This is a genomic window from Propionigenium maris DSM 9537 (assembly GCF_027925155.1).
Lineage (GTDB): Bacteria > Fusobacteriota > Fusobacteriia > Fusobacteriales > Fusobacteriaceae > Propionigenium > Propionigenium maris.
Map to the genome: position 1 here is coordinate 210,414 of NZ_BSDY01000003.1, position 57,671 is coordinate 268,084.

54 protein-coding genes, 4 tRNA genes, 1 pseudogene and 2 riboswitches (2 of these 61 cut by a window edge) are annotated in these 57,671 nt (G+C 41.2%); of the genes and pseudogenes, 27 read left to right on the forward strand and 32 right to left on the reverse strand.

Annotated features, from left to right (window positions below; genetic code table 11):
* From QMG11_RS04355 to larE, 7 genes and pseudogenes are all read right to left on the reverse strand, one after another.
* A protein-coding gene (locus QMG11_RS04355; RefSeq protein ID WP_281833751.1) for an FAD-binding oxidoreductase crosses the window boundary here: on the reverse strand, nucleotides 1-410 show its start. The gene continues 988 nt to the left of window position 1, outside the view; 410 of the gene's 1,398 nt are visible here — the first part of the coding sequence; the start codon lies at nucleotides 408-410; the stop codon falls past the left edge of the window.
* On the reverse strand, nucleotides 403-1,599 hold the full coding sequence (locus QMG11_RS04360; protein WP_281833753.1) for an electron transfer flavoprotein subunit alpha/FixB family protein: 1,197 nt from the start codon (nucleotides 1,597-1,599) through the stop codon (nucleotides 403-405). The genes QMG11_RS04355 and QMG11_RS04360 overlap by 8 nt, the downstream gene beginning before the upstream one ends.
* A 9-nt stretch (nucleotides 1,600-1,608) precedes the next feature.
* Nucleotides 1,609-2,394, reverse strand: coding sequence for an electron transfer flavoprotein subunit beta/FixA family protein (locus tag QMG11_RS04365; RefSeq protein ID WP_281833755.1), 786 nt, complete (start codon nucleotides 2,392-2,394; stop codon nucleotides 1,609-1,611).
* A gap of 227 nt (nucleotides 2,395-2,621) precedes the next feature.
* A complete protein-coding gene (locus QMG11_RS04370; RefSeq protein ID WP_281833757.1) occupies nucleotides 2,622-3,299 on the reverse strand; it encodes a FadR/GntR family transcriptional regulator in 678 nt (225 codons plus the stop codon).
* Nucleotides 3,300-3,543: 244 nt separating this feature from the next.
* Nucleotides 3,544-4,733, reverse strand: a pseudogene (gene larC / locus QMG11_RS19995) (nickel pincer cofactor biosynthesis protein LarC).
* A 2-nt stretch (nucleotides 4,734-4,735) separates the two neighbouring features.
* Nucleotides 4,736-5,518: a nickel pincer cofactor biosynthesis protein LarB gene (gene larB / locus QMG11_RS04385; protein WP_281833763.1), complete on the reverse strand. Its 783-nt coding sequence runs from the start codon at nucleotides 5,516-5,518 to the stop codon at nucleotides 4,736-4,738.
* A gap of 9 nt (nucleotides 5,519-5,527) precedes the next feature.
* Nucleotides 5,528-6,319 carry an ATP-dependent sacrificial sulfur transferase LarE gene (larE, locus tag QMG11_RS04390; protein ID WP_281833764.1) on the reverse strand — a complete coding sequence of 264 codons (792 nt, stop codon included), beginning with the start codon at nucleotides 6,317-6,319 and terminating at the stop codon, nucleotides 5,528-5,530.
* 820 nt (nucleotides 6,320-7,139) lie between these two features.
* Between larE and larA the strand changes: the two genes are divergently transcribed.
* The 4 genes from larA (at nucleotide 7,140) to QMG11_RS04410 (ending at nucleotide 9,936) form a co-directional block, all read left to right on the forward strand.
* On the forward strand, nucleotides 7,140-8,423 hold the full coding sequence (larA, locus tag QMG11_RS04395; protein WP_281833766.1) for a nickel-dependent lactate racemase: 1,284 nt from the start codon (nucleotides 7,140-7,142) through the stop codon (nucleotides 8,421-8,423).
* A gap of 137 nt (nucleotides 8,424-8,560) precedes the next feature.
* Nucleotides 8,561-8,851 (forward strand): hypothetical protein, encoded by a 291-nt coding sequence (locus QMG11_RS04400; protein ID WP_281833768.1) that lies wholly within the window; start codon nucleotides 8,561-8,563, stop codon nucleotides 8,849-8,851.
* A gap of 107 nt (nucleotides 8,852-8,958) precedes the next feature.
* The gene (locus tag QMG11_RS04405) at nucleotides 8,959-9,657 is read left to right on the forward strand and encodes an energy-coupling factor ABC transporter permease (RefSeq protein ID WP_281833770.1); all 699 of its coding nucleotides are present in this window, start codon (nucleotides 8,959-8,961) and stop codon (nucleotides 9,655-9,657) included.
* Nucleotides 9,658-9,660: 3 nt separating this feature from the next.
* Nucleotides 9,661-9,936 carry a PDGLE domain-containing protein gene (locus tag QMG11_RS04410; RefSeq protein WP_281833772.1) on the forward strand — a complete coding sequence of 92 codons (276 nt, stop codon included), beginning with the start codon at nucleotides 9,661-9,663 and terminating at the stop codon, nucleotides 9,934-9,936.
* 193 nt (nucleotides 9,937-10,129) lie between these two features.
* Here the strand turns inward: QMG11_RS04410 and QMG11_RS04415 are convergent, their stop codons facing one another.
* Nucleotides 10,130-10,318: a hypothetical protein gene (locus QMG11_RS04415; protein ID WP_281833774.1), complete on the reverse strand. Its 189-nt coding sequence runs from the start codon at nucleotides 10,316-10,318 to the stop codon at nucleotides 10,130-10,132.
* Between the two features lie 546 nt (nucleotides 10,319-10,864).
* Here QMG11_RS04415 and QMG11_RS04420 point away from each other — a divergent pair.
* From QMG11_RS04420 to QMG11_RS04440, 5 genes are all read left to right on the forward strand, one after another.
* Nucleotides 10,865-11,908: an AEC family transporter gene (locus QMG11_RS04420; protein ID WP_281833775.1), complete on the forward strand. Its 1,044-nt coding sequence runs from the start codon at nucleotides 10,865-10,867 to the stop codon at nucleotides 11,906-11,908.
* A gap of 18 nt (nucleotides 11,909-11,926) precedes the next feature.
* Entirely contained in the window at nucleotides 11,927-12,922 is a 996-nt protein-coding gene (locus QMG11_RS04425) for an NAD(P)-dependent oxidoreductase (protein WP_281833777.1), read from the forward strand.
* A gap of 98 nt (nucleotides 12,923-13,020) precedes the next feature.
* Complete coding sequence (locus QMG11_RS04430) at nucleotides 13,021-14,577, forward strand: ATP-binding protein (protein ID WP_281833779.1); 1,557 nt, start codon at nucleotides 13,021-13,023, stop codon at nucleotides 14,575-14,577.
* On the forward strand, nucleotides 14,570-15,241 hold the full coding sequence (locus QMG11_RS04435; protein WP_281833781.1) for a response regulator: 672 nt from the start codon (nucleotides 14,570-14,572) through the stop codon (nucleotides 15,239-15,241). The genes QMG11_RS04430 and QMG11_RS04435 overlap by 8 nt, the downstream gene beginning before the upstream one ends.
* Before the next feature lie 244 nt (nucleotides 15,242-15,485).
* Entirely contained in the window at nucleotides 15,486-16,874 is a 1,389-nt protein-coding gene (locus QMG11_RS04440) for an APC family permease (protein ID WP_281833782.1), read from the forward strand.
* A 74-nt stretch (nucleotides 16,875-16,948) separates the two neighbouring features.
* Here the strand turns inward: QMG11_RS04440 and QMG11_RS04445 are convergent, their stop codons facing one another.
* The 11 genes from QMG11_RS04445 to atoD form a co-directional block, all read right to left on the reverse strand.
* Entirely contained in the window at nucleotides 16,949-17,587 is a 639-nt protein-coding gene (locus QMG11_RS04445) for a Crp/Fnr family transcriptional regulator (protein WP_281833784.1), read from the reverse strand.
* A gap of 224 nt (nucleotides 17,588-17,811) precedes the next feature.
* On the reverse strand, nucleotides 17,812-18,600 hold the full coding sequence (gene kamE, locus QMG11_RS04450) for a lysine 5,6-aminomutase subunit beta (protein ID WP_281833786.1): 789 nt from the start codon (nucleotides 18,598-18,600) through the stop codon (nucleotides 17,812-17,814).
* Nucleotides 18,600-20,156, reverse strand: coding sequence for a lysine 5,6-aminomutase subunit alpha (gene kamD / locus QMG11_RS04455; protein WP_281833787.1), 1,557 nt, complete (start codon nucleotides 20,154-20,156; stop codon nucleotides 18,600-18,602). The genes kamE and kamD overlap by 1 nt, the downstream gene beginning before the upstream one ends.
* 1 nt (nucleotide 20,157) lies before the next feature.
* On the reverse strand, nucleotides 20,158-21,612 hold the full coding sequence (gene kamC / locus QMG11_RS04460) for a lysine 5,6-aminomutase reactivase ATPase KamC (protein ID WP_281833789.1): 1,455 nt from the start codon (nucleotides 21,610-21,612) through the stop codon (nucleotides 20,158-20,160).
* Nucleotides 21,609-22,625 (reverse strand): lysine 5,6-aminomutase reactivase subunit KamB, encoded by a 1,017-nt coding sequence (gene kamB, locus QMG11_RS04465; RefSeq protein WP_281833791.1) that lies wholly within the window; start codon nucleotides 22,623-22,625, stop codon nucleotides 21,609-21,611. The genes kamC and kamB overlap by 4 nt, the downstream gene beginning before the upstream one ends.
* On the reverse strand, nucleotides 22,612-23,904 hold the full coding sequence (gene kamA, locus QMG11_RS04470) for a lysine 2,3-aminomutase (protein WP_281833793.1): 1,293 nt from the start codon (nucleotides 23,902-23,904) through the stop codon (nucleotides 22,612-22,614). Before kamA ends, kamB begins: the two co-directional genes overlap by 14 nt.
* A gap of 121 nt (nucleotides 23,905-24,025) precedes the next feature.
* Entirely contained in the window at nucleotides 24,026-25,060 is a 1,035-nt protein-coding gene (kdd, locus tag QMG11_RS04475) for an L-erythro-3,5-diaminohexanoate dehydrogenase (protein WP_281833794.1), read from the reverse strand.
* Between the two features lie 64 nt (nucleotides 25,061-25,124).
* Entirely contained in the window at nucleotides 25,125-25,940 is an 816-nt protein-coding gene (gene kce / locus QMG11_RS04480) for a 3-keto-5-aminohexanoate cleavage enzyme (RefSeq protein WP_281833796.1), read from the reverse strand.
* A gap of 21 nt (nucleotides 25,941-25,961) precedes the next feature.
* Nucleotides 25,962-26,351, reverse strand: coding sequence for a 3-aminobutyryl-CoA ammonia lyase (gene kal / locus QMG11_RS04485; RefSeq protein ID WP_281833797.1), 390 nt, complete (start codon nucleotides 26,349-26,351; stop codon nucleotides 25,962-25,964).
* A gap of 85 nt (nucleotides 26,352-26,436) precedes the next feature.
* Nucleotides 26,437-26,618, reverse strand: a riboswitch (Lysine riboswitch).
* An 87-nt stretch (nucleotides 26,619-26,705) separates the two neighbouring features.
* Nucleotides 26,706-27,359, reverse strand: a complete 654-nt coding sequence (locus tag QMG11_RS04490) for a 3-oxoacid CoA-transferase subunit B (protein ID WP_281833798.1) — start codon at nucleotides 27,357-27,359, stop codon at nucleotides 26,706-26,708.
* 16 nt (nucleotides 27,360-27,375) lie between these two features.
* A complete protein-coding gene (gene atoD / locus QMG11_RS04495; protein WP_281833800.1) occupies nucleotides 27,376-28,023 on the reverse strand; it encodes an acetate CoA-transferase subunit alpha in 648 nt (215 codons plus the stop codon).
* Between the two features lie 644 nt (nucleotides 28,024-28,667).
* On the opposite strand from atoD, the gene gltS reads away from it, so the two are divergent.
* On the forward strand, nucleotides 28,668-29,867 hold the full coding sequence (gene gltS, locus QMG11_RS04500) for a sodium/glutamate symporter (protein ID WP_281833864.1): 1,200 nt from the start codon (nucleotides 28,668-28,670) through the stop codon (nucleotides 29,865-29,867).
* 86 nt (nucleotides 29,868-29,953) lie between these two features.
* Entirely contained in the window at nucleotides 29,954-30,484 is a 531-nt protein-coding gene (locus QMG11_RS04505) for a macro domain-containing protein (RefSeq protein WP_281833802.1), read from the forward strand.
* Between the two features lie 91 nt (nucleotides 30,485-30,575).
* On the opposite strand, the gene QMG11_RS04510 is transcribed toward QMG11_RS04505, so the two are convergent.
* Together QMG11_RS04510 and QMG11_RS04515 are read right to left on the reverse strand one after the other, a co-directional pair.
* Nucleotides 30,576-31,052: a GyrI-like domain-containing protein gene (locus tag QMG11_RS04510; RefSeq protein WP_281833804.1), complete on the reverse strand. Its 477-nt coding sequence runs from the start codon at nucleotides 31,050-31,052 to the stop codon at nucleotides 30,576-30,578.
* Nucleotides 31,049-31,222 (reverse strand): hypothetical protein, encoded by a 174-nt coding sequence (locus tag QMG11_RS04515; protein WP_281833806.1) that lies wholly within the window; start codon nucleotides 31,220-31,222, stop codon nucleotides 31,049-31,051. Before QMG11_RS04515 ends, QMG11_RS04510 begins: the two co-directional genes overlap by 4 nt.
* 34 nt (nucleotides 31,223-31,256) lie before the next feature.
* Between QMG11_RS04515 and QMG11_RS04520 the strand changes: the two genes are divergently transcribed.
* Entirely contained in the window at nucleotides 31,257-31,559 is a 303-nt protein-coding gene (locus QMG11_RS04520) for a hypothetical protein (protein ID WP_281833808.1), read from the forward strand.
* A gap of 478 nt (nucleotides 31,560-32,037) precedes the next feature.
* On the opposite strand, the gene brnQ is transcribed toward QMG11_RS04520, so the two are convergent.
* From brnQ to QMG11_RS04535, 3 genes are all read right to left on the reverse strand, one after another.
* Entirely contained in the window at nucleotides 32,038-33,342 is a 1,305-nt protein-coding gene (gene brnQ, locus QMG11_RS04525) for a branched-chain amino acid transport system II carrier protein (protein WP_281833809.1), read from the reverse strand.
* A 411-nt stretch (nucleotides 33,343-33,753) separates the two neighbouring features.
* On the reverse strand, nucleotides 33,754-34,938 hold the full coding sequence (locus QMG11_RS04530) for a dicarboxylate/amino acid:cation symporter (RefSeq protein WP_281833810.1): 1,185 nt from the start codon (nucleotides 34,936-34,938) through the stop codon (nucleotides 33,754-33,756).
* Nucleotides 34,939-35,367: 429 nt separating this feature from the next.
* A complete protein-coding gene (locus tag QMG11_RS04535) occupies nucleotides 35,368-36,981 on the reverse strand; it encodes a gamma-glutamyltransferase family protein (protein ID WP_281833812.1) in 1,614 nt (537 codons plus the stop codon).
* Nucleotides 36,982-37,479: 498 nt separating this feature from the next.
* On the opposite strand from QMG11_RS04535, the gene QMG11_RS04540 reads away from it, so the two are divergent.
* The 10 genes from QMG11_RS04540 (at nucleotide 37,480) to QMG11_RS04585 (ending at nucleotide 46,568) form a co-directional block, all read left to right on the forward strand.
* Nucleotides 37,480-38,400, forward strand: a complete 921-nt coding sequence (locus QMG11_RS04540; protein WP_281833813.1) for a hypothetical protein — start codon at nucleotides 37,480-37,482, stop codon at nucleotides 38,398-38,400.
* A gap of 9 nt (nucleotides 38,401-38,409) precedes the next feature.
* A complete protein-coding gene (locus QMG11_RS04545) occupies nucleotides 38,410-41,304 on the forward strand; it encodes a fimbria/pilus outer membrane usher protein (RefSeq protein WP_281833815.1) in 2,895 nt (964 codons plus the stop codon).
* Nucleotides 41,305-41,306: 2 nt separating this feature from the next.
* Nucleotides 41,307-42,008, forward strand: a complete 702-nt coding sequence (locus tag QMG11_RS04550; protein ID WP_281833816.1) for a hypothetical protein — start codon at nucleotides 41,307-41,309, stop codon at nucleotides 42,006-42,008.
* A gap of 11 nt (nucleotides 42,009-42,019) precedes the next feature.
* On the forward strand, nucleotides 42,020-42,508 hold the full coding sequence (locus tag QMG11_RS04555) for a Csu type fimbrial protein (protein WP_281833818.1): 489 nt from the start codon (nucleotides 42,020-42,022) through the stop codon (nucleotides 42,506-42,508).
* Nucleotides 42,509-42,527: 19 nt separating this feature from the next.
* Entirely contained in the window at nucleotides 42,528-42,971 is a 444-nt protein-coding gene (locus tag QMG11_RS04560) for a hypothetical protein (protein WP_281833823.1), read from the forward strand.
* Between the two features lie 178 nt (nucleotides 42,972-43,149).
* Nucleotides 43,150-43,473 carry a hypothetical protein gene (locus QMG11_RS04565; protein ID WP_281833825.1) on the forward strand — a complete coding sequence of 108 codons (324 nt, stop codon included), beginning with the start codon at nucleotides 43,150-43,152 and terminating at the stop codon, nucleotides 43,471-43,473.
* 284 nt (nucleotides 43,474-43,757) lie between these two features.
* Nucleotides 43,758-44,390 carry a cyclic nucleotide-binding domain-containing protein gene (locus QMG11_RS04570; RefSeq protein WP_281833827.1) on the forward strand — a complete coding sequence of 211 codons (633 nt, stop codon included), beginning with the start codon at nucleotides 43,758-43,760 and terminating at the stop codon, nucleotides 44,388-44,390.
* A gap of 267 nt (nucleotides 44,391-44,657) precedes the next feature.
* Nucleotides 44,658-45,470 (forward strand): ZIP family metal transporter, encoded by an 813-nt coding sequence (locus QMG11_RS04575; RefSeq protein ID WP_281833829.1) that lies wholly within the window; start codon nucleotides 44,658-44,660, stop codon nucleotides 45,468-45,470.
* 368 nt (nucleotides 45,471-45,838) lie between these two features.
* The gene (locus QMG11_RS04580) at nucleotides 45,839-46,159 is read left to right on the forward strand and encodes a hypothetical protein (RefSeq protein ID WP_281833831.1); all 321 of its coding nucleotides are present in this window, start codon (nucleotides 45,839-45,841) and stop codon (nucleotides 46,157-46,159) included.
* A gap of 238 nt (nucleotides 46,160-46,397) precedes the next feature.
* On the forward strand, nucleotides 46,398-46,568 hold the full coding sequence (locus QMG11_RS04585) for a 4Fe-4S binding protein (protein WP_281833833.1): 171 nt from the start codon (nucleotides 46,398-46,400) through the stop codon (nucleotides 46,566-46,568).
* A gap of 74 nt (nucleotides 46,569-46,642) precedes the next feature.
* Here QMG11_RS04585 and QMG11_RS04590 read toward each other — a convergent pair whose 3' ends face one another.
* The gene (locus tag QMG11_RS04590; protein WP_281833836.1) at nucleotides 46,643-47,266 is read right to left on the reverse strand and encodes an NUDIX hydrolase; all 624 of its coding nucleotides are present in this window, start codon (nucleotides 47,264-47,266) and stop codon (nucleotides 46,643-46,645) included.
* 267 nt (nucleotides 47,267-47,533) lie between these two features.
* A riboswitch (cobalamin riboswitch) is annotated at nucleotides 47,534-47,709 on the forward strand.
* Between the two features lie 95 nt (nucleotides 47,710-47,804).
* On the opposite strand from QMG11_RS04590, the gene QMG11_RS04595 reads away from it, so the two are divergent.
* Complete coding sequence (locus QMG11_RS04595) at nucleotides 47,805-49,778, forward strand: TonB-dependent receptor (RefSeq protein WP_281833838.1); 1,974 nt, start codon at nucleotides 47,805-47,807, stop codon at nucleotides 49,776-49,778.
* 479 nt (nucleotides 49,779-50,257) lie between these two features.
* Here the strand turns inward: QMG11_RS04595 and QMG11_RS04600 are convergent, their stop codons facing one another.
* The 7 genes from QMG11_RS04600 to QMG11_RS04630 all read right to left on the reverse strand — a co-directional run bounded on the left by QMG11_RS04600 (nucleotide 50,258) and on the right by QMG11_RS04630 (nucleotide 54,280).
* Nucleotides 50,258-50,779: a hypothetical protein gene (locus QMG11_RS04600; protein WP_281833840.1), complete on the reverse strand. Its 522-nt coding sequence runs from the start codon at nucleotides 50,777-50,779 to the stop codon at nucleotides 50,258-50,260.
* Complete coding sequence (locus tag QMG11_RS04605) at nucleotides 50,769-52,208, reverse strand: AAA family ATPase (RefSeq protein WP_281833841.1); 1,440 nt, start codon at nucleotides 52,206-52,208, stop codon at nucleotides 50,769-50,771. Before QMG11_RS04605 ends, QMG11_RS04600 begins: the two co-directional genes overlap by 11 nt.
* A gap of 589 nt (nucleotides 52,209-52,797) precedes the next feature.
* Entirely contained in the window at nucleotides 52,798-53,532 is a 735-nt protein-coding gene (locus tag QMG11_RS04610) for a hypothetical protein (protein WP_281833842.1), read from the reverse strand.
* Between the two features lie 220 nt (nucleotides 53,533-53,752).
* Nucleotides 53,753-53,836: transfer RNA gene (locus QMG11_RS04615), tRNA-Leu, on the reverse strand.
* A gap of 198 nt (nucleotides 53,837-54,034) precedes the next feature.
* Nucleotides 54,035-54,111 (reverse strand) — tRNA-Arg (locus QMG11_RS04620).
* Nucleotides 54,112-54,125: 14 nt separating this feature from the next.
* A tRNA-Lys gene (locus tag QMG11_RS04625) sits at nucleotides 54,126-54,201 on the reverse strand.
* Between the two features lie 3 nt (nucleotides 54,202-54,204).
* Nucleotides 54,205-54,280 (reverse strand) — tRNA-Gly (locus QMG11_RS04630).
* 203 nt (nucleotides 54,281-54,483) lie between these two features.
* Here QMG11_RS04630 and QMG11_RS04635 point away from each other — a divergent pair.
* The 4 genes in view from QMG11_RS04635 to QMG11_RS04650 are tightly spaced (at most 9 nt apart) and all read left to right on the forward strand, a layout consistent with a single transcriptional unit that may run on beyond the window.
* On the forward strand, nucleotides 54,484-55,473 hold the full coding sequence (locus QMG11_RS04635; RefSeq protein WP_281833867.1) for an AAA family ATPase: 990 nt from the start codon (nucleotides 54,484-54,486) through the stop codon (nucleotides 55,471-55,473).
* Nucleotides 55,474-55,482: 9 nt separating this feature from the next.
* A complete protein-coding gene (locus tag QMG11_RS04640) occupies nucleotides 55,483-56,289 on the forward strand; it encodes a DUF58 domain-containing protein (RefSeq protein ID WP_281833844.1) in 807 nt (268 codons plus the stop codon).
* Nucleotides 56,290-56,291: 2 nt separating this feature from the next.
* Complete coding sequence (locus QMG11_RS04645; RefSeq protein WP_281833845.1) at nucleotides 56,292-57,023, forward strand: hypothetical protein; 732 nt, start codon at nucleotides 56,292-56,294, stop codon at nucleotides 57,021-57,023.
* On the forward strand, nucleotides 57,016-57,671 hold the 5' portion of the coding sequence (locus QMG11_RS04650) for a VWA domain-containing protein (RefSeq protein WP_281833846.1). The gene runs 304 nt beyond the window's last position; the window shows 656 of its 960 coding nt (coding positions 1-656); it begins with the start codon at nucleotides 57,016-57,018; the stop codon falls past the right edge of the window. Before QMG11_RS04645 ends, QMG11_RS04650 begins: the two co-directional genes overlap by 8 nt.

Sequence of the window (57,671 nt, forward strand, 5' to 3'; positions counted from 1 at the left end):
GGATCTGGAGGATAGAAGAAGTTCTTCTCCTCTACATACTTACCTATCTCCATTAGCATAACACCAGGTTCCACAGTAAGAGTAAGGTTCTCCTCATCTAGCTCTATTATTTTATTCATGGATGTAGTATCCAACATAATTCCATTATGAAGTGGAACCGATGCCCCAACAAGACCTGTTCCAGATCCTCTGGCTACAACTGCGATGGTATGCTCATAAGCGTATTTAACTATCTGTGAGATCTCTTCAGTAGTTGTAACTTTAACTAAGATATCAGGATAGTTTGAAATTCCTCCAAGTTCATCGTGAGAGTAATCTTCACTAATTTCTTCCTTCCAATAAACATTTAAAGGTTCTGCTACTATGGATTTTATATAATCAAGATCACCTTGAGTACATGCTTTATACATTTAATTCTCCCCCTTTAATTTTTTCAATAAGCTCAGGTATTACCTTGTAAAGGTCTCCCACTACACCTATGTGTGCGCAGTTGAATATAGGAGCATTTTCATCTTTATTTATAGCTATGATAGTTTCAGAATTTTCCATACCAGCAGTAAACTGAACTGCTCCGTGGATACCAATAGCAAAGATTAGTTTAGGCTTTACAGTTCTTCCACTAAGTCCAACCTGCTTCTTAGCATTAAACCATCCATTCTCAATGAGAGGTCTCGTTACTGCAACCTGACCACCAACCAGGTCAGCTAATTCATTTACAGCTTTAAGGTCCTCTTCCTTTTGAACTCCCCTACCTATAGCCACTATAACTTCAGCATCTGAGATAGATTCCTCCTTCTCCTTCTTAATTACATTTAAGACGTTAATCTTAGAATTCAGCAGCTCTGAATCTATGTTTTGAGTGATTATCTCCCCAAACTTTTCTCCTCTTTCTGGAGCATCAAACACCTTATATCTTGCAGTGCAAAATTGTGGCCTGTGGTTTTCAGTTACAATCTGAGCCATGATGTTTCCACCAAATGCCGGACGTATCTGGACTAGGTCGGTATTTTCCTTCATCTTAAGAATAGTACAGTCTGCTGTAAGTCCAGTTTTAAATCTGGCGGCAACTCTTGGAGCAAGGGATCTTCCCAGAGTAGTAGCGCCTACTAAGATAGATGATGGTTTTACCTTATTGATATAGTCTTCAAAGACAGCAGTATGGTTTTCTACCTTGAAATCCTTTAGCTTTTCATCTTCATAGAGGTGTATCTGATCCACACCATAGTGTTGAAGCTCTTCAGCTAATTCTTTGATATCATCTCCCATAATTAAAGCCTGAACTGGATGGTTTGTAACCTCAGCCAGTTCCCTGGCTTTTCCTATTAATTCAAATGAAACAGGGTGTATCTCTCCTCCAAAGTGATCTACATAAACTGTAATTCCATTCCAGAGACCTTTATCAACCTGAGGCTTGTTCTCCTCTTCCTTTAACTCAATTACTCCCTGGCCATTTTTTACGCATAGCCGACACATCTTACATCCTGAGTTAATATAAAGATCTCCGCTATGATCCTCTATAGCATTAAAGGGACATAGATCTATTAATTCCATTAATATCTTATGAGTTACTTTATCTTGATTAACAACTAATTCAGCCATTCTAGCCTCCTATATAAATTTCAACTGATTTAACTTTTCATAAAGTTTTTCTGCACAATCCTCACCGCTGATCATCTCTCTGTCGCTGTTTTCCTCTGGATTAAAGATTCTTTCTACCTGGGTAGGGGATCCCTTTAATCCATATTTTGTTTCATCCTGATCCTCAAAATCCTTGAGTGAGATAATCTTTATTTCTCTTTTCTGAGTTTCTAACTTTCTCTTGTATGACGGCAGCCTAGGAGTGTATATTCCCTTTTCAACTGTTATGAGACAAGGAAATGGGATCTCCTGAATCTCTATTGTGTCTCCCATATCAGCCTCTACTGTGATATTCTTTTCCCCAACTTCTAAGATCTTGCTGACATTTGCTATATGAGGGATCCCAAGATACTCTGCCATCTCTGGCCCTACCTGAGCTGTATCCCCGTCGGTAGTCTGCTTTCCGCAGACTATTAGATCGATTTCTCCCAGAGCATTTATTCCCTGAGCCAGAGTATAAGCTGTTGCCAAGACATCTGCTCCGGCAAACTTTCTATCGGATAAGAGTATTCCCTCATCTGCTCCCATCATGAAAGACTCCTTTATTACCTCTTTTGCCTGTGGCGGTCCCATGGAAACCACTCCAATATTAGCTTCACCCTTAAGTTTTTTAATTTGTAAGCAAGTCTCAAGAGCATATAGATCATAGGGGTTCACCTTAGTATCTACACCATCCCTTAAAAGTACACCAGTTTCAGGGTCTACTTGCACGGCTGAACTACCTGGAACCTGTTTAACACACACTGCTATCTTCATACCAACCTCCTTAACCGGATACTTCCGGATATATTATTTCAACTTTTTAATTGGCTAGTCCAATTATAGTCTCATAAATAATGTCAGATTGGACCAGCCAATTCTGACTTTAAAATAGAAGAGAAGTCATAAAACATAACTTCTCATAAGTTTCTTAATCTTTTATATACCGTTTTAAAACAAAATGCAACAATAAATAACTTTTTCACGTGTAAAAGTTATTATAATTATTTTATGCTGGCCTCCACATCCATAAGGTGGTCTGAGATAGCCTGTTTAGCTCTGGATTTGTCCTTAGCTTTTATTGCATCTAGGATTTCCTGGTGTTTAACTTCAATTGTAGATTTTCCATATTTATTTACAACCTTCTTTCTGGAGGTCTTTATAGAGTCCTCCAACAGGTTGGAAATGGAATTAAAGATAGCTACAACAAATGGATTTTTAGATGACTTTGCAATGAGATAGTGAAATTTTTTATCTAATTTAGCCAATTCCTCCTCATCCTGGCTCTCCTGAAGTCTTCTGTGAACTCCCTCCAACTCCATGATCTCCTCATGGGTAATCTTTTCAATGCAAACCTCGATAGCCTGTACCTCTATCATCCTTCTGAACTCCAATATCTCCATTTCAAAGGTGTCGCTCATGAGGTATATGGAGGAAAGGGGATTGTTAAAGATCTTTTCAAGGTTTTGGTGGATATAGTTTCCCCCTCCCTGGGTGCACTTTATAAGCCCTATAATCTCCATAATCTTTATTGCCTCACTTACAGTTGCCCGGCTTACTTCTAAGTTTTGAGCTAGTATCCTCTCTGGAGGTAACTTATCTCCTATCCCAAGCTCCTTTCTTTTTAGCATCTCCTTTATGTGGTCTATTACAATATTATACTTTCTGTCTTTACTTTTCATCCATTCAATCTCCCAGCTGTTAAAAATTTTGAACTGCTTAAATTAAAGTGAAATTCCCTTAAATTATAATCCAATAAAAAGATAATAACAAGAATTAAATCCCCTGCTTTATCTTAACATCTTTTTGAGGTTGATGAGAAAGCTCCTTAGGATTTCTCCAAATAAATACTCCCTGACTGTACAGTCAGGGAGTTGGCAGATTCAAAGGTTTAAATCTTTGAAGTTACTATGGAGTTTCAAACTTTTATTCCTCATTTAATTCCTTAAAGTAGTGGATCCTATTATAAACTTCCTTAAGACTGATATTGTTCCTCTCAGCCAGTCTTTGGCACTGATCATACTCTGCCTTAAAGTTTACACACTTCCCCCTATAGTAGCCCTCCTTAACACTTACTTCTCCAATATCTGTTTTAAGAGTGGTAAAGTGTCTCTCTAAAATCTCCCTTTCCACCCTGTACTTTCTCACTCCCAGAGTTGTAGTTTCATGGAAGATAAAACTTTCAACTCTCTCCAGAAGGTTTGAAGGGAGTAGGATAGACAGTTTGATAGCCGGCCTACCCTTTTTCATAATGATGTTGGTTAAAAATGCATCCAAGACCCCCATATCAAAAAGCTTTGGGAGGATATAGGAGTATATCTCCTGGGACATATCATCTATATTGGTCTCTAACATCCAAAGAGATGTTTTTTTTTACCCAGAACAACCCTTAATACATTTGGATAGTCCTTAAATGTCTTGGTTCCCAGACCATAACCTATCCTTTCAGGAACCATATCAGGCATCTCTCCAAACTCCTCTGAAAGTGCCTTTGCAATCCCTGCTCCAGTAGGGGTTGTTAGTTCTTTTTGTACCCCCTTAGAGTAGATAGGGATTCCCTTTAGTATATCCAGGGTAGCTGGAGCTGGTACTGGAAACACTCCGTGAGCACACCTTACAAAACCACTACCTACATTTATTGGGGAACAGAGAATACTGGTAACATTTAGCTCCTCGATACATATAGCTGCTCCCACAGCGTCGATTATTGAGTCAATAGCTCCCACCTCATGAAAGTGAACCTCGTCAATTGATTTCCCATGGATCCTTCCCTCGGAGAGTGCAATATATTCAAATATCCTGATACTATTCTCCTTGACCTTATCTGAAAGGGCGCTGTCTGCAATTATCTTTTTTATATCCCTATAGGTTCTGTGGTGGTGTTCGCTCCCGTCAGCGTTTAGACTATTTCCATCTCTCAGGATGACATCAAACTTACTTCCGGTAATTCCATTCTTTATATCCTTTTTTACAGATATATCATAGCCGTCGATACCTAACTTTCCAATCTCCTCTACCAACCTTTTCTCAGATACTCCTAAGTCTAAAAGAGCTCCTATAGTCATATCCCCGCTAATACCTGAAAAACAGTCAAAATATAAGATCTTCTCATCCATGTCTATAATACCTCTCTTTTTTCTATAAATTTATTCATCCTTCTGATCATACTTGAAGCTAAAAATGCTGCTCCAAAACCATTGTCTATATTAACAACCCCAATACCGCTGGCACAACTGTTCAACATAGCCAGAAGAGGGGTCATTCCATTGAGGTTGGCTCCATATCCAACACTGGTGGGTACAGCAATTACAGGAACTTCAACCAAACCACCAACCACACTAGGCAGAGCTCCCTCCATTCCGGCTATTGCGATTATTATATCTGCAGAGTCAAGTTCATCCTTTACAGCAAAAAGTCTATGGATACCAGCTACTCCAACGTCATATATCTTTTTACAGTTGCAGCCTAGAGCTTTTAATGTTTCAGAGGCCTCCTCAGCTACTGGAATATCAGATGTTCCTCCGCTCACTATTAGAATCTTTCCATACTTCATAGGGTTAAATTCAGGTTTTAGTATTGCAGTCCTTCCCAGAGGATTGTAGTCTATCTCAACTTCCAGTTGCAGTAACTTGTCATATGAGGTTTGATCCAATCTGGTGAGCAGGATATTATTATTTCCCTTGTGTAGCAGTCTTCTGCTAATTTCTAATATTTGCTCTGAGGTTTTACCCTCACAATATATGACTTCAGGGACACCCTGCCTTAAAGCTCTGTGATGATCGATAACAGCATGCTCATACCTTTCAAAGGGAAGATCCTTTAATTCCCTAATGGCATCATCCCGGTTAATATCATTGTTCTTATATCTTTCCAATAGATCTACTAATATCTTTTCAGTCATCTTATCTCCCTATAAATTCATACTTCCCTGCTTATATCCAGCTAGATCAAGGGCAGTATACTTAAATCCAATCTCCCTAAACCTCTCAGCAATCATTGAAAATACTTCTCTGTCCAATACCTTTTCCAGCTCTTTATCTTCCACCTCGATTCTGGCAACCTCTCCGTGGTGCCTGACTCTGTATTGATTGATTCCTATCTCTTTCAGGCAGGCCTCTCCCCTCTCCACCATATCCAGCTTTTCTCTGGTAATTTTTATACCATAGGGTATCCTTGACGCTAAGCAGGCAAAGGCTGGCTTGTCCCAGGTGGGGAGATCAAGTTCCCTTGAAACTTCCCTGATATCCTCCTTTGTAAATCCGGCATCCTTCAGAGGGCTTATGATGTTTAACTCCTTTAATGCCCTCATACCAGGCCGGTAATCTGAAAGGTCATCTATGTTTGACCCGTCAAATATAGCCTCTACTCCAAGTTCCCTGGCTTTCCCCTGAATCAGGGTAAAGAGATGTTTTTTACAGTGGTAGCATCTATCTTTTTGATTCTCAGTAAAACCAGAGATCTCGCTTCCCCTTATATCTATTTCCACATGGGGAATGCCAATACCTTTTGCCAGTTCTCTGCCCTCCTGGATCTCTGCCTTTGAATGCATATCCCCAACTATGGTAATAGCCACAGCATTCTTCTTCAATAGATCATAGGATATCTTTGACAGGAGAGTACTATCCACTCCACCAGAAAATGCAACAGCTACCCTATTATACTTGTTTATCTGTTCCCTTATCTTCAGCAATTTTTCCTTCAAACTATCACCTCCTGAGCTCCCTATAAAATTACTTTTAATAAACTCTAGTATGAATTATAGCCTTATCTTTATATTTTTCGAAATAAAATTTACTATTTTCAAAATTTTGTGTTCTGATTATGTTATTTTATGCTTTATCTACAAACATGGGCTTTTATTAAAAATAAAAAAATTTAAAATAAAATTATAGTTTAATCTCCAGGGTCATCAGAGGAGGAAAATATTTTTTAAAGATTTGTTTAATACCTATGTTTTCCCAGAAAAAACAAGGAGTATTAAACTTCAATCAATAAAAGTAATCATCAAAATTTTTAGGGTGAAAACACTAAAGCCCTCTCTCATTCCTGATGTTTTAACGAAAAAAATGTATCGTTTTCGAAAAGTTGTGGTATAATTATGATTAAATTAAAAATAACTGTTAAATTTAATGGTTTTTAAAGGGGAAAAAATAAGACTTAAAAGTAGTAGAAATTCTAAAGAAAGTGCAAAAAAATAATCTGAGATCCACTGGAAATACTGGGGTGGATTTAATCTCAGGTGATTTTTTTGAGGATAAGAAAGCATCTCTAAAAAAAGTTATGAACAGGCAGAAGTGGAAGAGTTCTACTTTTTAAATAAAAAAGTGAAGGTGGAGCTAAAATAAATTTAAATTTACTAAAATAATGAATTTTTTAAAAGTATTCATCTGGAGCTTGGTCTCGAAGGACCTTATTAAACCTATTAATTTATTCGGAAATATGAAGAATTAAGAGAAGAGTAACATTGCGGCCTTTTTTAACGACTTTAGATTTAGGCAAAATGCCAATGGGAAGGTGATTATATGACAGCGAAAACCATAATCAAGATGCCATATCATAAGACACATATGGATATTGAAGTAGAGACAGAAAAATTAAACGGTATTCTAGCTCCTAGAACAGATGAGTATGATCCTAAGATGACCCAAGAAAAAATTGTGCTAAATTCACTGGCTAGTCCAATAGGGACGAAAAAGTTATGTGACCTGGCAAGGGGGAAAAAAAAGGTAGTCTTTATAACAAGTGATCACACAAGACCCCTTCCAAGCAGGGTAACAGTACCCATTATCTTAGAGGAAATTAGAAGATATAATCCAGAGGCAGACATAACCATCCTTATCTCAACAGGTTTTCATAGACCAACTACCAGGGAAGAGTTGATCTATAAGATGGGGGAAGAGGTTGTAAATAATGAAAAAATAGTAAACCACATATCAACTAATGATGATGATCAGGTTTACGTAGGAAAATTACCTTCTGGAGGTGATCTATACTTAAATAAATTGGCTATGGAAGCTGACCTTCTTATTGCAGAGGGCTTTATTGAATCCCACTTCTTTGCAGGATTTTCCGGGGGAAGAAAGAGCATTCTTCCTGGGATAGCATCTGCAAAAACTATCATGTATAACCACAACTCAAAATTCATAAACAGCAAGAATGCCAGAACAGGTAAGTTAGAGAATAATCCCATACACCAAGATATGATCTATGCAGCTAGAGCATCAAAGTGTGCTTTTATCCTAAACACTGTCATAAATAGTGAGAAGGAGATTATTGGCTGCTTTACAGGAGATATAATCGATGCCCATCTTGAAGGATGTAAGTTTGTAGAGGAGCTTGTTTCTGTAGAAAAGAAGCCGGCAGATATTACAGTGACTTCAAATGGGGGATATCCTCTAGATCAAAATATATACCAAACTGTTAAGGGACTTACTGCAGCAGAGGCATCAGCAAAGGAGGGAGGAGTGCTTATTACTATATCCTCCTGTTCAGATGGACATGGAGGAGAGGGGTTTTACAGATATGTATCTGAAGCAAGGGATGCCAATGAGATATTAGAAAAGGTGATGCAGATACCCATGGAGGATACTCTGCCGGACCAGTGGGAGTTTCATATCCTTGCAAGGATACTATCTAAGTTTCATGTAATAATAGTGACAGATCTCTGTGATCCCAAGATGATAGAGGATATGCACATGCAGCATGCAAGTACATTTGAGGAAGCACTGGAAAAGGCAAGGAAGATTACAGGGGACGACTATACTATGACAGTGATACCTGACGGGGTTTCTGTAGTAGTTAAGTAACCTAAAATATAATCTCTAGGAGTGGCCTCTGAAGTCCTGAGATTAACTTAACTTTAGATAGCTAGCTAGAAGATTTTCAGGTATATTTTAATCAATATTAATGACAGTTATACAACAGATAGGGAGGGAATAGTTTAATGGCTATTGAGAAGATATTAAGAGATATTAAGAAGCTGGAGAATGATTTAGTCGGTTTAAACACTCGCGTAGAGGAACTTTACGGCAGTCCCCTCCCTGAATTATTGGATGTGGCAGATGACATTAAAGGGATGATGGAGAGGATTAATGGAAAACTTCACAAAGGCTTTTCAGATATAAAAAACGACAGAAAAACATTTGATGAATTGATAAGGAAGATATTGTCTACGCCAGAACTTGTGTCTTTAGAGGAGATAAAACTATACCATAGTTTAAAGAGAAGGTTTTAAAGGTTGTTTAAGAGGATAAAACTTAAGATTGAAGGCTATAAAAGAAATATTCTGCCTTAACTGTAGCTTCTACAGGTAAATATATAAATTAACTTAAGGAGGAAAATATGCATTTACCAGATGGTTTTGTTGATCCCAAAATAGCTGCAGGGCTTGGAGTTTTTGCAGCAACAGTACTAGCTTATGCAGTAGAAAAAGTTCATCAGGCAGTAACTAAATTGGAACAGGTTCCGGTTTTAGCTGCACTAGGAAATGGGGTTGTTAATATTTCAGGAAAAGTTAGAAGAGTGTTAAGTCAGTATGGCAGAAATTATATGTCAAAACTGGGCTTAGTTACTTCCATGATATTTGCAGCTCAAATGTTTAATTTCCCAATAAGCTCTGGAACATCTGGACACTTGATTGGAGGATTTTATGCAGCGGTCATATTAGGTCCATGGGGCGGCTCCATAGCTATTACGTTAGTTCTGTTAATTCAAGCTGTTTTTTATGCTGATGGTGGCCTGGCAGTATTGGGAGCAAATATTGTTAATATGGCAATAGTTGCATCTATTGGAGGGTACTTTCTTTATAGATACTTAAACAAGTGGGTTCCAGAAAATTTCACGATTATGTTTGTTGCATGGCTGTCAGTTGTTGCAGCTTCTTTTGCCTGTGCGCTGGAGATGGGATTATCTGAAACATTTAATATAGGAGAAGTATTACTACAGATGTCTAAAGTACATATGATTATCGGAATAGGAGAAGCAGTTATAACAGTGCTTCTGATTACTATAACTAAAAAGCTTTTGCACGAGGAGGAGTAAGCCATGAAAAAAGGAGCTTATGCATTTCTATTATTGGTGCTAATTATTGTATTACTTGCTTCTTTATTTGCCTCTGGTAAGCCAGACGGATTGGAATTTATTGCTGAGCAGCTGGGATTTATCCACAAAGGAGTAGAGAGTAAGTCCCTGTTAACAGATTATACTTTTTCTCCTATTAAAACAGAGGCTACTTCAACAATGTTTGCAGGTATCTTGGGAATATTATTGTGCTTAGGAACTATTAAACTATATACAACCCTTTATAGAGAGAGGAAATAAGCCAATCTTAACCCCTTTATAATACTCCAGATTAATGTAGAATCGAACTACATTGATCTGGAGTTTTTTATATGGAAAGAGCTCTAATAATATTTTTTAATGACAGCTTGCTAATTACTGGGAAGTAATAAAAACTAGGTATTGAAGTCTGTTTAAAGTTTAAAAGCCTCTATATAGATCTACATACCGATAATCAATTGGAGTTGAGCTCGTTGTATTGCTGGATCACACTTCTATAGAAGAGGTAGATAAAATTAGGAATAAAGTATACTGTGACCACAGACAAAACAAAATCAAAGGAATTCTTGTAGGGAGCTACCAAGTAAAGGTTACCTATATAGTAAAACAGAGCAATTCTCGCCATCCACATTATATACCTCATAGTAATCCCTCCCTTATAGATAAATTCCTTTAATAAAATTATACTCTATAAAAAATATTTTGCCTTTAGATAAGCTGTCTACACTACAGGCACTTTTATCAATAATTTCGAATTTGTGAAATATTATTTTTTCAAAAATACTAGGACTTTCCAATTTAAATAAAAAATTCTCATCTTTCTATCTTATAAGTGTTTTTATCACAGCTTTTAAGAATTTCACTATGAAATTTCCTGTCAATTTTCAATCTAAAAATTCCAATTATGTGTCCCAAAAAAATATTTTAAATTTATAATCGGAACTCAGTTTTGATATAGTTTACTTTTTGTTTGCTCTAATTTAAATAGAAAAGTAATTATTTAAGTTATTTAAGTGAGGAACCGGTATATAACTTAGATAGTGATTAATTTATTTAAATAACTAATTTAAATATTTCACTAAATATCAAAAGAAAAAAATATTTTATATAATCTTTCTATAGATAAAAGCCTGGAATCTTACGGAAGATTCTAGTGAAAACAATAATTTAAAATGGAGGAATAGGGCGAATGAGCTTAGGAGAGATTTTACAGGGTATATTAAGCAATGACAAGATTACAGGGGCAATTGCTTCATCGATTTTAATCATCTTATTTGGTTACTACTTAAGAAAGAGAGAGGTACTGACAAAGGAAACATCAAAGATGCTTTCAACTGTTATTTTATCGGTATCACTACCGGCACTGGCATTTAAAGCATTTATGCAGGATATCAATCAGGAAAGTCTGGCACAGGGAATAAACCTTCTAATCTGGGGTTTTGCAATCTATATAATACTGATTCTGATAACGAAGATAATCTATGTAAAATATGAGGGGGACAAGCAGTCTGTACTTAGGGTGCTGACGGTATTTGGTTCAACTACATTCTTTGGTATACCTATCATTGCAGCAGTATATGGTACAGAGGGAGTTATGTATGCTTCTATCTTTAACATTGCTTACAGAGTATTCCTGTATTCATATGGTTACGTAAAGATGGCAGGACTTAAGATGGATAAGGAAAATGTTAAAAAGATGATCCTAAACCCTATAGTACTGGCTACATTTTTCGGTATGTTTATCTGGGTATTCCAGGGATCACTACCACAGGTTATAGTTGGAGACAAAGCCTATGCATTCCTGAGACTGGATAAAACAGCTTACTGGCTATATAAGCCTATGACCTACCTGGGAGCTCTCTGCTCACCGCTGGCATGGATCTCTATAGGTGCTAAGCTTGCTGATATATCGTTAAAGGAAGCTTTTACTTCAGTAGATTCATGGTTCTACAGCCTGGTAAAGGTTATATTTGTTCCACTAGTTAATATAGTAGCTCTATACCTGCTTACAGTAAGCGGAATACTTCCTATTTCCTTTGTAGCCCTTGCTACTGTAGTGATCATGATGGCTACTCCTACAGCAACTGTTGCAGCTGCATATGCTATCAAGTTTGACAGGGAAGCACTGCTTACTTCAAATGGATCACTACTATCAACGGTGCTATGTGTTGTATGTATGCCTTTCTGGATAATAGTATTGGAAGTAATAAAATCATTGAATATATTTGCATAGGATTAGGAGGAGTTTGAGATGTCAGTAAACTTAGTATGTTATGGTGTAAGAGATGTAGAAACAGAGTACTTCAACAGGTTAAATAAATATGATTTTAAAACTACATATGTAAAGGACCTTTTAACCACTGAAAACCTTCATATGATAGAGGGAAATGAGGCAGTGATGCTTAGAGGAAACTGCCCTGCTAACGAGGAAAATATAAGGGTAATGGCAGACTACGGTGTAAAATACCTCCTTACGAGAACTGTGGGATACAACCACATCGATCTGGAGGCAGCAAAGAAGCACGGTATGAAGGTAGCCAGAGTACCTGGATACTCTCCCAATGCAATTGCTGAACTGGCTCTTACCCTGGCTATGATGCTCCTTAGAAACACAGCATATACTGTGCATAAAACAAGGAGGCAGGACTTTACAGCTGATGCACAGATGTTCAGTCCTGAAATCAGAAGGTGTACAGTGGGAATAGTTGGAACGGGAAAGATTGGATTAACTGCTGCCAGGCTATTTAAGGGGCTAGGAGCAAGAGTGATCGCTTACGATCTCTATCCAAGTGAGGAGGGAGCTCAGGTTGTAGAGTATATGTCACTGGATGAGGTTATAGCCCAGTCCGATGTATTATCTATACACTGCCCATACTTCAAGGATTCAAACCACTATATGATAGATGATGATTTCATAGCTAAGATGAAGCCAGGTGCTATCCTTATAAATACAGCAAGGGGAGAGCTCCATGATGTAGAGGCTATAATAAGAGGACTGGAGTCAGGAAAGATTGGAGGATTCGGTACCGACGTACTGGAGGGAGAGCAGAAGGTATTCTTTAAGGACCTGAGAGACCAGGAGCTGGAAGATAAAAATATCGAAAAACTTGTAAAGATGTTTCCCAAGGTAATAATTACTCCTCACATCGGTTCATATACAGATGAAGCTCTTGTAAATATGGTAGAAATATCGTATGATAATCTAAATGATATCCTTATAAATGGTAGAAGTGAAAACGAACTTTAATAGATAAGGCTGCTGAAAATTCAGCAGCTTTTATTTTATAAAGAGATTAGAGAATAAAAGAGATTAATCTATGTGGTTATTAAAGGAGATGATCCAAGGTGAGGGGAAAGTTTGAGAAGAAAGTAATAATATGGGCGATGCTTACTGCCTTCATACCACTATTACTGTCCTATGGGATCTTTATATATGACAAGATCAGTTCAACAGATGAGAGAATCAAGCAGACCCTCTACAGGATGGCGGTAAATGTCAGTAAAACTCCCTTCATTCAGAAAAAACTAAGTGAGGGTAGGATAGGAGGGGAGATACAGGAGTATGCAGGCAGCCTTGTGGAGCAGCTGGATGATGTGGATATAATAGTAGTAGCCGATATGAGAGGGGTAAAATACTCCCATCTGGATGAGGAGCAGATAGGAGATGTCTTTGTCAATGAAGATAAGTGGCCTGTCTTAAGGGAGGGAAAAGCCTATTACTCAACATTTAAGGGGTCTCAGGGAGTTACTACAAGGAGATTTGAACCCATCTACCTGGATGGCAAACAGGTTGGTTTTGTTATGATAGGTAAGTATTACAGCGAGCTGAAGCTCCTAAATAAGAGGACAACAGCTATATATCTCCTTCTATTTACTGGGGTACTTTTAATTACCTGGCTGCTGGCTGGAATCTTTGCAAAGGGGGTTAAGACAAAGATGCTGGGTCTCGAACCAGAGGAGATAGCCAGACTCTATCGTGAAAAGCTGGTTATACTGAATAATATTAGTGAGGGAATAATCGCTTTAGATGATCTGGGAGGAATCAGAGAGGTAAATGCTGCATACAATAAATTATTTTCAGGCCTCCCTCCAGAAGATTTCATCAATTATGTAAAAACTCACATCACTAAGAGAGAGGTTATTCCCATGAAGGAGATGATTGTTGCAGGAAGGAGAGTTTTTGTAAGCATCCATCCCCTGGTGAAGGAGAGTGTCTACCTGGGTTCTGTTATAACTCTCAACAGCAGTGATCAGATAGACGAGGTGGCAGAGGAGATTACAGGGGTTCACCAGATAATACAGGGAATGAGGGCCAATATACATGAGTTTAAAAACAGACTCCATGTAATACTTGGACTGATGGAGCTTGAGAGGTACGACATGGCAAAGAAGTACCTTATAGAGGTAAAAGATACGGAAGCTGGTGACGACAAGAAGTTCAGGGGAATAGAGGACTACTATATACGTGGAATGCTCATGGGAAAAGCCGGGATCGCCAAGGAGCAGAGGATAAACTTCAGAATAAAGGAAGGGTCCCTTCTCAGAGAAAAACATGGTATCATATCCTATAATGACCTAATCACTATTATAGGAAACCTCATTGAAAATGCATTTGAGGCTTTTTCCCACAGTGGTCAGCAGGGAAAAGTTGTAGAACTACATGTAGTGGAAGATGATAAGCGGATCAGTATCTCCTTATTTGATAACGCTCAGCAAATTCCCCCTGAGATCAGGGAAGATATCTTTAAGAGAGGGATATCCTCTAAGGGAGAGGGAAGGGGAACTGGTCTATACCTGGTAATGAACAGGGTGGAGTTATATAAAGGAAGCATAGATATAGAGGAAACATCTGAGGGAAAAAGATTTTGTGTAGGGCTTTTGAAGGGAGACAGGAATGATTAAAAGGGTATTGATAGTTGAAGATGATCCTATGGTAGCTATGATAAATAGAAGTTATGTGGAGATGGTAGAGGGATTTCAGGTTGTGTCAACTGCTGTAAACCAGCAGGAAGTTCTTGAGGCACTAAAAAAAGAAGATATAGATCTCATCATACTGGATGTCTTCCTTCCAGAGGGGGATGGTTTAACAATCCTCAGAAATATAAGGGAGAGGGGATACCTCGTTGACGTGATAATGGTAACAGCAGCCAATACCATAGAGGATGTAAAGAAGGCAATGGCTTACGGGGTTGTGGATTATCTGGTAAAGCCCTTTGAAGCAGCGAGATTTAAAGAAGCTCTAAATAAGTATAGGATGAAGCATGAAATTCTTAAAGAAAATAACATCAGCCAGAGGGAGCTGGACACCTATTACAGGGATCTTCAAAGTGAAGGAGAAGACCTGCCCAAGGGACTTCATGAGAAGACTCTGAAAAGAGTAATCGAGCTTATCTCCAGAGAAGTCGGAAGGGTGTGGACGCTCAGAGAGATCTCAAGGGAACTCAGTGTAAGTAACGTTACAATTAAAAAATACATGGATTACTTGGAGGAGATGAAGAGGGTAAGGGTTACCACTACCCACGGAAATGTGGGAAGACCAGAATACAACTACCAGTTTATCAGCTAGAGATCCCTGAAAGAAGGAGTATTCCTAGGAAAAATCGATTAAATACAAAATATCTATCAACAAGATCCTATGAATAATTTAAACCAATATAAAAACCTTTCATTTAAAGGGCCCTTTCACAGAGGGTCCTTTATTGCTATACCAAAAAAAAAGAATATTATCCCATTTAAAGTATACTAATATTAGTGATCTTATTGGTATATTAGGAATTAAATTGATATCTTGAAGTGGGAAGGGAGCAGAGATGAAGGAGAATATAAAGGCTAAATATGGTATTGTAACAGCATTTGCACTGGTTATGGGTACAGTTATCGGAGTGGGGATTTTTTTCAGGGCTCCAGCCATGACAGCCCTTACTGGAGGAGACTTTAATGCAGTTTTAACAGCATGGGTAGTAGGAATTTTAATGGTTGTAGCAGCTGCAATAGTAATAGCTGAAATATCCTCTATGGATACAGACACCGGGGGGGTACAGTCCTTTCTAGAGAGGAGCTGGAGCAAAAGGATCGGGTTCGGAGCTGGATTTACCCAGACCTTCCTCTACCTCCCTGCAAACCTGGCACTGATCTCCTGGTTTGTTGCAGGACAGTTTTATGTGGCCCTTCTTGGAAGGGGAGGAAGCGGTATAGAGCAGATTATCCTGGCAGTTGTACTGGTAACCACTAGCTTCTTAATAAATATCTACCAGCCAAAGCTTGGAGGGGCCATCCAGGTGGGATCAACCTTTATCAAGATCATTCCCCTACTGCTTGTGGGAATCTTTGGAATTATATTTTCAGGAGACCCCATTACAAGTGTAGGTGGAAATATGGCAGCTGTAACAGAAGCTTCTGGACAGGATTTTATCACAAAGGTGGCAGCAGCCCTGGCACCGGCACTCTTTGCTCTGGAGGGTTGGATCTTCCTTGGAATTGTTTCAAAGGAGGTTAAAAACCCAGAGAAAAATGTTCCCAGAGCCATAGCTGGGGGACTGATTCTTGTGGCACTCTTCTACCTTCTCTTTACCTTTGGGGTATTCAAAGTGGCCACAGCAGAGGCCCTGGGGTCTGGAGGAGCAGACAGCGCCAGTATTGTAGTAAGGTTATTTGGCTCAAGTGCAGGAAGACTATTAAATATAGCCATCCTCATATCTGCCCTGGGAGTGCTTAACTCCTTTACCCTGGCATATGTGAGAGCTCCCTATGCTCTGGCAGAGAGAAGGGATTTCCCCATGGCTGAAAAACTTAGAAAAGTTGATATAAAAACAGACACCCCTATATTTTCCGGGTTTACTGCTCTCATCATCTCTCTCCTCTATATGGGAGGGGGAGTGGTTATCGGGGGAGTAGAGGGAATAGAGGGGGTTTTAGGAATGCTGGCTGATATTACGATATTGATCTTCTACGTATACTACTCCATAACTATTCTAGGGGTACTGAAGCTCAGAAGAACTGAACCAGAGGCAGTAAGGGAGTTTAGAGCACCTATGGTAAAGCTTCTGTCTGCCATAGCGATAGCAGGAACTATCTTTGGAGGCTACGGTTTGTTTGCAGCCTACGCAAAAACAAATCTGCCGGTACTGATCTTCTACATCCTCTTCTCCCTAACTGGCTTCATTATCTATACAGCTTCCAAGGACTTTGAGCCTGCATAGTTATAGTATCAAATAAAAAAAAAGGAGCATGCTGCTCCTTCTTTTTTTATTCTAAAAGTTGAAAATAGAACCCTCTAACTTTTCCTGATCTCCTCCCTATACTCAAAGAGCTTTTCCATGGATACTATAACTATGGACCTTCTCCTCACCTCTATAAGCCCCAGAGCCTTCAACTTTTTTAGGAGGTTGGTTACCCCCACCCTGGATACATTTATATTGTTTCCTATATCCCCGTGGGTATACCCCTCTACTTCCACGTTTCTCTCCCTCTCTGGATACCTGGACCTTGCAAGCCTCAGAAGAAACTCCACTATCCTCTCCTCGCTGGAATAAAACCTGTTGTAGGTCACCTGATAGAGGGCGATATTGTACTTCCTTGTCATACTGTGGATAAAATGGGAGTAGATACTGCTGTTCTTTTCCAGGATCCTTTCTACCCTCCTCTTAGGTATCCTCCAAAGCTCCGTTTCCTCTAAAAAATGTAGCAGATAGTTCTGCCCTACTCCCGAAAGGATCTCAAATTCTCCCAGGATCTCCCCTGGAGAAAGGTTGTATATGAGCTGCTCCTCTCCCCCTGAATCATTGAGGGATATATTTACCCTCCCCCTCTTATAGGTCTCTACCTTTCCTGTGGGTCCCACCTCCCTCAAAAAGAACCCTCTCATCCTGTTCTGCTTTTCCTCATCAAATACACTTCTATACTCTGTATTCATAGACTCTCCCCCCTGATTTTATAGAAGATACCACAGATGGTGACGAAATTCAACTTTTTCATGGTATCTATTACCTTCATGGAGAGCAATAAAAAGGAGCGTGACGCTCCACCCTTTCTAACCTCATGTAACTGTTTTTTATCAAGGTCAATAACTTATAATTCTATACTTTCCTTAATAATAAAAAAGCACCGGATTGCTCCGGTGCCCTGAGGTTTCTCTATTTACTTAACCCCTCTCTTTACCATCTCTTCCACTACAAAGGTAGCCACATCATCTGCATACTTTCCAGGTCCGAATCCTGCATCATATCCTAGCTCCTTAGCCAGTTCATGGGTGATTCTTGCTCCCCCTGCAATTAGTATTACCTTGTCTCTGATTCCCTCAGCCTCAAGAAGCTCTACCAGGTGAGTAAGGTTTTGGATGTGTACATCCTTCTGAGTTACAGTCTGAGATACCAGAAGTGCATCGGCCTTTAGCTCTATTGCCTTCTTTACAAACTCCTCGTTGGCAACCTGAGATCCCAGGTTGTATGCCTCTACTCCCTTGTATCTCTCAAGTCCGTAGTGACCAGCGTATCCCTTCATATTCATTACAGCATCTATACCAACAGTGTGAGCATCTGTACCAGTACTTGCTCCAACGATTACTACATCTCTCTTGATATTTTCATCGATGAACTCCTCTACCCCATGCATATCCATAGTTTCCACATCCACTGTTTCCACGTGGATATCCTCATAGTTTACATGGTGTAACAGGTTTCCATATACTACATAGAATGAAAACTCCTTATCCAGAGCCTCATAGTGGGATACAGCGGGATTATTAAGTCCCATCTGCTTTGCAAGCTGGATAGCAGCCTCTGCTCCCCTCTCACAAGCCTTTACAGGAAGAGTAAGACTCACCTGCACCTTACCGTCATTCATTGTATCTCCATATGGTCTCAGCTTAGTGAGATCCAGTGTTTTATCGAAATCCTTAGATTCAGTAGAATATAATCCTCCAGACATTAGTTCATACCTCCGTGCATTAACTTGATAAATGGATTGAAGTAAGCCTCTTCCTTCTTAAATACTCCAGAAAGTCCTTTTCCTCCATCTGCAGGTCTCTTGATACCTGCAAAGATTCCCTTTTCAAGGGTAGTGAAGATTCCCTCTCCCTCGATAACCTCAAGAAGATCCGTTGCTTTATTTAGTACTTCCTCAGCTCTGTTTGTGATGATTCCATTTGGCTTGTATGTAATCTCATCTCCCAGATCCTTCATATTGTTGAAGATATATCTTGCATTTTCAATTGAAAGGGCTCTGTCAGACATAAGCGGTGTATGGATCGCCTCGGTCATCATTCCCAGCAGGTGAAGCTTCTGACCAGTCATGATAGTTACCATGTTAAATAGGGCATCCTGTACATGTCCCTTAAATATATTTCCAGTCATGAACTTTGTAGGCGGCATATACTTAAGTGGCGCCTTAGGGAAGATCTCCCTTGCCATCTGAGCCTGAGAAAGCTCTAACAGGAATCCGTTTTCTACATTTGGATCGATCTCAAATGCGTGTCCTAGTCCCATCTGCTCCTCTGGAAGTCCTGCAAATAGTGCAAACTGCTCATTGATAAACTGAGATGCAAGTACTGTGTGAGCTTCCTCTACAGCATCTGCAGTTGTCAGGTAGTTATCCTCACCTGTATTTATAATTACACCAGCAAATCCATTGATGATTCTTGAGAAGTACTGGTCTACCATAGTTCTCTTCATATTGATATCTCTAAATAGGATTCCGTAGAGAGCGTCGTTTAGCATTACATCCAGTCTTTCGAAGGCTCCCATAGCTGCGATCTCTGGCATACATAGTCCAGAACAGTAGTTACACAGTCTTATATATCTTCCTTCCTCTTCTCCTACCTTGTCCAGAGCTTCCCTCATTATCTTGAAGTTCTCCTGAGTGGCCATAGTTCCACCGAATCCCTCTGTAGTAGCACCATATGGTACAAAGTCAAGAAGGGACTGACCTGTAGTTCTGATTACTGCGATTACGTCTGCTCCCTGCTTTGCTGCAGCCACTGCCTGAGTTACATCCTCATAGATGTTTCCAGTAGCTACGATAACATATAGGTATGGTCCTGATTTATCTCCGTGAGTATCCAGGAATGACTCCCTCTTCTCTCTGTTTACTCTTATCTTCTCTACATTTTCCACAGCAACCTTGTCTATAGCAAGCTTGATCTCAAAGGCATCGTGCCAGTTGATCTTAGTTAGGTCAAGCTCCTTCTTTGCCACTGCCTCAGCTACCTCCTGAGGAGACATTCCAGTCTCTACCATGGCATTACCTATATACTGAGCTGCTCCCAGACCGATATTTCCCTTTTCACTTATGTGGTCCACAACTACGTTTGGTAGTGGTACCTCAAACTCATCTATTCCGTCTATTCCAAGCAGTCTACAGATAGTTCTTTCCACTGATACTGTTGTGTGCAGGTCTATAAAGTTCTGTGCATCCACAGCTATATTTTTTGCTGATTCACGGGCTTTCGCCACTCTGTCCCAGTTTAGATTTAATTTTCCTTGCATCCTAACTTTCCCCCTTGTAATTTTTCAAGATATGATGGGTAAAATCCTCATGTATCCCAAGTAGCATGGTTATATTCAGTGCATCCTTGGGAGCCTCGTATCCCTCACACCTCTCCAGTCTGTAATCCATATATTTTTGAAGGATCCCTATGGAGCCCCTCTTATTTAAGTCGATCTTTCTCTTGAGCTTCTCAAAATCTACATCCCTCAAGCCCACTACCTGATAGTGAACTATGTCCTCGTTGACCACCCCGTCGTAGTGGGTTGCCATAAGGCTTATAGTCCCAAAGTCATTTAAGTACTCTCCCAGACTCTTGGCTATCTTCTGCCCCTCATAGGGGTTGGTCCCCCGGGCAAATTCATCCAGGGCTACAAAGCCCTGACCCCTGTGTAGGAATATCATTATCTCCTTCAACTTCATCATCTCTGCTCCGAAGGTACTGAGACCCTTGCTTATATCCTGCATATCATCTGAGATGAAGTCTATAAAGTCAAATAACGGCATCGATACACCCTCTCCCATGGGATAGAACCCCATCTGAAAGAGGAAGACATTTAGTGTAATCGTCTTGAGCGCCACAGTTTTTCCACCCATGTTGGCCCCTGTAATTACAGTGGTCCCCTTGGACAGCTCTACATCTATAGGAGTATACTCCTGCCCCTGCCCCTCTACCATCTCCTTTATCTGGAGATTTATGAGGTTCTTGGCTGAAATCTTACTTTCACTATTGATTTTGGGAGATACCAGGTTAAAGTGGTTACAGAACCTTCCCTTGGCTAGGAGTAGATCCAGCCTTCCCAGGGCTGCTATATTTTCCAGCATCCCCTCCATGAGAGGTTCTAACTTCTTAGAGAGATCTTTTCTTATAACAAGCTCCTCTGCTCCCTCTTCTACAACCACTTCCAGCCTCTGCTCCCTGAGTTCCTCTACAGAATCAAGGTCACCGGCCATAATCCTCTTCTCCAATTCCCTTTTTTTATCCCTTATTTCCCTTAACCTCTCCGAGTAGGAGCTGTAGATGTGATAGGTTGGTAGTCCATCCCTGTTTGGATCCAGAAGGGCTGTTATCTCCTCCTGAGAGGTAAACTTCACTCCCTCTATCTCAAAGTCTGAAAGGAGACCCCTCATCTCCTCTATTACCATACTCTGAACCTTGAGCTCATAGAGCTCCACCTCATCCAGTACCTTCCCCTTTTCACAGGAGATACAGGTATTTTCCACATCCTTTACCCTCATCAGGAGCATCTCCACCTTGGTGTAGAGCGTCCTGTCATCCACTATCTTCCTTACCCTCTCTATCCTCCTATGTTCAAGGGCCAGAAGATCCTCCTGTCCCTTTAGATAGGGTTTTAGATTCTGAAGCTTTCTTCTTCCATAGGGAGACTGTATCTGGAGCTTCTCTACTATGTATTCATATCCAATTTTTTTTCGCTGCTCCTTGTCCAGATATCTCATCTTCTCCCCCCTACTACATCTATTACCGGCAGATCTACAGCACCTTTCAGCCTGCTGTGAAACTCCTCTGAATCAAACTTATATCCAAAGGGGGATACTGGGTTGCAGGTGAGTCCGACCAAATTTATATTCTGACACACCTTAAACTTTATCCCGCACAGGTTGGCCTTTCTCCTGAGAGCAGGATCTATAAATAACTTTATCCCGTCCTCAGCTACTATATTGAGCTTCTCAAATTTATGTCTGTTCTTTATAAGTCTCTCTATCAGTGCAGGCACCACAGCTCCCCTTATAAAGATATAGTCAAATCCTTCCTCCAGCTCATCTACAATAAGCTTATCTGCCTCTAGTACACTCTCTAACTCTACCTTCTTCACCCCACCTGTTTCTCCTATGAATACTATCCTCTCCCCAGAGGAGTTCTTCCTGTAGAGGTCCAGTATCTTCTCTGGAGCCTTCTCAAGTTTTAACAGGTCTATTCTATGAAGAGTTTTTCCAACAACTTCTCCCATACCTGGAGCAAGGGAGGCCCCCGTAGAGAGGATAACTGCGCTATCCCCCCTGAAGGTCCCCATCCTTCCCAGTGCTCCGTCTATAACCACCAGCTCAGGTCCATACTCCAGCATCCTCTTTCTTACATAGGATATCTGGGTGGAGATAGAGGGTCCTGCCAGATCCACATACCCATCGGTTAGGGCTCTGGCTATGATCACCTCTCCCATGGGGGTGGTTATATTGGTAGTTTCCAAGATCTCTCTTGTTATATCACTGCCAAAGAGGGCTTCCTTGGCCGTAGCCAGGATAGTTCCCCTCTCTACATATATCTTTGGCTTGTGTGTGTAGGTTACCCTGTCTGTATCCTCGCCGTCCCTCCCTATGGAGGTGAGGGCTACCTGCTTTCTTCCCCGGCACTCCTCTAATATGGCATTGAGTACAGTGGTCTTCCCTACATTCTTCTCCATTCCAATAATAGAGACTGTGTCATGTCCCTCAAAGAGATTAAGCAGTTTCATTTCCCTCTGAAAACTCATGCTTTGCAAGGGTATTTGATCTCTCATGTCTAGCAAGGTTCTTAGGCTCTAGTGCCATCTCCTTACCGCTGAGAAGTTTTGACACACCGTCATTTGAATGTCCTTCCTTACAGTGCTCACACTGACACTCATCCTTGTAGGAAGCTGGCTCACTGTAAGTAGTTATTACTCCCTCAAAGTTTCTAAGAACTACTTTGTTAGGGCTCTGAGATACAACATACTGAGGCATTACAGGAGTCTTTCCTCCTCCACCTGGAGCATCCACTACAAATGTAGGTACAGCGTAACCAGATGTGTGTCCTCTTAGTCCCTCTATGATCTCGATTCCCTTAGATACTGGTGTTCTGAAGTGCTCTAGTCCCACTGAAAGGTCACACTGATAGATGTAGTAAGGTCTTACTCTCATCATTACCAGCTCATGTACTAGGTCCTTCATTACGTGTACACAGTCATTTACCCCTCTTAGTAGTACCGACTGGTTTCCTAGTGGGATTCCAGCATTTGCCATTAGGTTACATGCTTCCTTGGATGCACTTGTGATCTCATCCTTGTGGTTGAAGTGTGTGTTGATCCATACTGGGTGGTATTTCTTCAGCATGTTAACTAGCTCTGGAGTGATTCTCTGAGGCATTACCACAGGAACTCTACTTCCTATTCTTACTACCTCTACATGAGGAATCTCTCTAAGTCTCTTTATGATATACTCAAGCTTCTCATCTGAAATAAGAAGAGCATCCCCACCAGATAGAAGTACATCTCTGATTACAGGTGTAGCTGCGATATAGTCGATAGCTCTGTCGATATTTTTCATGTCGATTGCTGCGTCTGTCTGTCCTGCAAATCTTCTTCTAGTACAGTGTCTGCAGTACATAGAGCACTGGTCAGTTACTAGTAGAAGTACTCTGTCTGGATATCTGTGAGTAAGTCCTGGTACAGGTGAATCCTCATCCTCGTGTAGAGGATCTAGCAGGTCGCACTCTGATTTATGAAGCTCTGCTGCTGTAGGTATAGCCTGCTTTCTTACTGGACAGTTTGGGTTTGCTGGATCGATCAGTGAAAGGTAGTATGGAGTAATTCCCATTCTAAGAGTAGAGATAGTAGTCTTTACTCCCTCCTCCTCCTCAGCTGAAAGGTTTACATACTTCTTAAGATCCTCTAGTGTCTCTATTCTGTTTCTTACCTGCCACTTCCAGTCATTCCACTGCTCATCGCTTACATTTGGAAACATCGCTTTTTTTCTATCTTCATAGTTTAAATTCATCTATCTATATCCCCCTTAAATTTATGCTACTAATATAGTCTCTATCTGTTTCTTTTAAGCCCCTTGATCCCCTTTGATCCAGCTGAAGCGTTTCCCCCCTGCCTCAGCTGGACAGTATTAATTAAACATATAGCTTTTCAAATAACTCTCTTATAACCTCTGAATCTCTTATGATTCCAAGAGTCAGATCAGCGTGGTTTTTCGCATATCCGTTACCGACGATCATCTGAACGTCCTTACCTACTCCCTCAGCTCCTAGAGCAGCCTTAGTGAATGATGTAGCCATTGAGAAGAAGTAAACTATTCCGTCATCCTTTGTAATAAGGATAGAAGACATCTCAGTGTTAGGCACGTTTACGTTGTTGATTACAACATCGCATACGTCCTCTCCAGTGATCTCCTTTACCTTCTCATAGATCTCCACTGGCTTAGTAGCGTCTGCTACGATTACGTGGTGAGCCAGGTTCATATCCAGGATTCTCTTTGCGTTCTCCTCGCTGTACTCGATTACGATAACCTTTCCATCTGGACCTGCATTTACCATTGCCTGGTATGCACAAAGGATTCCCGACTTACCTCCTCCACCGATAATACATACAGTGTCTCCCTTCTTTACAAGTCTTTCAACCTGTGCAGGAGCTCCAGCTACATCCAGCGCTGCAAGAGCAAGCTTCTCAGGGATGTCTGCAGGAAGTACCGAGTAGATTCCGCTCTCAAATAGTACTGCCTGACCATCTATATCTACCTGGTCATTTGACAGGTTGATGTTCTTGATCTTTTCTATCTTTAGTGGTGTTAATGAAAGAGATACTAGAGTAGCCAGCTTATCTCCAACCTTTAGAGTCTTGTCTGGGAAGTTAGGACCTATCTCCTTAACCTCTCCGATTAGCATTCCACCAGATCCAGTTACTGGGTTCTGCATCTTTCCTCTCTCAGATACGATACCAGTGATCATCTCTTCCATCTTAGCAACGTCTGAGTTACAAGCAGATTTTACCTGAGTGAAGCTCGCTGAATCGATATTTAAAGTCATTACGTCAAGTAACAGCTCATTGTCTGCAATAGTCATAGTGTTGTCTATCTTCTGTGCCGCCTGAGGCATTGTTCCCTTAGGCTCCATTACTCTGTGTGTTCCAAATGGACATGCTTTTATCATTGTTGTTACCCCCTCTATATTTGTAAAAGTTATTTTTTAATTTGTTCTTATCTAGATTTGCTGTCTATAATCCAAGTATCTCTCTTGCCTCTGCTGGTGTTGCTACCTCTCTTCCCAGCTCCTTGGCTATTCTCACTACCTTTTCCACTAGTTCTCCATTTGACTTAGCCAGAACTCCTCTTTCCAGGTAGATGTTATCCTCAAATCCTACCCTTACGTGACCTCCGTCTATTATTGCTGCTGTAGCCAGAGGAAACTCGTGTCTTCCTATTCCAGCTACTGAGTAGGTTGCATCTGATGGAAGGCTGTTTCTCATGAATAGGAAGTCTCTGAGAGATCCCCCGATACCACCGTTAACTCCCATAACAAAGCTGAAGTGAGCAGGTTTCTTTATAAATCCCTTCTTCTTTAATCTTACAGCCATGTCGATCATACTCTTGTCAAAGCACTCAAGCTCAGGTTTTACATTTTTTTCCATCATCATGCTGCCAAACTGCTTTATCATATCCTCGGTATTGACAAATATTTCACTTCCACCGAAATTTAAAGTACCACAGTCAAGAGTTGCCATCTCTGGAGCAAGTTCCACTGGCTGAGCTCTCTCCTCTGCTGTCATCCAAGCTGCTCCCCCTGTGGAAGGCTGAACAATTACATCTGGACACTCTGCCTTTATTGCATCTATACAAACCTTGAATCTGTCCTTACACTGAGTAGGAGTACCGTCATCCTCTCTTACATGAAGGTGGATGATACTAGCTCCCGCTTCATAGGCTGACTTTGCTTCCCTTACAATCTCCTCTACAGTGTATGGAATTGCAGGGTTGTGCTCCTTAGTTACCTCTGCTCCGCATATTGCAGCAGTTATAATGAGTTTTTCCAAGATAATCCCCCCTCTTAAAAATTAACCTAATCTCTGCTTGTCTTTAGGTGTTACGCAGGTACCGCTTGCCTTACACACGATGATCGGCTCCTCAAGTACCTCTGCAGCTGAATCACTTATATCTGGTCTTGGAATTATCACCTTTCTAGCTTCAAAGACCATCTTTCTTGAAGTGTTTCCCACCTTTACGATCTCCCCAGTAGCCTCTATGTAATCTCCCGCATATACTGGAGCCATAAACTCTACGCTGTCATAGGCCTTGAATAATCCCTCGTCTCCGTCGTTTCTGATAAGAAGCTCTGTAGCCACATCTCCAAACAGCTGAAGCATCTTAGCTCCATCCACCAGATTTCCCCCATAGTGTGCATCGTGGCAGCTCATTCTCATTCTTATTAAAGCTTTGTTTTCCATCTATCCATCCTCCTATACCTTATAAATTTCCATTAAAAAAAGGCGCCCTTATGTATCGACCTAACCGCAACTGTCCGAGCTTCAAGTGGAAAATAGCTCTTCACGGGATATCCCGTGACAGTTGCCACAGCTTTACTGTGACCCCCAAGGAGCGCCCATCTGGACCGAGCCACTCCTTTCGGCAGTTAAGTCTTTCATCTGAGTCATTGGGAGTCCCTTCCCTTGACATCCTCAGATTACCTCCATAAATGCACCTCTATTTTTTCAGTTTTCATCAACTTTATTCCTTACATTATGTATATATACCGTATGTTTTTTTCGCTGTCAATAGATTTGTCTTAAAATATTTAAAAATTACATCTTACAAAAATGATCAGGTATTATAACTTTGGATCCTGTAGATGCTACTATATCGTCAATGGATGAGTACTCGCTCACTTCTTTTAGCACCAATCCCTCAGTGGTCACTTCCAGTACTCCCTTTTCAGTAATGATGAGATTTACCTCTCCAGCTGCTGTGAGAGGAAGGTTACACTCCTCCAGTATCTTATGGTTTCCCTTCGCTGTGTGTTCCATGGCAACAATCACCTTTTTTGCTCCAACAACAAGGTCCATTGCTCCACCCATTCCAGGTACCTTCTTTCCAGGAATCATCCAGTTTGCCAGGTTCCCCTTACAGTCTACCTGAAGAGCTCCAAGAACTGTGGCATCCACGTGTCCTCCCCTTATAATGGAAAAGGACATGGAGCTGTCAAAGTAGGAAGCTCCAGGAAGAGCTGTAATATGCTGTCCCCCTGCATTGGTAAGGTACTTATCCATGGTTTCCTCATCGGCAAGGGACCCCATTCCAAGCATTCCATTTTCCGACTGGAAGGTTATATCCATCTCCTGGGGCACATAGTTAGCCACCATGGTAGGAAGACCTATCCCCAGGTTTACAACGTCTCCGTCTCTCAGTTCCTGGGCAACTCTCTTAGCTATAACTTCTCTTATCAGTTTCTTATCCATCTCAGTATCCCTCCAATTACTCTTTTACAATGTAGTCTACAAAAATTTTAGGTGTAACAACCTCTTCAGGGTTTAGTTCTCCTATCTCTACTATCTCCTCAGCTCCCACTATTACAATATCTGCAGCAGTTGCCATTAGAGGGTTGAAGTTTCTTGAGGTACTCTTATATGATGTGTTTCCATGGGTATCCACTACATAACCTCCGATTAGAGCTACATCTGCCCCAAGGGGTTTTTCAAGAAGGTACTCCCTGTCATCTATAGTGAGAGATTCCTTTCCCTCAGCTACCACAGTTCCTATTCCAGTTGGGGTAAGGACTCCTCCGAGCCCTGCTCCCTTGGCTCTTATTCTCTCAGCAAGGGTTCCCTGAGGTACCAGTTCCACATCCAGCTCTCCGCTGTTCATCTGGTTTCCAGTCTCTGGGTTGGTTCCAATGTGGGATGTTATTACCTTCTTCACCTGCTTATTGGCTACCAGCCTTCCCACTCCCTTATCTATAAAACTTGTGTCGTTGGCAATTATGGTTAGGTCCTTAACTCCCTTTTCCACTATGGCGTCTATGAGCTTCTCTGGAGTTCCAACTCCCAGGAATCCTCCTACCATTATGCTGCAGCCATCTTTAATATGCTCCACCGCTTCCATTGCAGTTATTATTTTTTTCATATTTCTACTCCTTTTCCCTAAAAAGTTCTCATTCGACGTACTACATGTAATTTATTAATCTTTTTTTTTCAGAAAGTCAACACTAATCTTTTTTCCTTCCCTAGGGGAAGCTTATCGATTTCCCCACCTCTATAGGCTCCTACACCTCCCATCTGAACTACCAATTCCCCCCTCTCTCCACTAGCTGGATCCTAGGAAAAACCTGCCCTTTCACAACTGCTTCCTCCCTTTATCTTCATCCCTTCCCTGGGTTTTCCTTTCTTAAAACTTCAGGGGTTTTAAAGGGATAATTTTGAGGAAGGAATTATAGGATTCCAAGAGTGATCGCCCTTAAATAAAATTAATCCTCTCCTCCTTCAAAATTAAATTTTTAACTCCACCCTTCCCCTCAAAACTCCATCATCATTTTTGATTTTTGCGACCTTTTTTGTTACAAAAAGTATTTTTTACGTAAAACAGGGTTCCTTAAAGATCGCAAGTATCCCTTTTAAAATAAGGCACAAAGAAAAACTATTAATTATATAAATACTATGATAGAATATATATATACTTGATTTATGTAACTTTATGTAGTTTCCTGTAACATGAACCCTATACTTATTACATATAGAGAGTTTATAACAAATTAAAATAAGGGGTGTGATATTATGATTATTGAATTAAATTTACTACAGACACTGGCTCTGGCTGTTGTTCTGCTTATCGTTGGGAGAGTTTTAAAACAGAAAGTTAATATTCTTGAAAAGTTTTGTATTCCTGCTCCGGTAATTGGTGGTGTACTTTTTGCCTTCCTTACTCTGGCTGGATACGTTAGTGGGGCTTTCGAGCTAAATATGGATTTTGGACTTAAAACAGTCCTTATGGTGGCGTTCTTTACAACTGTAGGATTTACAGCTAGTTTAAAGCTACTTAAGAAGGGTGGAATGCAGGTTGGAATCTTCCTTTTACTGGCTCTTATCCTTGTTGTACTTCAAAATGTTGTGGGAGTATCCCTTGCTAAGGTGTTTGGACTTAACCCGCTGATCGGTCTTGCTACAGGTTCTACACCTATGACTGGAGGACACGGTACATCTGGTGCATTCGCTCCTCTATTTGAGCAGGCTGGAGCTACTGGAGCTACAACTGTAGCTATGGCTGCTGCTACATTCGGTCTTATCTTTGGTTCTATGATCGGAGGACCTATCGGACAGACTCTTATCAAGAAAAACGGACTTATGGAAACCCTTGACGGTATCAGAGAGGTTGAGATGGAGGAAACTCAGGATATCCACGAGGTAAAGACTCTGGATGAGGACAGACTTACTTGGGCTGCATTCCAGATCATCATTGCAATGGGGGCAGGAACTCTTATTTCTAAGCTTCTTACCCTTACAGGTATGACATTCCCAGTATATATCGGAGCGATGTTTGCCGCTGCAATTATGAGAAACCTTGCTGATGCAAAGTTATTCGACTTAAAATCAAGAGAGATTGCTATCTTCGGAGATATCTCCCTTTCACTGTTCCTGTCGTTAGCTCTAATGGGATTAAAGTTATGGCAGCTTGCTAGCCTTGCTGGACCTCTTGTGGTTATGCTTCTGGCTCAGGGACTTCTAATGGGAGCATTTGCATACTTCATTACATTTAACATTATGGGTAAGGACTACGAAGCTGCTGTAATGTCTTGCGGACACTGTGGATTCGGTATGGGAGCTACACCAAATGCCATGGCCAACATGGGTGCTCTTTCTGAGAAATATACCTTTGCACCGAGAGCATTCTTCATCCTTCCCCTAGTAGGAAGCCTCTTCATAGATTTTGCCAACGCAAGTGTAATCACTTTCTTTATGAATATGTTTGGTTAAAACCTTTAAATTAAGGACGATAAGAGATATCTGAAGGAGATATCCATTGGAAGAAGTATCTTAACTACATAGTTTTAGGAGTATATATGAAGAAGAAATTAGATATAGTCATGGGAGACCTGGTGAAGCAGGAGGTAGAGGTTATCGTGAACTCATCGAGCACTACCCTTCTTGAGGGAGGGGCGGTGGATAGTGCCATAAGAGAGGTTTGCGGGCAGGAGATAGAAGAGGAGTGCAGGTCACTCAATGGTTGTCCCATAGGTCAGGTAAAGGTTACCAAAGCCTACAATATGACAGCCAGTCAGATAATTCACACTGCCAGTCCTATCTGGAGGGGAGGCTTCTTTAATGAGGAGAAGCTTCTGGCAGCTTCCTACTGGAACTCCCTGAATACAGCCCTTGAATTAAACGCTACAACAATTGCTTTTCCCTCTATCAGCACGGGAACACGTAACTTTCCCCTGGAAAAAGCTTCCCACATAGCTGTGGAGACCATCTATAACTTCCTCAGGGAGTATGGAGACAGGATGGAGATGGTTTACCTGGTATGCTACGACTCCCTCACCTATGAGAGTTATAAGAAGGCCTACCTGCTATACCTCAATAAAAGTGCTTAAAAATTCAAGGCGGTAAAAAACTCAAAAAGGTAACCCCCTCCAGCTGGAGGGGGTTTCTTGGTGTATCTAAATATTTTTCCTATCTTAAGCACTATATTACAGGGACCCACACATCATACTCAGACTCCTCCGAACCCTCCTTAAACCTTGAATCGTAGTATTCAAAGCACTCATTTCTGCTGGGGGTAAGACCGTCCTCCCTGAGCCACCTGAAGTAGATATCATCGTAAAACCTCCTCACCCTCTGGGGGTTCAGTTCTCCCCTGTAGGTGTAGATGGCATACCTCCCCCCTGGAATAATCTCCCTTATAAATCCGTGGGGGATCTCCCTATAATCATCTATCCTCATGGAGATAAGATAATCAAAGGTAGTTCGTCCATCCCTCTCCATATAATTTTTAGAGTATCCAAAGTACTCCCTTCCCCAATCTAAATTCCCCGTTTTACTGAGAACCTCAAAATACTCCTTCCAGGCTCCTGGAAAATCTACCTCTCCCTTCTGGGAGTCTGCCTCTACCAGCTTCCCTGCAACCCTTATCTCCTCTATACTTACTATCCTTGCTTTCATACAACACCTCCTGAACCTCTTATACAGGATATCCCCAGCCATTCCTTGAATTTATCCACCTTTCCTCTGAGAATAAAAGGAATTTTACCCTTCCCCTTAAATATATCTATAGACAACTGCCTCGGTGTATCAGTGAATAACCGAAGCAGCTCTGGAGGCTCCTTCTCCATCTCAATCTCTCTCAGATCAGGCGGTGATATCCCTATGGTAAATATTATAGTTTCAAGTTCAATTATATTCCTTAGCATAGCCATCGTCCTGGTAGGAGGTATCGGGGCCCTCTGTCAAAACCTGTGGCTGGGATATTTGGGAACTGACAAGTATAAGGAACAGCCTATCAAGAAGAAGGGGGTAGTTCCCTCGGTGATGTTCTTCTTTCCCCTGCCCTTTACCACCTACACCTATGTTTTCTTCAGGGCCCTTACCAGTAAAAACCCTAAGCTAAATATAAGGAAGATTGGAGCTCTGAGAAAAAGGATCTTCAAGCTTCACCTGAAGAAGAGGTAGGCTTTACTTTTACAGGTCCTTTCAACAACAAATTAATTCAGCTCTGAAAATAATTCTTCAAACTTTTATTATATTTTTTAATCGTGGACCTACAAATATTACCAAAATTTAATCGGTATTTATTTACAAAATTTCAGGGAATGTAGCTTAAAAAACATGCTCATTCCCTATGTTTTTTTAGATATAGATCTTCTTCCCTCTTTATATCGATCTAGCTTTGAGCTTAATCATAAACTAGGCCGTACAACAAAATAAGTTCCGCACCTCTAAACCACAAAGATTACACCAAAAGGGAGGACTGTAGCTTAAAAAGGCCGTAGATTAACAACTCTACTCATAAGAAATTATAAAGAGGGGCACATTTTCTTTGGTTCGTTTCTTTTGGGTGACAAAAGAAATGAACAAGTAAGATATATTATAGTAGTATGGTTTCTAAAATTTTTCAAAACCTAGCCCCTCCCTAAGAATAAAAAATATACTATACCTTCCTCTCACTCACAGAGAGCTTCCTTCTTCCCTCCACTCCCCTTCTCCAGGTAATAAGAAATCCCTTTGTGATAAGAGCTGCAGAGAGAGCTGGGAGAAGCCAGGCAAAACCATAGGAGCTCAGAGGAATATTCTTAAAGATCTCCTCCAATACCCCCACCGGGGCATACCTGTTTATGAGCTCACCTAAGCTCAGAAGAAGGGTTGTCCCTACACACGCCTTATAGATAGGGCTCTCCTCCACCCTGAGGATATTCAATGTTATTAGCACTATGGTAACTGGATATAGCAGGGTGAGGATGGGAACAGCTATCCTTACTATAAATCCCACTCCATTAGCTGCCAGGAGGGCTGAAAAAGAGCAGATGACTATGGCTGTAAGCCTGTAGGAGAGCTTAAACTCCTTGGAAAAGAAGTCCGATGTTATGGCAACCAGGGCTATGGAAGTGGTAAGACAGGCAACTGTTACACAGAGACCCAGAGCAACCTTTCCGAGATCTCCCAGGGTAGCCACAGCAAGGTGCATGGTTAGGGCCGATCTGCTAAGGGCACCTGCGTTTCCGTTTACCATAGATCCCAGATAGAGAAGTCCCCCATATACAAGAGCCATCCCCACTCCTGCCACAAGACCCGATCTCATGATCATGGATCTCTGAACCCTCTTATCCATATACCCGCTCTCTCTGAGACCCTTGATAACTATAGTTCCCAGAAGAACAGAGGTTATGGCATCCATAGTCTGATATCCCCCCAGAAAACCGTAGGAGAAGGTACTCTCCTCTATGAGCTTCTCCCCAGGAACCCCTATCTTAAACACAACTCCCTTTACTATGATAGCTGCCAGGATAGCAAGAATTATAGGGGTAAGGTACTTTCCTATGGTGTCTATGAGTTTATTGGGTCTTATAACCAGAAGGAGTACCAGAGTAAAGTAGAGGCTGGATACTACCAGGGGATTTACCTCACCAAAGTTGGTCACCACTCCCATCTCATAGACTGTGGCCCCCGTTCTGGGTATTCCCAGCATGGGACCTATGGCTATGATCAATAGCATGAAGTAGAGGGTATTAAACCTTCCCGACACCTTCACTGCAAAGTTGTCTGTACCTCCAGCCTGGCTGAAAGCCATAAGACCACACACTGGGAGGGCTATTCCAGTCATAAAGAACCCCATGGCTGCCTTGAGCCACTCCTCCCCGGAGACCATTCCTATCTCTGGGGGAAAGATCAGGTTCCCCGCTCCAAAAAACATAGCAAATATGGCCAAGCCAAAAATAAATACATCCTTATTTTTCATACTTACCTCCAATATATTATTTTAACTGCCTCCTTAAATCCCACCTATCCGCCAAACACCGTTCTTTTTTTTAGTACTAAAATGTTAAATTATCAATTTTAAATATACAGGATCTTTAAGATTTATATACAATCTTAATTTTTTTAAATCAATAATTGATCATTTTTTTTCGTTTTTTTTATTTTTTACTTTTAAAAACACTTATTTTATTGACTTTGAAAATTTACTTTTTTAAACATTGATATTTTTTTATCGTAGATCAAGATATAGAGGCGTTTTCAGAGAAGTATTTTCAGATTTTTTCATAGAGGGAAAAAGTTAAACAACAAAAAGGTAGGATATAACTTCTATTATATGGATAATAAAAAAGGGCTACCCAATCCAGGTAACCCTTTTATCTCTTCTTTTTCTTTAGATAATTCCAGCTTCCTCTTTAACCTCTAGCTTGTTTCCGGAAACCTTATTTACTAGGATAGCTATAGCTCCGTCTCCAGTTACGTTGCAGGCAGTTCCAAGGGAATCCTGTGCCATATAGAGAGCCATCATAAGTCCCAGCATAGCCTCATTGAATCCCAGCATGGAAGCCAGAAGTCCCAGAGCCGCCACAACTGCTCCTCCTGGTACCCCAGGAGCTGCAACCATTGTAACTCCAAGCATCATGATGAAGCCAAACATTCCTGCAAAGGTATAACCCATTCCTGTGAGAAGCATTACCGCCATGGCACAGCTTGTAAGGGTTATTGTACTCCCAGACAGGTGGATTGTAGCACACAGGGGCACTGAAAACTCAGCAATCCCAGGCTTTACACCATTCTTCAGTGTCTGGTTAAGAGTCACCGGAATAGTTGCTGCCGAGGACTGGGTACCGATAGCTGTCAGGTATGCCGGCACCATATTTTTAATAAGCCTTATAGGGCTTGTTCCCGTTAACGCTCCCGCTATAAAGTACTGAAGGGTAAGCATTGTAAAGTGAAGAAGAAGGATCACGATAAACACCTTGAAGAAGGTACTCATAACCATCTCAGCCTCTCCAGAGTAAGCCATTCCTGCAAAGATTCCTGCAATGTGGAAGGGCAGAAGCGGGATAACGATCCCCTTTACAACTTTTTCAATGATAGCCAGAAACTCATTCATTACATTTTTAAGGGCATTCCCCTCTATACTTGCCATTCCAAGACCGATAGTAAAAGCAATAAGGAGTGCCGTCATAACCCCCATCACCGGCGGCATATCGATGGTAAAGAGGGCCGATGCCGTTCTTCCCCCTCCCTCGCTGAGATCCAGAGCTCCCTCTGTGATAAGCTTAGGCAGCACCGCTGAGTTAACCACAAAGGCCAGTGTCCCTGCAAATACCGTTGACAGGTAAGCTATCCCTGCAGTTATTCCCAGAAGCTTTCCAGCTCCCTTTCCCAGATCCCCGATTCCAGGAGCGACAAAACCAATTATAAGCAGGGGTATAACAAACCCCAGGAAGTTTCCAAAAATTCCGCTGAATGTTGCCAGCAGCCTCACCGGTAGTTCCATACCAGTCTTTCCAATTAATACACCTATGATTATCGCCAGGATAAGCTTAGGCAGTAAACCCATCTTCTTCATCTAAACATCCCCCTCTTTCAACTGTGAAATTTTAATACACCGAGTATATCCTATTTTTCTTTAGTTTTCTATACCGTTTCAGAACTTTAAGTTTTGTTTTAGTATAGCTCCAGGGTTTTAGTAGGAAGGAGAAGATCTAAATAAAATACTTTAAGCTGATTTTAAGCTGATCATCTATAAAGTACCCTTACCTGTGATTTCCATGGAAAAAACTCCTAAATAAGGACCGTATAAACCCTACTAAGGGTTTATATGGTCCTTTTATTAAAATATTCGAACGATCGGTTTTTAATTTATTATTTTAAAGGTATACAACAGGCTTCTTAAACCGATTCTAAGAAAATAAGGGTGATAATACAAGGGGTGGCCCTCTATAAGGGCTCAGAATCCAAATGGAGAGGCATCCTCAGACCCTCTGGAAAAATAAATTCAGTAACAGGCCACGGAGCCATCGGTACGGGACTCCGTCCCCCCGTAGTAGACACCGTCCCTCTGGATGATTATCTGTCCCCTACCAAAGGATCCCCTTGCAGGGGATATTCCCACCTCATGCCCCCTGGCCTCCAGGGCATCCACCAGGTGGATAGGAAAGTGGCTCTCCACCTCTACTCTCCTGCCCTCTACCCACCTCCACCTGGGGGCATCCAGGGCCATCTGGGGATTGAGGCCGAAATCTATGAGGTTCATCACCACCTGGACGTGTCCCTGGGGCTGCATATATCCCCCCATGACTCCAAAGGGCCCCACCGCTCTATTATCCCTGAGGATAAAGCCTGGAATTATTGTGTGGTAGGTGCGTTTGCCGGGCTTCAGGGCGTTGGCCGCCTGGGGGTCCAGGGAGAAGTCCGCCCCGCGGTTCTGGAGGGCAATCCCGGTGCCCTCAACAACTATCCCCGACCCGAAGCCCATGTAGTTACTCTGGATAAAGGAGACCATATTCCCCCCGCTGTCCCCTGTACACAGGTACACCGTCCCTCCCCCGGGAGGTTTACCAGGCTCCGGATCACCAGCCCTCTCCCCTATGAGCCCCCTTCTCTTCTCCCCATACTCCTCCTTTAAGAAGTCCCTGCCCCTGTACCTCATCTCTAAAGGATCTGTTATATACTTCTTCCCGTCGGCAAAGGCCAGCTTCATAGCCTCCAGCTGCTTGTGGAGGGTATCCACACTGTCCCTCTCTGAGAGGTCATACCCCCTGAGGATATTCAGGGCCATGAGGGCCACTATCCCCTGGCCGTTGGGGGGGAGCTCGCAGATCTCATACCCCCTGTAGCTGAGCCTTATGGGGTCCACCCACTGAGGCTCAAAGGCTGCATAGTCCTCCCTTCTGATATATCCACCGTACTTTCTGGAGGCCCTGTCTATCTTGTCAGCTATCTCCCCCCTGTAGAAGCTCTCTCCATTGGTCTCCCCAATGCTTTCAAGGGTTCTGGCGTGATCTTCAAGCTTTATTACATCCCCTACCTCAGGGCATCTTCCATCTATGGTAAAGGTATCGAACCACTCCCTGTACTCCTCCCCCTTCAGTATCTCAGAGTACCTTTCATAGGCTTTCTTCCAGTTGTAACCCAGGGTTGGAGAGACGGGATATCCCTCCCTGGCATAGCTTATAGCCGGTTCCAGACACTCCCTTAAGCTAAGCTTCCCAAAGCGCTTATTCAGTGCTGCCCAGGTACCGGGAGCTCCCGATACAGTCACCGGGGTCCACCCAAGCTGGGGCATCTCCTCATGACCAGCTGCTCTTAATTTTTCTATGGAGATCCCCATGGGGGATCTTCCGCTTCCGTTTATCCCGTAGAGCTTCTCATCCTTTTTTATCCATACAATGGCAAAGGCGTCGCTTCCTATACCGTTGGATGTGGGCTCCACCACTGTTAGGCAGGCTGCGGTGGCTATGGCCGCATCTACTGCGTTCCCCCCTTTTTTGAGGATATCCAGGCCGGCACCTGCTGCCAGGGGCTGGGAGGTGAGGACCATTCCGTTTTTGGCTATGGTTGTGTATCTCTTGGATGGAAAGGGCTGGTAGTTGCAGTTAAAGTTCATCATATCTCCTCCTCATCTATGGATTAAACTCTTCCTGTGACCGGGATCTTCCTCCCGGCATAGACAGAAACAGTTAAGTATCATACCTCACCTTTATGCTGATTCAAGGGATTCCCTTTATTAAATTTAGCTTTTACAGTGACCTCTCCCTCATGCACCGCGTCAACCTTAAATTTACATTAAGTTCGTCTTTAAAAGACAAGTTTCCGCTCAGAGGAAGTTTTTTTCACTTACATCTAATATAATGCCCCTGAATAAGAATCTGTTAATCATTATAAATACACAGCCTGGGAGGTCAACAGACTTATATCTTAGTAGTATTTTAGCGGATTTATTTGCCTGGCTTTTGGGGAAGCAGGGGGAATAAAGAGGTTTCCATAAGTTCGGATTTAAACTTAATGCAATTAACTTTTCGGAAGTGGATTCAGAGGATCTCCATAGACACTTAAAAGAGAGGCTAGAAATTTTAGAAGAGAGGCAGAGATGAAATAGGAGGGGGTTATGTTTCTAAGAAAAGAATTGGTGATAGCCGGATTATTATTTTCCAGCTCATTATTTTCCGGAATTTTTTATGGTGAGGGATATTTTGATGGTATAGGTTACGGAGATATCGTCACTGTGGAAGCCAAAACCGGTGAAAGCGGACAGCCTTATTACGCGAGGATGACAGGCCCAAAAAAAATAATCATATATGATTGGACTAGCTCTCCTAACTTCACCTTCACACTGGATAATGCATTTACTGCGGAGCTATACCCCAAGAACAGAGACAATGCATACGCAAGATGGGGTGTGGATAAGGCGGCAGTAAAGGGGGAAACTGCAGATGGCCTTTCTATAACCCCGACGGCACAAGATGGTGCAAATTGGAGCCATGACACAGATAAAGACGGGGTTCAGTATTATAAAAGAGATAGAGACCTTACTAGCGACAGGCTGACACTGGACATAAAGATGCATTTTGTGGCGAGACGGAGGCCGGTTACTTTTTCATGGGGGGCTTATTACTGGGAGAAGAAGTCGAATACCCACTGGACCAATAACTCAACGGAGATAATACATACTTATCCAATGGACCTCTACTGCAGAGACATTGATTTTGGTGTTCTAGAGGGAAGTTTAATAGGGAAGAACGCTCAAGGAACTATAGACTTTAACGCCCAAGCAGGTGAGCGGTTCACGTTATCTTTCCCTAGGGAGATTACTATGACAGGGGGAAATAGCGGGAACAGTTCGATACTAATAGACGTAGATGTAGATGTAGATGGGAATAGCTCAGGAACGATGACTTTTACGAGAAATGACAGCATGTATCCTAATAGCTATCCTCTCAACTTAACAGTAAGTCCGAGGAACCCAGTTGAACATTTTGAAATAGGGTCATATAGCGGAATTGTACAATTAGGTGTGGTTCACTTGTAAGGAGGAGTTGTGATTTCGAAAAGGCGGTTATTAATCTTATTCTCTCTAATACTTTTGTTAGAGAAGTGGGCAGAGGTGTTTAGCCCACCACCAACCCATGAGGTCGGGGTGGTAGAGGAGATATCCAATAATAGATACAAAGATTTACCTTTAGAGGAGGTGCCTGAGCATGCATTTCCTGATAGAAGTGATACGGTATTAGTATTCGACGCGAAGCCCCTGGAGGATAAAGGGGAAACACCAGCAGTTGAGTCGGGGATTGGCAAGGAGGAGCCTGTCACAGAAAAGGGGGGATCCTCCTTCTCTGTAAAATCATATGTTAGGGATTTGACCCCTAAATTTGATAGAGAAGCTAAAAACTATTCAGATATAACTCCTGAATACAATTATGAGGATGATTTGGAAGGGGAGTTGACACCAGTAGCAGTTAACCTGACTGCAAATAGTAAAGTTAGTCATGACTTCTTTCCTGCACATACCCTAAACAGAGATATCTACCTAGATCCCGAAGACTTAATAGAGTTTATAGCGGCTAAGGATTTAGAATACAATAATGGTGTAATTGAAGGCTCTTATAACTTTAGGAACTATAAAGCAGATATGAGGAGTTTAGACCACATCACAACACCTGAAGGCAGACTCCTAGTGAAGGGGGAAAGTCTGAGTAAGCTGAGATCAGTAAAAATATCAACATCCAATTATGACGACCTAGAGGTGAAGCTAGAATTAGGGTTCGAATTAGTGCAATTAAGCGAGGCTAAGGAGCTTAAAAGACGTGAAAGTATAGGGGAGTGGGAAGAAGAGGAAACTTACATAAAAGAAGATTGGAAGATATTCACTCCTGGAGTGGTGGACTTAAATTATAATAAGGATTTTGATAACCATACACAAAGTTTGGGGATGAGATATACAAATCACATCCTCTATGGTAATTTGAATTTAAATTACCAGGTGAGAGATGATGGTGACAATGTAGATACAGATCTAACAAGATGGACATGGGAAAGAGATTTATATGATGATAGAAAGATCGTTTTAGGAGATGTATATCAAACATCTAACTCATCAACTGTTGGTGGAGGTAGCATGAGTGGTGTGACAATATCCCGAAGAGGTGGTTGGGATTACAGCACAAGAGTAACTAAAAACTCAATAACAGGTAATGTAGCACCTGGAACTATAGTAGAACTATACCGTAATAATGTCCTGGTGGATTATTTAACAACAACCAATGGTGAGTATGAGTTTGAAGTGGAAATGCGAGGGTCTGACAGGTACGCAATGAGAATGTACTACCCCGATGGCAGAAGAGAGATAGTAGATGTCAATAGAATAAACAGGCACGACCTTGTATCTCAAGGAGAATTTGATTATGAGCTACAGGTAGGAGATGCAGAAAATGAGGATGGGACATTATACAACGTGGGTATGTTCTACGGCCTATCCGACACATTAACTTTAGGCTCTAACTTCTTAAATTCAGGAGATAGTGAAGGGAATTTCAGTGATTTCGCAAATCTATCTCTTTTGAAAGTAGGAAAGGGGTCAAACCCCTATCAGGCTAAATTAGATTATACTTTCAATGAGGAAGGGTATGATTTTGAGATCAATTTAGACAGTAAATTCAATAAGTGGTCCTACACACTCCTTTACTCTAAATTATCTGGTTTTGAAGATTACGGATATTATGGGGAAGAGGAATTAGATGCTTCGCTCTCTTACTATCTAGGACCCACTATCTTAACTTACAGCTATAATGAAATAACTGCGAATGAGGAGAAGCGTAAAAATAATACACTTGAAATATCTTACAGCTACAGGAATTCCTACTCTAGCTTATATGCTAGGTACTATGAGGATTATGAAGTATATAGCATGTCAAATACAGTGTTTGTAGACAGAAGGTTTTCCAGTGTCCTCGAGTCTATATCAACAAGTATAGAAAAAGATACTCGAAGAGATGAAGTAAAGCGCTCTCTAAGGTTTTCCAAGAACTCCAATAATGGTGGCGGGATGACCTACTCCTTGCAATATGATAAATTTACTGAAGACAAGCTGTCATTTGAAGTAGGTTACTACTTTAATGGTTTTGGTGAATTACTTTACAGATCAGACAATAGGAATTCTACTTCAGGAAGCATGGCGGTAAGAACAAGTGTAAACCTAGCAAGTGAAGACAAAGTATCTTACAGGAAACATGGCGGGACCTCAACTATAAGAGGGAGAGTATTTGTAGATTCAAATGCTGACGGGGTTTATAACGAAGGTGAAGTCGTGTTAAGCAATAGAGAGTTTGATACTCCTAGAAGTGATATAAAGGTAAAAACTAATGAGAATGGTGAGTATTTTGTTACTAATCTGTCATCTTTAGTTGAAAGGGAGATACACATAGGCGGAGAGGATTTGGGGTTATATTTAGCACCACCGATAGGTTATAAATACAAGGCACTGCCAGGCGGCTTATTAACAATAGACATTCCCATCCTAGAGATGCAATCACTAACTGGTGAAATATTCTTCTCTGAAGACTTTATGTATCACGAAGTAATGGAGGTGTTAGGCAGTAGTTCAATCGTAGCAGTTAATAAGGCAACTAAAGAGAAGTATGAAGTAGATTTAGAAGATGAATATTATATCCTAGAGGTTCCTGCAGGAGATTATCAGATCGGGATGGATTACAAGGGGGATCAGAGTATAATGATTCATGATCATGGAGTGTACTATATAGATTTAAAAGGTATTGCTTTAGATTACAATGCATTTAAGCTCTATGTATCTAAGGGGGATATCGACGGTGAGGAAGTTTACATAGTAAAACTTGAAGGTAGTGACCCTTACCATGATAGCCGTATATCATGGAAGGGGAGAGAAAGTGAGATTATATCGTTTAGTAAGGAGAATTAATGATGAAAAAGATTTTAATGGGACTAATTTTATTTGTAAGTTTACATACAGCACAAGCAATCCCAACACTTTATCCCCAGATAACAGAGATAGAGATGAAGGGAGATGTGGAGTATGAGAAAATTATTATCGGAAATACAGGTGACCAGTCAGTAAGGTATGCACTAAAGCTAATACCTTTTGACGAGGAATATGATCTCACACCTTATGTGGACTTCTTCCCAAAGGTGGTTGAGGTCAGGCCTGGTAAACAAAGAGTTATAAAGATGTCAGTTAAGGATCTTCCTAAGGAATTTACTGATGGTGAGATGAGAACGACTCTAATGATCGAAGAGTTGAGAAGCAAGACTTCCCAAGTATATAAAACAATGAACGTTGAGTCTGAAGGGACATCTGCGACAATCGGTGTAAATGTTGATATTGGGACAACCATATATGCTAGAAAAGGGAATCTAATAGAAACTGTTGCACTTAATACAATAGAAGAGGTAGAAGACGGTTACCTAGTTACGGTTTCTAACACTGGAAATACATCATTCCAACCAAAAATAGAATTGACTGAGAAGGATGACACCATTCATATAGAAACAAATAAAATATTAAGAGGAGGTCAAGATACATTTAAGGTGGATTCCAAGTACAAGGGAAGACTAATGGTGATTAAGGATTCCAAAGGTAAAGAAATTATTAAAGAGAATTTGTAAGGAGAGTGTAAATGAAAAAGATCAAATTATTATCTATAGTGGGAGCTTTAGGAATTATGACAACACAATCTTATGCGGAACTGGGAAGCGTGAAGTATAGTGTTCCAGTAAGGATGACAGTGGCCTCATCGGTCCTGGTTGAGACATCAGGACCCATAGATTTTGGGGATATCGAGATTGAGGATGGGGCTACTTCAACTGCCAGAACCGCTGTAACAGTAACACATTCCAGCCCTGGTTCGGCACTTACTGCTACAGTCCCATTGCATGTAACTCTTAAAAATGACAATAATGATGAGATAGAAGTTCTGAATAGATGGGAGAAAGGTAGTGGAGAAGATGGGACTATTACAATAAGTGGTGAGGATATCTCTTGGAATGTTTCAGCAATAACAGGTGATCCTGCTGAGTTTGAACTAGTTTCAACTCTAAATTTAGATGGTACCGAGGAAATAGGAAACTATACAGGAACTACACTAATTAAAGTATTTATTATCTAACATATCAGGAGGGAAATAAGTGAAAAGATTAATTTTGGGGGCATTATTATTAACAGGTTTAACAATGAACGCATTTGGTAGCAATGAGGGTGAGACAACAGTTCAGTATAAAGCTAACCTATATAAGTCAGTAAAGATAACTCACTCTAATGACTTTGAAGGGTTTTATTATACCAACGGTAAAGGTTCAGGAATTCAAACTCAGACAGTAGACTTTACACTAGAGGGGGGAGATGGTACGGTCGAAATAAAATATCAAACTATGATTGAAATAGCAGATGGGGAATCCAATAAAGTACCATACCTTCTTAGCATAGAAGAGAAAACTACTGGAGAGCATACAGTTCCAATAACAGACGGAGAAGGACAATTCACAATGGAGGGGCAAATCGTACAGGAGTTCCCTGAGGGAACAGATGGGATTTATACAGGAGTAGTAGCAATAACAGCTTTATATAAGTAATCCATAGGGGCTTTACAGCCCCTATTTTAATATAATAAGACAGGTAGCGCAGGAAGGAGGATTAATTGGAAATTTGGTCAAGGAACAAGAGATGCTTTTATAGGTGCAACAGATGTCACACCACACTATAGATAAACCAAGGAGGAGCTTAGGCTTCCATTTTTACTAGGGAGGAGAAGTGAAGAAGATCATATTAACAGTATGTTTTACCATGAGCTTAATAATTTTTGCAGCCACAGAGAAACCAATAAAGGGATATAAGAAAGCTATCAAAGAGCTGATAACATTACTGGAGGAAGCAAGGAAGGTAGCACTGGACGAGGGGGATACAGAAAGAGCCAGGATCTATGAAATGAGAATCGAGGAATATGAAGGTGATATAACCTCCAAGGCGCTCAAGTATTTCAGGAGTGATTTCTTCACAGATGCACAAGTGAATAACTACACCCTGGCAATCATGAGTGAGATGGAGGAACTCCAGAGAGAGAACTCCACACACTAGCCCGAAAACCTTTAAACTCTTCCTATAAGGATTAAATAGGAGTAAGGGAACTTAATCAAAACTTAAAATTAAAAAAATTTCCATTAGTGAAGGGGCTTCCCAGGTGTTCAAGATATAAATACCATTAAATATACTTTACTTCAATTATATGACAGGTTAAAGCGATGGAGTTTTCACTATTTTATCCCATGGGTTGCATCCATTATAAAAAAAAGTATAAAATCTCCTTAAGATAAACTTTCACAGGGAAAACATTAATCTATACAAGAAAGGGTGGTAAAAGGATGTTATTTGAAATCAGGGAACTTCTTTCAGAGAATGAAATGAAAGCGTCAGAGATTCTTACCTTTACCAGGGGAGAATATATCTATACCTCTACAGAGAAGATAAGGGTGGGGTATGTATTAAGTGGAGAGGTTAAGATATTAAAAAACTCTTTAGACAAGGAGTATCTCTCCTCAGAAAAGTTTGTGGCAGGAAGCTTTGTAGGCTTAAACCTCTATCTCCACGGGGCTCTGGAGGGGGTGGGACTGGATTTTTTAGCGGACTCAGATGATACCAGGATTATCTTTTTTACCAGGGAGTGCGTGGAAAAACTTTTAAAGAATCCCAGCTTCATAAGGAGGGTGATGGATGAATCATATAGAGCCCTGGCCAATGAAACGAGGGCTCTGGGTACAGCATTCCTCTACGGACCTCTTGGGCACTTTGCCTATATCCTGGATACTACACAATGTAAATCCATGGTGTATTTTGAAAGGTTTTTAGATTACTGCAAATATCTCAATATAAATAAGACCCGCCTCTATGAGATAACTAATAAGCTTTCTCGGGATGGGGCCATAAAAAAGAAGAAAAATTATATTGAGATCCTAGACAATAAAAAGCTGAGGAGTCACTTCGGGGAGGAAGGTTAAGGGGGAAACACCGAATACCTGAGGATCGCTTTCTAAACTCAATTTAAATATCGGCCTCTCCAACCACTGGAAGTGTACCATTGGTTAGGGAGGTTTTTATATTGCTTAAATCCAATTAATAAATGAAGAAACTAAATTTACTTCATCTCTCAATATAAAAGGAATTTCTCCGGTTCCCCTATATTACTATAGTAAGAAGAATCTTCAATTAATAACAATAACCCTGTGTGGGTCTTCAACCTTTCCACATAGTCTGGAGGTGAAACTATGAACTTTTTCCTGAACCTGAACCCGGTAGTACAGGCCTTCCTCGCCACACTCTTTACCTGGAGTGTCACTGCAGCAGGGGCGGCTCTTGTTTTCTTTGCTGAGAGTGTAAACCAAAAGATTATGGATTCCATGCTGGGCTTTGCTGCCGGCGTAATGATCGCAGCAAGCTTCTGGTCCCTCCTGGCGCCGGGCTTGGAGATGGCAGAGTACCTGGGGCACATCCCCTGGCTAACTGCAGTCATTGGATTTATGGGGGGAGGAATCTTTATGAGGCTCACCGACAGGATCCTCCCCCACCTTCATCCGGGGTTAAGTTTCGATAAAACCGAGGGGGTAAAGACCTCATGGCAGCGAAGCACTCTTCTGGTCCTTGCAATAACCCTTCACAATATCCCAGAGGGATTGGCTGTGGGGGTAGCCTTTGGAGCTGTGGCAGCTGATCTCCCCTCTGCCACCATAGGAGGAGCTGTGGCCCTGGCTGTGGGGATCGGTATTCAGAACTTTCCTGAGGGAACTGCTGTATCCATGCCCCTTAGAAGGGAGGGAATGAGCAGGAGGAAATCCTTCTTCATAGGGCAGGCTTCCGCCCTTGTGGAACCCATTGCAGGTGTCATGGGAGCACTCTTTGTTTTAAAGATGCAGAATGTTCTTCCCTACGCTCTCTGCTTTGCTGCCGGAGCTATGATCTTTGTGGTGGTGGAGGAGCTCATCCCTGAATCCCAGAGCAACTATGCAAATATCGATCTGGTAACCCTGGCAACAATGACGGGCTTTTCCATAATGATGATCCTGGATGTGGCCTTGGGATAGTGAACCTCAAGTAGATTATAAGTTCTTTTTTGAAAGAGAGAGATAGAAGAGATAGAAAGGAATTTTCTACTTTTACATCTTTTGACTCTAAAGTTAAAGGTTTTCTATAGCTATTGCAGTATATAGTAGATGAGATTTAAGAGAGGGCAAAAAATATCTTAATCTCATATTCATCTAAAAAATACTAGAAGAGACCCCCTTGCCCAGGGGTCTTTTCGCTTTTACATCCCCACACAGATAATTCTTCTCTTCACTCTTTAAAATAAAAAAACTAAAGATCAGTATTTTTATATTAAAATTAAAGGAATAAGAAAAGTACTTCCCCTACGCAGGGGCCCATGGTGTATACTTTCGCCGGGAGGTGTAAAATGTACAGAAATATTGTTAAGATCGACTACACGGAAGAGGTATTGGAGGATTTCAACAGGGATAATATTGTATTCCTCTTTAAAAGGTATATTAATATGCTGAGGGAGGTAGAACCCCTCCTTCAGAAAAGGGACAGCGATGAATACAGGGCTCTGAGAAGGAAGGTCAGAAGGGAGTTTGTGAGATCCTACAAGATACTCAGCGGAAGGTTTACAGAGGAGCAGGTCTCCCACATAAACCAGACCATCCACAGGGTGACCAGCATGTGGAGGGAGAGCCACCTGGCTGTCATAGGGAGGAAGGTTAAAGGAAGGTTTTAACATTTTAGATAAGTTCTATTAACTCACAGGTACCTTTTTAGGTACCTTTTTTATTCTGCCACTGCTGCTTCCCGAGCTTCACCCTTGACAATGGAGAGTGTAGAGGTTAAATATTAAATAGGGCCATTGATATTTCAGATGATGGCATTGGGAGCAGGCTAGGAGCACTCATCCTGTCTCGGGATATGCCCATAGCTTATATCATAATTGTAAGTTTATCTGTGAAGGAGGTATCTGTATGTATGTAATCGATAAGGGAGTTTGTATCTCATGTGGGGCGTGTGAAGGGACCTGTCCGGTGACAGCTATTTCGGCGGATCCAGATGGAAAGTATGAAATATCTGATGCGTGTATCGACTGCGGGGCATGTGCAGCAGTATGTCCGGTAGAGTGTATCTCAGCTGAATAATTATTGGTTTTAAAAACTTATTTTAAATTTAGAAGTATGGCTATTAGGCTCCTGGGGATACTCCAGAAGCCTCTTTATTTTAATAGATAGTTTATGTAGAGCTTTGAATCTATGAAGATATTGAGTTCGCTGACCACCTCTATCTCCCCCACATACCGCTCTATATGTTCCCTGGGAGCTGTAAAGTTGTCCAAGGCCTCATCCACAATGAGGTTGTTATCCCCGTCCCTCACCCTGACTACCACCTCATAGGTGTTCTCCACATAGTTGGGTATGATCTTCAGATACTTTCCCTCAAAGGGGGAAGTGCTTTTTCTGGGAACCCTGTTGTGGATAGTGTCCAGATACCCATATGGCATATTTAAACTATCCACTTCCTCTGCAGAGACCCACAGGAGTTCCCCTCCATCCTCATCGAAGAGGGTCTCTGGGATACTCACTGCTGAGCAGATAAAGGGCACAATTATTATATTTTTACTGCCCACTGTATAGAGCCAGGGCTCCATAGAGGAATCCACCTGGATGGCAATCCCGCTTTCCTCCAAGAACTCCTCTACAAGCCTCTCCTCCATGGAGGTGTCCGTTGTTTCAAGCTTCCCCCCCAGCAGTTCAAACTCATCTCTCTGGTTTTTTCTCAGCAGGTATCTCCCCTCGTGGCAGAGAACCCCCTTTACCGCTACTGAAAACTTATCCCTCATAGCTGTTCCTCCTTAATTTAAAATACACCCAATTATAGTATATTTAGAAAGTATTTTCTCCATTAATATGGAGCACTTTTCGTCAAATTTTCCAAAAATCTTTTTGTAATTTTATTTATCTTTATTTTTGTTTTTTTCATAGGGACCTCTATAAGGCCCACAACCCGAATCAGGTGCAAATGCTCGCTATATGGTTTTTGACCTTGTATTTCAAGAAAGAAAAGCATTGACTTAATCCACAATTCTTTTGTAGTATACCCTTGTCAAAATTAAATATAACTTTATGGTTTGAAATATCAATTAAAAGGGAAGAGAGGTCTGAAACCTCCGCGGTCCCGCCACTGAGAGGCTGACGAAACCATCATTTACCACTGGATTATCCGGGAAGGGATGGGAGTAGAGCGACGCTGAGCCAGGAGACCTGCCATGAAGTCTGTATACTATGAACCTGCGAGGACGGGGAGTATTCAAAAACGCTATTTTTTAATATGTTTTTGTATCTCTCTCTCTTGTAGAAATAAAGGGGAGAGTTTTTTTTATGAAAAAGAAGATGTTATTGGGGGCTTTTATTTTATGTGCATGGTCTGCTATTGGGGCAGAGGAGGATTTTTTCTTTGAGGAGGGCACCATCACTCAGAGACTGGAGGAAAGTGTAGTTACTACAGAAAGGTTTGAAACCAATGTACGTAACACACCGAAGAATATTACCATTGTTACAAGGGATGATATTGAAAAGAAGGGGGCCAAGAGTGTTATCGAAGCACTGAAGGGAGTTCCAGGGGCTAATGCTAAAAATAGTTTTGGTTTCGGAAGTATCGATCTCAGGGGCCAGGGGGCAGCCAACCACTCAAATACCCTCATCCTTGTAGACGGGATCAGGCAAAATCCTGTGGATATGGGAGGAGCCAGAGTCAACAACATTGATATTGCAAATGTAGAGAGGATCGAGGTCATCCCCGGGGGTGGATCGGTACTCTATGGTGACGGAGCAGTAGGGGGAGTTGTAAACATAGTAACAAGAACTGCCGCTGCCACAGAGGGATACAGATCAATCTTTGCAGAGGCTGGAAAAAACAGCCTCCTTGGATACGGGGTGAATTTCGGGGAAAAATTAACAGACAGCCTTCTTCTGCAGTTAAACTATACAGATAGAAATAACAGTGGCTACAGGGACAACGGGGACTATGATACAGAAAATATTGAGGTAGGGCTTAAATATATGCTCTCGGACACAGATACGGTTTCCTATAAATACGGCCACTACGAGGAGGCATACGGTCTCCCTGGATCTCTGAAAAAAAATGATCTGGGAGATGATTTGGACGAGGGGAGAAGCTGGACTAAATCTCCAAGGAAGCATGCTGAGTATATAACCGATTCCCACACTTTAAGCTACGGTACAAAAATAAATAACAGTTTAGAGTTTATGATAGATGGTAACTACAAGAAGAGCGACTACGATTCCGTTGATGAGGGGGAAGCAAATACTGCCTATGATAACTCCCAGTATATGATAAAGCCTAAATTAAAGCTTTCCTATGGGGAGGGATCCCACGTAATTTTTGGATACGACTACTATAAGGGTGACTCTGAAGTTAAAGATTACTTTGGTTCCCCTGTGGACAGGGATCTGGAAAAGTCTTCGGACAGTGTCTTTGCCCTCAATACCTACAGCTGGAAAAAATTCCAGTTCATCCAGGGAGTAAGATATGAGAAGACAGATTATGACCTTAAAGCTGATCAGACCCTGGAGCCTGGGAAAACATACACCGATATGGATTCCTCCAACACAGCTGTGGAACTGGCAGTAAACTACCTCTACTCCGATACGGGAAGTGCCTATATCTCCTATACCAATGGATTCAGGACTCCAAATACAGGGGAGCTTTCAAGGGCTTCAGAGGATATCAAGGAGCAGACCCACGAGTACTTTGAGGTTGGATTAAAGGATGTTATCTTCGATTCATTTGTAAGTGCCAGTGTCTTTAAAGCCTATACAGAGGATGAGATCTATTATGATAAGGTCAACTACGTAAATACAAATCTAGAGGGAGAGAGTGAAAAGGTTGGGGTTGAACTATTTGCAGAGCAGTACCTGGGAAGGCTGACGCTCAGTGAGACATTTACATACATTGAAACAGAGATGCAGGATGGTCCATATGAGGGAAAGGAGGTTCCAGGAGTACCAAAGTACAGCTTTAACCTTGGAGCGGACTATCAGTTTACCAGCAAGTTAAGAGGTAACACCTCAATAAATTACGTGGGTGAATCCTACTACAACTCCGACTTCAATAATGAGGCTGATAAGATGGACGACTACATAACTGTGGACATTAAAGCAGCATATGACTTCCAGAATGGTCTGGAGATCTACGCCGGGATAGATAATATCTTTGCCGAGGAGTACTATGAGTATGCCGGTTACTACTACTCAAGTTCTTCCGGGGACAACTACTACTACTATCCGGCTCCTGAGAGAACCTACTACGCAGGATTCAAATATAACTTTTAAATGAAATCGCCATCCTTATTTAGGATAGCTGTATAAAAGAGTGGCTTTTATGTCACTCTTTTTTATTACCTGATAACAATATGTTATTTTATTTGCCTTGTAAATAAAGACAGTTCCTTGAGCTTTTAATTGTTACTTTACTTACAGAAACTATTCGTACCTTTTGTCTTGATACAAAAGGTACCTAAAAAATCAAGACTTCCGGCAATTGTCTTCTTAAGTATAACAAAGTTTCTGTTTCTTTTATGGGCTCTGGATAGAGCCTATCCTGTATAACGAAACGACGTAGCATAATTTGTGAAGCCCGACGCCGGCCTGCAGTCGGCCATTTAAGTGCTTTTAATCGATTGTAACTTTTAGAAAGCTATACTTTCCTAAATAGTAAAAAGACGGAAGTAAATCCCGTCTTTTTTTATTTTGATTAAATGCTACTAAAGGGAAAACTTAAAATTCTACTAAATATTGTGATTACAGTAAATTTAAAGTTTTATCAGCTCTGATTCATTAGACAAATCAAATTGGTTTATTTTATCACTTTTCCATAAATTTTTAATATCAAAACCTACTTCTTTAAGCTTAACCCCAAGGTTATTACATTTATTGAGTTTTTCTTTATGTTCATCAATACTTTTCACTTTAAACATTTCTTGAATTTTCTTTAATTTAGTAGCTCTAATTAATTCATCCTCTAAATTTTCGTCTTGTGGCACCAAAATTATCTTCTTAACAACCTTTTTATGCTTAGAAAGCATTGCTATATTTTTTTCTAAATTAGTCCTAGCATTTTTTTTATTTTGTAATACTAAATCAATATCAAAAACTAAAATTATAATCGTATCTTTCTTTAATTTCATCAAATTTTGGCTCTTAATCATTTTATTACAAACATTAAACTTTTGAACCCTTCCTGATACAATCATATTATTTTTTATAGAATTTACTAACTTTTCCTCATTTTCTCCCTCTACATAGTAGATTATGGGATAAGCTTTAAAGTTCATAGAGATCATCTTCTTCCAACTCACTAAGAGTTTTATTAAGTAATCTCTCTACTTCTTTAGTTGTTTTATTCAGTTCACATATTGATTCAAGATAATTTAGATCTTCATGAATTCCCGCACTTTTTTCTTCTACAATTTTTAAAATTTCAGTTTTTCTTTTGACATTCACTAGTCTAGCATTTATAAAGTATTTTTTTAGTTTATGTTCATCCTTATAATTTAAATCTAAATCTTTAAGATCGTTACTGTCTAAACCTTTTAAAAGGTCATTCCATTTTTTAAAGTTTTTTGATATAGTCTCTTCAAATTCATTAAGTCTATCGTTTAACTCTTCATGAATTTCTGATATCTCATAAATCAAATCTGTATTAGGTAAGGTTTTAAAAATATCATTTTTAACAGCTCTAAAAAGGCTTCGATCATTCTTTTTCATAATTTCAGTAGGATAAACAACTTCTACTTTTTGCTCTTTTTTAAAAAAAGTAAAACTATGCAGTGGAATGTTTAATTCAAGAACATCCGCATTATGAGTCGTAAAAAATAACTGTGAGTTTACAGGCAGAAAACCAATCATTGTACTTAAAATATCTAGCTCAAGTTCTGTTTGTACAAATGACAGTTTTTCATCTATATAATAGGGTCTCGGTGCTCCTTTCATAGAATTAAAAATTTCAGCAATTTTTAACCCCTCATAAGTTCCACGAGAAAGTAAATGTTTATTAGCGACCTCCCCTTTTTGAACCATAACTTTCTTACCATCTAAAAATTCAATATAATAAGTGTCTTCAGGAGAATCTAAACTCTCTTTAACTTCTTTAATAGAAGGATCAAAAGTTTTTAAAATAGCATTAAGAATTTTAAAATCAAACTTTTCAGCCTCGACCGTCGTATCTTCGTTAATTTCAGCAAAGGTAAAATACCATCCCATGTAGCCTTTTAAATCTTTAAAAGCTTCACTAATATCTTCAATTGATTTCTCTCCTACATGATGATATCTCATTTCTAATTTTTTCAAAGTAGATTTATAAGAATCTTTTAAGCCTACTTTTGAACTTTTTACTTCAAGATAAGTAATTATTTCATTTTTAGGAGAGATTTTACATTCTATTACATAAAGTGTATTATTTCCTAATACTAAGTCTATTTTAAAAGAAATATCCTTAGAAATATCTTTAGCTTTAGAAACAAGACCTTTTACATTCAGCTTTCCTATAAAATTAAATATGCTCATCATAGCTTTACCAAAAGTAGTTTTCCCACTAGCGTTAGCTCCCATTAAAATATTAAGCCTTTTAAACCTAAAATTAGGCCTATTAATTAAATGTTCATATTCAATAGTTGAATCTTTTATTTTTCTAGGGTATGAAAAATTAATTTTAAAGTCTTCAAAATTATATAAATTATCGATTTCTAAATTCATTATAATCATTTTCATTCCTCACTTTCAAAAGTATTTTTCAAAAGCATTATACCATTCTCTGGATTTAATTTCCAGCTTTTGGAACTTAAAATAAAAAAAGAATTCAGACTCTTTAAGAAATATAAAACTTTATATTTAAAGGTTTCTAGCTTAAAAAATGATGCTATTATATATAAGCTAGCACCTCTAAAAAATCTAATCAATATTTTATTCCAAAATATCATTACAGTTAACTTTTTAATTAGTCTAAAAGAAAATTTAGTATTTTCTGAATGGTATTTAGAAAAACTCTTTATAATATTGACCATTTGAAAATATCGTAGATGGAATATAAGAAAAGAAGTCTAGAAAAATGTTCGTCGACTCTCAAGAGGATGTGGCAAGCGATACGATTTTTTCAGACTTCTTTTTATATGGAGTAGATATTTTTAACAGGTCTTGATCTCTTGGTTACTTCTGTATCAAGACAGAAGTAACGGTGAGCCCCTTCTTTCTTGAGTATTTTCTTTGGATGCGGTGAGCATAGGGAGGAAATGCCCTTGGGGTACAAGCAAAGAAAGTATAAAATAATAAAAAAAGAACTGAATTTACTTCAGTCCTAATTCTTAGTCGGAAAAAGGGAAGACTTCACTCTTTCCCAAATGGATCTTTTATTCCCACTTCTATCGTATCCCTCTTCATTATATAGAGAGTTGGTCTTCTCACTGTAACCCTCTTTATTCCACCCATGGATATCATAACCTCTTTCATTATAGCCACTCTCATCGAACTTTCCTTTGGTTACCTTGTGGTCGCCAGACTCCGACCATCCTGAGGCATTGTAGCCCTCTTCATCATAGCCATTTTCATCGAACTTCGTCTTGGTCATTTTGTGGTCGCCAGATTTTGACCAGTTCAGTGCATTATAGCCCTCTCTGTCATATCCGCCTATATTGTATTTTGTCTGGGTTGTTTTATGGTAGCCGGATTTTGACCATCCCAGGACATCGTATCCGTCCTTATCGTAACCCTCTTCATCATATCTTGGGTCCTTGAATGGGGTTTTACTCTCCTTTAAGACCTTATCTTCATCGGGGTTTCCCGATTCACCTTCAAGACCTTCAGCATCATAGGCCTCTTCAGCTCCAAGGTTCTCCTCTATAATCCTCCTTTCCCATGTCTTCTTTCTATTCAGGTAGTTTAAGGTTATATCCTCGAGGATATCCTCCAACTCATCCCTTTCATAATCAAAAAAATAATCGTCCACAGCCTCCAGGGAGATCCCTCTTCTGCTCAGTTCCTCCTCTAATTCCCGGTAAATTTTTTCTATTAAAATTTCACACCTTTCATCCATATTAAATATCACTCCTATTCTTCATAGTGTCTTTATCTTTATTAAGCTTTGCTTATAAAAAGTTGAAAAGAGGTTTGCTTAAGTAAGATACTTTGTAACCTAACATCATCTATAAATTAGAAAATAAAAAAAGACCGATTAAATCGCCCTTGAATGTTTGTTTTTTATTTTAATTTTACTTATAAAAAATTAAGGATGAATCCCTTACTTCTAAATTAAATGGTGCGGAGGGGGAGACTTGAACTCCCACGTCAAAGACACTAGATCCTAAGTCTAGCGCGTCTGCCAATTCCGCCACCCCCGCATGGTAAATTGTAAAGTTTTCTGCGATTGATGTGAAATCAATCTTGAAAAAATTTCAATTTAGGAAAACCTTTAAAAGATATTTCCTGTGGCAAATGCATAATGCACTTTCTGAAAGAAATCCTGATTTCTTTCAATACTCATAGATTTTGTAAAATAAATTTACTTCATTTCCAAAAAAATCCATAGAATGATTAAATGGCGAGCCTGAAGGGATTCGAACCCCTGACCCACGCCTTAGAAGGGCGTTGCTCTATCCAGCTGAGCTACAGGCTCATCTATAAAATGAGTGGTGCGTCACACAGGGATCGAACCTGTGACAACTCGATTAAAAGTCGAGTGCTCTACCAACTGAGCTAGTGACGCATATGGAGCGGGAAACGAGGGTCGAACTCGCGACATTCAGCTTGGAAGGCTGACGCTCTACCAACTGAGCTATTCCCGCATCTCTCGGCTGTCCCGATGGACAAGAACTATATTACAACATTTTAAAGGTGGTGTCAACAAAATTTATGAAAAAATTTAAAATTCTTGAAATTTCAACCCTTTGATAGGATAATTTATAGGAGAGAAAGCGCTCCCTTTACTCTTCCCTTTCTTCAAGGGATAGTTTCTTAAAAAATTTTAAAAATTCAACTAAACAGGGAGCTGCAGCGTCAAAACCACGAAACAACTTATAAGAACCTTAGGAGGATTAGTGTGGAAAATATAAATTTAGTTCAAACCCTAAAGAGGGAGATTGGAAAGAAGATAGTGGGACAGACCGATATGGTGGACAAGATCCTCATAGGTCTCTTTACGGGAAACCACATCCTTTTAGAGGGGCTTCCAGGGCTGGCTAAGTCCCTGACTGTAAATACCATGGCTGAGACCCTGGGGCTGGACTTCTCCAGGATACAGTTTACCCCGGACCTTCTCCCAAGTGATGTCATCGGTACAGAGATCTACAATGAGAAGACGGGGGAGTTTCACATAAAGAGGGGTCCCATCTTCGGAAACATAATCCTGGCCGATGAGATAAACAGAGCCCCTGCCAAGGTGCAGTCTGCCCTGCTGGAGGCCATGCAGGAGAAGCAGGTGACCATAGCTAATGAAACCCATATCCTGGACACCCCCTTCATCGTTCTGGCTACCCAGAACCCCATAGAGCAGGACGGTACCTATCCCCTGCCAGAAGCCCAGCAGGACAGGTTCCTCATGAAGGTGAAGGTGGAGTATCCAACGAGAGAGGAGGAGAAGAGGATCCTTGCCCTCCTTACAGAGGAAACCATCTTTGAGGATATCCAGATAGACAAGATACTGAACTCCAAGAAGATAGACGAGATCAAGAAAGAGGTCAGGGAGATCCATATAGATGAGAGGCTCAAGGACTACATCCTGGATATAGTCTTCAAGACCAGGGAGGAGAATGAGTATATCGAGTGCGGTGCCTCCCCGAGAGCCAGCATCGCCCTGGTTCTGGCATCCAAGGCCAACGCCTTTATAATGGGAAGGGAGTATGTGATGCCCGAGGATATCAAGAGGGTGGTATACGATGTGCTGAGGCACAGGCTGATCCTCTCCTACGACGCCCACGCCGAGGACAGGGAGGTAGAGGACATTATAGAGGATATCCTGGAAGGGGTTATCCTGCCATAGGAGGAGATTGTGGATAAAAAGAAGATACTCAAGGAGATAAGGGAGATAGAGCTGAGCTCCAACATCCTTGCCAATGAGGTTTTTGCAGGGGAGTACCACTCATTCTTCAAGGGGAATGGTATGGAGTTTTCAGATATCAGAAGGTACTCCATGGGGGACGATGTAAAGAAGATAGACTGGAAGGTGAGTGCCAGGCAGAGGAAGACCTATGTAAAGGAGTTTGTAGAGGAGAGGGAGCTCTCCATGTATATCCTGGTGGATGTATCCGCCTCCAACTCCTTCCCTAAGCAGAAGCTCCTGGTGGCCAAGCTCCTGGGAAGCCTGGCCCTTACTGCAAACAAGAATAATGACAGGGTGGGAGCCCTCCTCTTCACAGACAGGGTAGAGGAGTTTATCCCCCTGAAGAAGGGGAGGAAGCACTCCCTCTCCATCCTGGAAAAATACCTCCTCCACAGGTGTGAGAGCAGAAGCACCGATATCAGGGAGGTATTGAACTTCTTCTACAAGGTGGTGAAGAGAAGAAGTATCGTCTTCCTCATCTCAGACTTTATGGATGAGGGGTATGAGAGGTCCATGAAGCTTGTGGGAAGGAAGCACGACCTCATCCCCATAAGGATCAGTAACTCCAGGAGGGCAAAGCTTCCCAAGGGAGCCCTCTTCAGCCTGGTGGACAGCGAGACCGGTGAGGAGCTCCTTATAGAAAATCTCAAAAGGGATATAAATATAGAGGAAGCAGACATAAGGGGAGGGCTCACCATAGATGTAGAGGGGGACTATGTGAGAGAGCTCTCTAAATTTTTTAGGATGAGGAGATAGAGATGAAGAAGTTATTATTATTGATCCTTCTTGTCTCCCACCTGGCCCTGGGCCGGGATATACTCATCGGAGACAGGATAAACCTGCTGATCTCAGGGAGCAGCGAGGATAAGGTTCGTGAGGCCTTCCAGGCCTTTGAAATAGAGGATATAAGAGAGTCGGAGGAGGGAAGTGTCGTTACCCTCAGAAGCTACCATCCCGGGGAGCAGGTGGTGGAGATAGGGGACAAGAGACTGGTATTCAACGTTAAATCCTCCCTTGAGGAGGGGGAGAGGGAGATCTACTCGGACCTCTCAGATGGCAGCGCCAGAACCCTGGCTAAACCCAGGTTCCCGTGGATCTTTGCAGGGGGAGTTCTCCTGGGTCTAAGCTCTCTAATGTACCTGTTAGTAGGAGTTATAGGCAGGAGGAAAAAGAAAGAGCAGCTCAGCCCAAGGGAGAAATTCTATGGGAATCTGGAGGATCTCGGTGAGGATTATACTTATCGTATCAGCTACCTCACAAGGGAGTATGCAGACCACCTCATGGGCTCCAACCTCCTCTCGGGAAGGTATGAGAAAAGCGAAGGGGCTCCCAAGGAACTCCTGCACTTTTTAGGGGAGCTGGACAGTTTAAAGTTCGCCAGAAGGAGTGAGGGAGACCGGGAGGAGCTCAAGGACAGGGCCAGGGAGCTCATAGAGTCCATAGAGAAAACCTGCAACATAGGAGAAGCAAAGGAGGGGAGCAATGTTTAAATTTCAATCACCCTACTACCTTCTCCTACTACTCCCTGTAATCTACCTCCTTCTGAGGAGGGAGAGGAGGGGAGCCATAGAGGTAGCCAGTATAAAGACGGTGCGTAAAAGGGTCAAGAAGAGCAGGAAGGATCTTATAGGAAAGTGCCTCCTCTACTCCTCCCTGGTTATCATGTGTCTGGCCCTTGCCAGACCCCAGAGCGTGAGGGAAAGGAGAAATATAGACAGGGAGGGGATAGATATAGTACTGTCCCTGGATCTTTCCAGGTCCATGCTTCAGGAGGACTTTAACCCCAACAGGCTGGAGGTAGCCAAGAGGGTTCTTGTCAAGTTTGTAGAGGGAAGACCCGATGATAGGATCTCCCTTGTTATCTTCGGTGGAGAGGCCTACACCAAGATCCCCCTCACCCTGGACCACCCTATGCTGGTAGATACCATCCAGAAGCTTCAGATAGGAGATATCACTAGCAGCGACAGAACAGCCATAGGTATGGGGATGGGCGTGGCCATCAACAGGATAAAGGACTCCCAGAGTACCTCCAAGGTGGTTATCCTTCTCACAGACGGCGAGAACAACTCGGGGGCAATGAGCCCCATGGCTGCAGCCAACATTGCCAGGGAGCTGGGAATAAAGGTATATACAGTGGG

Excerpts from the sequence above, each read along its gene's own strand:
- larB (WP_281833763.1), bottom strand. The coding sequence starts at position 5,518 with ATGACTGAAAAGATATTAGTAGATCTATTGGAAAGATATAAGAACAAT.
- kamC (WP_281833789.1), bottom strand. The coding sequence starts at position 21,612 with ATGAGATATCTGGACAAGGAGCAGCGAAAAAAAATTGGATATGAATAC.
- QMG11_RS04440 (WP_281833782.1), top strand. The coding sequence starts at position 15,486 with ATGAAGGAGAATATAAAGGCTAAATATGGTATTGTAACAGCATTTGCA.
- kamA (WP_281833793.1), bottom strand. The coding sequence starts at position 23,904 with ATGAATTTAAACTATGAAGATAGAAAAAAAGCGATGTTTCCAAATGTA.
- QMG11_RS04425 (WP_281833777.1), top strand. The coding sequence starts at position 11,927 with ATGTCAGTAAACTTAGTATGTTATGGTGTAAGAGATGTAGAAACAGAG.
- QMG11_RS04420 (WP_281833775.1), top strand. The coding sequence starts at position 10,865 with ATGAGCTTAGGAGAGATTTTACAGGGTATATTAAGCAATGACAAGATT.
- QMG11_RS04405 (WP_281833770.1), top strand. The coding sequence starts at position 8,959 with ATGCATTTACCAGATGGTTTTGTTGATCCCAAAATAGCTGCAGGGCTT.
- QMG11_RS04365 (WP_281833755.1), bottom strand. The coding sequence starts at position 2,394 with ATGAAGATAGCAGTGTGTGTTAAACAGGTTCCAGGTAGTTCAGCCGTG.
- kdd (WP_281833794.1), bottom strand. The coding sequence starts at position 25,060 with ATGATAAAAGCATGTCCATTTGGAACACACAGAGTAATGGAGCCTAAG.
- QMG11_RS04570 (WP_281833827.1), top strand. The coding sequence starts at position 43,758 with ATGTTATTTGAAATCAGGGAACTTCTTTCAGAGAATGAAATGAAAGCG.
- QMG11_RS04575 (WP_281833829.1), top strand. The coding sequence starts at position 44,658 with ATGAACTTTTTCCTGAACCTGAACCCGGTAGTACAGGCCTTCCTCGCC.
- QMG11_RS04445 (WP_281833784.1), bottom strand. The coding sequence starts at position 17,587 with ATGAATACAGAGTATAGAAGTGTATTTGATGAGGAAAAGCAGAACAGG.
- QMG11_RS04370 (WP_281833757.1), bottom strand. The coding sequence starts at position 3,299 with ATGAAAAGTAAAGACAGAAAGTATAATATTGTAATAGACCACATAAAG.
- QMG11_RS04510 (WP_281833804.1), bottom strand. The coding sequence starts at position 31,052 with ATGAAAGCAAGGATAGTAAGTATAGAGGAGATAAGGGTTGCAGGGAAG.
- QMG11_RS04520 (WP_281833808.1), top strand. The coding sequence starts at position 31,257 with ATGGTAAATATTATAGTTTCAAGTTCAATTATATTCCTTAGCATAGCC.
- QMG11_RS04590 (WP_281833836.1), bottom strand. The coding sequence starts at position 47,266 with ATGAGGGATAAGTTTTCAGTAGCGGTAAAGGGGGTTCTCTGCCACGAG.
- brnQ (WP_281833809.1), bottom strand. The coding sequence starts at position 33,342 with ATGAAAAATAAGGATGTATTTATTTTTGGCTTGGCCATATTTGCTATG.
- kamE (WP_281833786.1), bottom strand. The coding sequence starts at position 18,600 with ATGTCTGGAGGATTATATTCTACTGAATCTAAGGATTTCGATAAAACA.
- QMG11_RS04580 (WP_281833831.1), top strand. The coding sequence starts at position 45,839 with ATGTACAGAAATATTGTTAAGATCGACTACACGGAAGAGGTATTGGAG.
- QMG11_RS04400 (WP_281833768.1), top strand. The coding sequence starts at position 8,561 with ATGGCTATTGAGAAGATATTAAGAGATATTAAGAAGCTGGAGAATGAT.
- kamB (WP_281833791.1), bottom strand. The coding sequence starts at position 22,625 with ATGAAACTGCTTAATCTCTTTGAGGGACATGACACAGTCTCTATTATT.
- QMG11_RS04645 (WP_281833845.1), top strand. The coding sequence starts at position 56,292 with ATGAAGAAGTTATTATTATTGATCCTTCTTGTCTCCCACCTGGCCCTG.
- QMG11_RS04600 (WP_281833840.1), bottom strand. The coding sequence starts at position 50,779 with ATGAACTTTAAAGCTTATCCCATAATCTACTATGTAGAGGGAGAAAAT.
- larA (WP_281833766.1), top strand. The coding sequence starts at position 7,140 with ATGACAGCGAAAACCATAATCAAGATGCCATATCATAAGACACATATG.
- QMG11_RS04540 (WP_281833813.1), top strand. The coding sequence starts at position 37,480 with ATGTTTCTAAGAAAAGAATTGGTGATAGCCGGATTATTATTTTCCAGC.
- QMG11_RS04585 (WP_281833833.1), top strand. The coding sequence starts at position 46,398 with ATGTATGTAATCGATAAGGGAGTTTGTATCTCATGTGGGGCGTGTGAA.
- QMG11_RS04550 (WP_281833816.1), top strand. The coding sequence starts at position 41,307 with ATGAAAAAGATTTTAATGGGACTAATTTTATTTGTAAGTTTACATACA.
- QMG11_RS04610 (WP_281833842.1), bottom strand. The coding sequence starts at position 53,532 with ATGGATGAAAGGTGTGAAATTTTAATAGAAAAAATTTACCGGGAATTA.
- QMG11_RS04605 (WP_281833841.1), bottom strand. The coding sequence starts at position 52,208 with ATGATTATAATGAATTTAGAAATCGATAATTTATATAATTTTGAAGAC.
- QMG11_RS04435 (WP_281833781.1), top strand. The coding sequence starts at position 14,570 with ATGATTAAAAGGGTATTGATAGTTGAAGATGATCCTATGGTAGCTATG.
- QMG11_RS04360 (WP_281833753.1), bottom strand. The coding sequence starts at position 1,599 with ATGGCTGAATTAGTTGTTAATCAAGATAAAGTAACTCATAAGATATTA.
- QMG11_RS04555 (WP_281833818.1), top strand. The coding sequence starts at position 42,020 with ATGAAAAAGATCAAATTATTATCTATAGTGGGAGCTTTAGGAATTATG.
- QMG11_RS04490 (WP_281833798.1), bottom strand. The coding sequence starts at position 27,359 with ATGGATAAGAAACTGATAAGAGAAGTTATAGCTAAGAGAGTTGCCCAG.
- QMG11_RS04515 (WP_281833806.1), bottom strand. The coding sequence starts at position 31,222 with ATGGAGAAGGAGCCTCCAGAGCTGCTTCGGTTATTCACTGATACACCG.
- atoD (WP_281833800.1), bottom strand. The coding sequence starts at position 28,023 with ATGAAAAAAATAATAACTGCAATGGAAGCGGTGGAGCATATTAAAGAT.
- QMG11_RS04505 (WP_281833802.1), top strand. The coding sequence starts at position 29,954 with ATGAAGAAGAAATTAGATATAGTCATGGGAGACCTGGTGAAGCAGGAG.
- QMG11_RS04535 (WP_281833812.1), bottom strand. The coding sequence starts at position 36,981 with ATGATGAACTTTAACTGCAACTACCAGCCCTTTCCATCCAAGAGATAC.
- QMG11_RS04595 (WP_281833838.1), top strand. The coding sequence starts at position 47,805 with ATGAAAAAGAAGATGTTATTGGGGGCTTTTATTTTATGTGCATGGTCT.
- QMG11_RS04530 (WP_281833810.1), bottom strand. The coding sequence starts at position 34,938 with ATGAAGAAGATGGGTTTACTGCCTAAGCTTATCCTGGCGATAATCATA.
- QMG11_RS04415 (WP_281833774.1), bottom strand. The coding sequence starts at position 10,318 with ATGAGGTATATAATGTGGATGGCGAGAATTGCTCTGTTTTACTATATA.
- kamD (WP_281833787.1), bottom strand. The coding sequence starts at position 20,156 with ATGCAAGGAAAATTAAATCTAAACTGGGACAGAGTGGCGAAAGCCCGT.
- QMG11_RS04410 (WP_281833772.1), top strand. The coding sequence starts at position 9,661 with ATGAAAAAAGGAGCTTATGCATTTCTATTATTGGTGCTAATTATTGTA.
- kal (WP_281833797.1), bottom strand. The coding sequence starts at position 26,351 with ATGGAAAACAAAGCTTTAATAAGAATGAGAATGAGCTGCCACGATGCA.